The sequence below is a fragment of the Pseudoalteromonas atlantica genome (assembly GCF_043641955.1).
Lineage (GTDB): Bacteria > Pseudomonadota > Gammaproteobacteria > Enterobacterales > Alteromonadaceae > Pseudoalteromonas > Pseudoalteromonas atlantica_A.
Window position 1 is genome coordinate 232,588 of the sequence record NZ_JBHZRV010000003.1, and the last position, 57,210, is coordinate 289,797.

Sequence of the window (57,210 nt, forward strand, 5' to 3'; positions counted from 1 at the left end):
CGTCTACCTTTTCTAGCATAACCTCTAGTGATTCTGCTATGTCGAGCATTTTGTCATATGCATCAGCTTCTTTTTTAGTAGTAAACGTCATACGCTCAACTCCGCTTCTTTCTACAACATATTTAACAACAACAGCCATGATCTCTCCTGCTAACGTACTTTTGTGTAATATTACACACTGAATTAGGTTACTGTTTTTATGTACAGTAATTGTTTGTGTGCATTTTTGCAAGTTAACATTTTAATTTTTTTATTATCGGTACATTTGACAAATTCATGACAGTTTACTTTATTTAATAGGTCCTACCTTTATCTTACTTAAAGAGCTGAGATTAGTTAAAAGGGAGGTCAATTTTGTTCACTATTAATTTAGTCCAAGTATGGACAGCATGGAGGAAAAACATGAAGTTTTTAAGTTTAATAGTTATTTTACTTGGCTTAGCGATAGCCAGCCCAAGTTATGCAGTTGATAATACATCAGCAACAGCAAGTGAATTAAGCAAAGCTGCAATGATCAATATAAATAAAGCAACTATTGATCAATTGATTACCTTACCTGGCATTGGTAAATCTAAGGCGCAGGCAATAGTTGATTATAGAGATAAGCAAGGAGCGTTTAAATCGGTAACTGAATTGACTCAGGTTAAAGGGATTGGAAATAAATTATTGGCAAAATTAGAAGGAAAGGTTGTGTTATAGCAGCGAGTTTCATTACAACACGTTGAATGAAACTCTTGCTGAAGGCGAGTTAGTTCTCGCCTTTTAAACTGTTATGTTGTTTTAGAGCTTCAGATAAGTAAGTTTTTGCAAAAGCAATCTCAACAGGAGTCGTTAGTAAGGGATAGCTAAGCCCTGCTAAAAGTAACCCTACAAGCATTAGCCAGCCTTCAATATACACAAGAGATGCAAAGACAGGTGTTAAAAGCAGTAGTTTTACAATGCGTAAATTGATTTTTTGTATCGGTGAAAGCATTGATAACGCGATTGCTATTACCTCTTGCCGCTCACGTACTTTAAGATGATTAAGCTGAGTAATTTGACTAGAAAAAAATGCAATCATTATAAGCTCTTTTTGATCAACAATCGGCTAAATATAACAGCGAAAAACACCATAGTAAATGCAGCGAAAATCACTTCCATCCATGCCGGCATACTTAACCCTAAAAATTGCCAATCAATATTGCCACAGTCCCCTGTTGCTGCAAAAAAGTGTGGTATCCACTCATGCAATGGGAGCGGGAAATTAGGTTCAAACTCACAGCTAAACGCAAACGGATCGGTTGTTGTTTGCATATCAATATGTTCACGGGCTAATAAAAATCCCCATATACTCGCAACAGCCCAAGTAGAAAAAGCAGTAACACGTATAATCATATTATTAGGGTTAATAGCTCCAATGACCCCAGCGATTAATAATCCGAGCATAGCTGTTCGTTGATATATACACATAATGCATGGCTCTAAGCCCATCTGATATTGAAAAAATAAAGCGGTCACTTCAAATGTGAATGCTATTAATGTCAATAAAACCCAAGGAGTGCGTTTTTGCGCTAAGTTTGCTAACCAATTCATTGTGTTTCCAATTTAAATCTTTGTCTCAGATTATGACCCAGTATTCAATCAAGGTGCAAGTGTAAACCTGAAGGGAGTAATTAAATAACCGAATTTTGGTAAAGGGATGTGCTAAATAACCAGAACTCTGGATAATAAACCTATCTCCATCGGCTATTTATTTGTACATCTCTTAACTAGAGTTCGGGTTAAATAAACAGTTATTTTAAGCGGCTGCAATGGACTCAAAAGTAAAGAGCATTATTTTAAATTTGAAAGGTCAGGGCTTGTTGTATTGGTGGGTAAGTAGATTGCGGGCATGAAGTCATACCCGCAAAAAGCAAGGTTATAGAACTGGTAAAGTTATTTTTCCAGTTATAACTTCTTCACTACCTTTAACTTTATATTCATAGCCAAGGGTTACTTGATTGTTGCTCGATACAGTATTGTCATTTAGGCGCCGAGTCTGATAATCAAAATCAGAAATGTACCAAGAGCCATCGTCAAGTGAAGTATGTAAATGAATATTATATGTTTCACCTAAAACATTTTCATTCAAAGCTGTGGCAACAGTTCTTAGCTGTTGGGTATTAGTATTACCTTCTGAAACGATAGTTCTCTGTTGATAGTCATTAGTTTTAGTTCCTTCTCTGGTATAGCTAATTAATGCTAATTTAAGACTTTCAAGAGACTCGATTGAACGAGGTAAATATACTGCCCCGTTATTAGATGCATATGCATTTTCAGGTGCGATCCCTGCAGTATTTGATGCAAAAATAAGCTCACCGTTAGTGAAACCGTTATTATTATCAAATTTGATGTCATCGATATTAAACTCACCTGCTTGGCCAACAGTAAAGTTTCTATCGGCTGAAATATCTTTTTCCGTGTTTGTACTTTTTTCGATAACTTTATCAATTTCATAACGGTAATTGCCCACAGTTAGTGTATTCGAAGGTAATACTGTTATAAAGTTATCACTTAATGATAAAGAAGCGGTTAATGGCATGGCAACATCTTCAAGACTAATACTAGTGACGCCAGGCTCAACAAAATCAGTGTCACTCTCATTACCACGGATCACGTTTAGCTGATTTACTTTTGTCAGTGAAATTTCACTTTCAATTAGCTCAACAGGTGTATCTAAAAATACGTAAAATCCTTGAGTTGTTAAATCTATATCTTGACTCACAACATCAATTTGAGGACTTTGATAGCCTTTTTGAGGTTGAGTTACAATTGATATAGCTCCATTTTCAATCTGATGAAAACCATTAACCGAACTATTGTAACTACCTTGAATATTTGCACCACCGTCTGAAGCCTTTACAGTAATCTTGCTACTTTGAAACAAGGTTCCTTGTGAATCATAGTAGCTAGGCAGCATCAAATTAAGTGTTGAAGTGCCTTTATATTCAAATACGTACTCATTCGTTGTGCTATCAAAATCTGCTGCAGATGTTTTTGAAAGTTGTGTGTATGCGACAATATCTAAATCATTGATTGTGTTACCAAGAGTATCAATTACAGAAAGGCGAACAGAAAACTCTGCGCTCTGGGCTGTTTTAGACACATAAACACTGCTGTTATTATCTAAATCTAGGGTATAAATTGTATTACTTTGATTAGGTTGACGAGTCAGCTCATAATCATCAATAGCATCGTTATCAATATCTAAGTCTACTAAAAGTAGTCTGTTTAAGCCTACCGCACGCGCAATTGAATAGGTGCCTGTTTGCTCATTAAATGTAGAGCTAACGTAATGCTCATTACGCTGTTGCCAATCTGATATGTCTTTAAGACCTTTTGATGTTGAATACGTAAAATCTAAACCTGTTACAGGTGTATTGGTGCCATTTTGTAGCACTTCAAATTCAATAAGCTCTTGGTTTGTTACTTCTAAAGCACCTAATTGGCTAATGCCCATACCTGTATTGCCGTAAAAAGCGCGCTCTTGAAACGAGTCATCGGGGCTTGATACTAATAAGGTAAAATCTGACTCAAGCGCTAAATCGCTTAATTCAAAAATGCCATCGGTAGCAGCCTTAGGCTCACTCCAAGTATTACCTATTTTGATAGATACTTGGGCGTTATTAACTTTATCATTGCTGATTAAATGCTCAACAGTTCCTGTTAATGTAGCTGTTTGGGTTGCTTCTACTTCTACAGTTGGTTTGTTTTGGTTTTCTATAGCAGAAATAAGATCGTCATTATTATTGTCTTCCACTTCAAGGCAGCCAGTGACTAAGAAACTAGCGGAAATTGCAAGTGCGATCGATGTATGTTTAAACATATAAACTCCGTTTATTATTTTATTTTTCCCAATTCGGGGGCGTTGAGTTTACATTCCTCTAGGCATTATTACATCCAAAACTTAAAAAAACAGCGCAGAGGAATTACTTTACTTGTTAGTTTTTAATCATCTGGTACAATCAGTCAGTTAATCTTGAAAGTGAAGTAATGTGATAACTCGAGTGGGAATTGAATGAGAATTTTTAAAGCAAAAAGCCCAGCTGGCTTTGCAGAAGAGTACATTGTTGAATCAATTTGGAACGGTGATTTTCCGCCAGGTTCTATCCTTCCTGCTGAACGCGAATTATCAGAATTAATCGGTGTAACGCGTACGACCTTACGTGAAGTTCTTCAACGCCTAGCCCGTGACGGTTGGCTGACAATACAGCACGGTAAACCTACTCGTGTAAATAACTTTTGGGAAACTTCTGGTTTAAATATTCTCGAAACACTGGCTCGTCTTGATGAAGACAAGATGCCCGAGCTTACAGATCAACTGCTTTCTGCACGCACTAATATCAGTGCAATCTATACGCGTGCTGCAATCAAACTAGCACCAGAGCGTGTAATTGAAATTCTTTCTCAAAGCGATGAACTTGAAGACAGTGCACAAGCGTTTGCTGATTACGATTACAAAGTCCATCACGAACTAGCTGTTGCGGGTAATAATCGCATATACGTACTTATTCTTAATGGGTTTAGGGGTTTTTACTCTAAAATAGGCTGTCATTATTTTTCAGATCCTGGTACCCGCCAATTAGCTCGCCAATTTTATAAAGATCTCACTAAGTTAGCACAAGAAGGTGAGCATGATGGTGCAATCTTTATGATGCGTAAATACGGTCATCAAACGGGTGAGATTTGGCAAAAAATCCGTGGCGATATGCCTGAAGATATTATGGACTAGAGACTTTGTCCTCATAAGAAAACCTGCTTTGCAGGTTTTTTTATGTCAATGAATACATAAATACAGCCTTCTAAAAATCCGATTGCACAAATCGAAAAATCCGATTATCTATTTAAACTGATTATCTCTAAACTATTTTGACAATTATGCATGCTAGCCCTTGGTATTTATTTTTTAGATCCCATATTAAAGCAAGCGTTGCGTAAGCAATTAGAAATAAACTCAAATATTTGGAGAATAAAATGGGTGTATTAGTAGGCCGCCAGGCACCAGACTTTACCGCTGCAGCAGTACTAGGTAACGGCGAGATCGTAGATAGCTACAATCTTCACGAAACAATCAAAGGTAAAAAAGCAGTTATCTTCTTTTACCCACTAGATTTCACTTTCGTATGTCCTTCTGAACTAATTGCTTTTGACAAGCGTTATGAAGAGTTCCAAAAGCGTGGCGTAGAAGTAATTGGTGTTTCAATTGATTCACAATTCTCGCACAACGCATGGCGTAAAACTGCTGTTGCAGACGGCGGCATCGGTGAAGTTAAATATGCACTAGTTGCAGACGTTAAGCACGAGATCTGTAAAGCATATGACGTTGAGCATCCAGAAGCTGGCGTTGCATTTCGTGGTTCATTCCTAATTGACGAAGAAGGTAACGTACGTCACCAAGTAGTTAACGATTTACCGCTTGGCCGTAACATCGATGAAATGTTACGTATGGTTGATGCATTAGCATTCCATAGCGAGCACGGTGAAGTATGTCCTGCTGGTTGGACTGAAGGTAAAAAAGGTATGGATGCGAGCCCTGCAGGCGTTGCAAAATTCCTTTCTGAAAACGAAGGCGACCTATAATTTAGGCCTTTGTTATAAGAATTAAAAAAACCCGCCAATTGGCGGGTTTTTTGTTGTGTTAAGGTTAGAAAGAGAATGACACTTTCGTGTAAATATAGCGTCCACGCGGGTTATGAACTCCAGACGCGTAGCCATATAAATCGCTGTCACCATCACCAATTGCAAAAGGGGGCTCTTCATCAAATAAATTATTGATACCAAAAGAGACCTTTGTTGATTCTGTTATACGATAGGCTGTTTGTAAATCGACTAAGACTTGAGAGTCAACCATTCTTGATGTGTTGCGATCAAAATCTAACGTACCATCAAAATCAATATCAGGCGTGTCTTCAAACTCGCCAACATAGCTGATGTTAACATTGGTATTGAATTCACCCATTTCCCAGTTTGTAGAAAAGATCCAGCGATGCTCAGGGTAACCATATTCTCCTGTGTAATCTCGACCATCTTTTTCAAATTTATCTTGATACGCCCACTCTAAGTTGAATTTAAGTAAACCTAAATCATCTAAAGAGTGGTTATAGTTTGCTGAGAAGTCGATACCAGATACTTCTTGTGATGATACATTCTCAAAAGTACTGTGGATCTTTTGAATAACACCTAGTCGTTGCCCAGCTTGTGGTGATAGGCGAACACAGATAGAACTGTTTTGATTATCACACTCTGCGTCGTAGATAGGGCCAAAGGCTTGTTCATCAATTTTGTTGTCTTGCGTGATGCTCCATACATCAATACTTAAACCAATTTCGGCTGTCGGTGCCCAAATAAAACCGACATTCCATGATTCAGACTCCTCAGCTTGTAAATCGGGGTTACCAGCAAACTGAATATTATAATCCAGGACGCCACAATCTTCTCCAGAATCCGCGCATCGGTAAGTATCAACAAAGAACTGACTTTCTTCTGATGGCCCCAACCCAATTTGTGCTAGTGATGGAGCTCTGAACCCTTGGGCCCATGAACCACGTACTGTGATTTCGTCAGTAGGTGCCCAGCGTAACGCCACTTTAGGATTAGTGGTGGTGCCAAAGTCACTATAATCATCAAAACGACCTGCAAGTTGAAGCTCTAAGCTATCTGCAAGCGGGATAGAAAATTCAACATAGGCCGCATACTGTTCACGATCAGCCGCTGCTGAGACTGACTCTGTGCCAAAAATAAGTCCGCGTTGGAATTGGTCATCCGGGATATCGCTGACATCTTCCTCTCGGTATTCAATACCGGCAGCCATCATTACAACGCTGTCGCCAAAATCAAATGCTTCGCCAGTAATGTTCGCATCGAATGAAGTCATGTGTGACTCACCTCGACGAACTAAGCTTGTCGTAATACGGTCAACGACAGCTGGGTCATTATAGGTGCCACCAAATGGATTATAATTACCAGCGTCAATTTCTTGTTGTAAGAAGTCGGTTCTTACCCAACCTTGTGAGCGGTTGCCTGTTTGAAGTGATTTACTACGACCTTTTTGTACGGCAGCCTCCCAGCCCCAGTCATTTATGTCCCCTTTAAGGCCAGCTACAAAGCGAAGAGTATCAGACTCAATATCCCATTGTCTTGGCCCTGCATCTACTGTTCTATAACGTCCTATTTTAATATCTTGTCCAAATGGATTGTTAGGGTGATTGCCAGGAACAGTCAGCCCTGCATCTTCATCTAAGGGAGTCGGGGCGCCAGCAGCAATTGAGCTATTATGTTGAACAGCCATCTCCATGAAAGCTGTGATGCCATTGTCAAAGTTGTATTCAAATTGAGAAATTGCACCAACACGTTCCGATGCAGGGGCAATATAGCCAAATGGACCGTAGTCAAAAAGGCAGCTTCCAGATGATGTTGCGTTTTCAGCGGGGCAGTCAGGGTCGATGGTTTTTACATCGTTTACATAAAAATATCCGGGAAAACCACGTGATGAACGAAAATCTTGACCGCCGTAATCACTTTGATTCGCAGTGCCTAAGCGGCCCATTTCATTTGATGACAATGATGTATTTTTAAAATAGTCAACAATGACTGAGGCGCTACTTTTGTCATTAGATGTGCCCCACACTAAGCTGGCCGAGGTTTCTTCATAATTAGGGCCATCAGTGCCACCATAGCCTAAATTAACTTCCAAGCCATCAATGTCTTTTTTGAGAATAACATTTACAACACCTGCAACAGCGTCTGAACCATAAATAGCAGAGGCGCCATCTTTTAATATGTCGATTCGTTCAATAGCTGAAACAGGAATACTGTTAATATCTACGAATGAGTTAGTAATACTTTCAGCAAATGCACTGATCGCGACTCGGCGGCCATTGATCAGAACAAGAGTTGCATCCGCGCCCAATCCCCTTAGACTAACAGCTGCTGCGCCATTAGCTGTTGAGTCTTGGTTGTTTCCGCGGGTTGAGAATGTTCCGTTGCCTGCAACAGGCATTCTTTCAAGCAGTTGTTGCAGGTTATCGTAACCCATATTATCTATATCAGCGCGACTAATTGATTGCACTGGAGAGGGACCTTCAATATCGGTACGCTTTATTCGAGAACCCGTTACTTCTATACGCTCTACTTTTTTTGCTTCCTCAGCAGCTGAGATATTAGCTGTATAGCCACTTGCGGCAAGTGCAAGCGTCATGCTTGCCAAAATTGAGGGTGTAAATGGAAGTGATTGCTTCATCCTTAAGTCCTTGTTGTCATAATAAATATTTTAGGCAATGAGCCTGTAATAGGAGTATCATGTAACAAGGGTGTTATAAAATAAGACTAAAGTTTAATAAGATGTTAGCTTTACATAACAAGGGAAGTAATATAAGCAAATAAAAACGCCTAACAGAGTTAGGCGCTTATTGGTTAGACTTTGTGCTTCATTAGCCGTTCTTTTTCACGGGACCAGTCTTTATTTTTGCCGTCCTCGCGTTTGTCATGCATTTTCTTACCTTTGCCTAACTGAAATTCAAGTTTTACCCAGCATTTTTTCCAATACATAGCTGTTGCAATCAATGAATATCCATCGCGCTCGGTTGCACCTACTAAGCGGTCTAGTTCACGCCTGCTCAAAAGAAGCTTCCGATAACGTAGAGGATCACAAATAACATGAGTAGAAGCACTGTTAAGAGGCTGTATTTGACTGCCCAACAAAAAGGCTTCGCCATTTTTAAGATGAATATAAGTTTCAGAAATATTTACTTTACCAGCTCGGATGCTTTTAACTTCCCAGCCTTGTAGTTCAATACCTGCTTCAAACTTGTCGTGTAAAAAATACTCATGACGCGCTTTTTTATTTAACGCGATGGTATTGTTTGTCGATTTAGATGATTTTTTCTTAGCCATAGTGGCCCATAATATACGTAAAGCTCTGCTTTTTACATCGATTTTTTAAATTTACATGTAAAAGTTGATATAAATAAAGCGCCAGTAATGTTTGGGGAAAAACGCAAAGCTTGCTAAAATTCGCCCACACAGTTGGGAGTGAGTATGCCACAAATAGAAAAAAGTGCGCTAGTTATGTATAGCAGTAAAGAGATGTTTAATTTAGTGAATGATGTAGATGCATACCCTAAATTTTTACCGCATTGTTCTGATGCAAAAATAATAACTCAGCAATCAAATACGATGACGGCAAGTTTAGAAATCTCTAAAGCAGGCATAAAGAAATGGTTTACAACAGAGAATACATTTGTTGATGAGCATACGGTGATGCTGCGTTTGGTGGATGGTCCTTTTAAAGCTTTAAAAGGTCAATGGCACTTTAGGTCACTTGATGAAAGAGCGTGTAAGGTAGAGTTACGCCTTGAGTTTGAATTTGCAAGTAAGCTTATTGAACTGGCTTTTGGGAAAATTTTTAATGATGTTGCAAAGAATATGGTTAACGCATTTACCCAAAGAGCGAAAGATGTGTATGGTCCGCGATTATGATTAGTGTAGAAGTTGTGTTTGCATTGCCTACAACGGCAACATCTTTAACTGTAGAGGTCCCAGAAGGTTCGAGCGCAGAAGAAGCTGTAATTAAATCAGGTATTTTAGAAAAGTGCCCTGAGATAGATGCTACCTCTTTAACTTTGGGAGTGTGGAATCGAACGTGTAAATTAACGCAAGTGCTTGCGCAAGGTGATAGAGTTGAAATTTATCGTCCCTTGATTGCAGATCCAAAGGATGCAAGACGTAAACGAGCTGAAAAGGCAAAAGAAGAAGGTCGCGCGAATAAAGTTACTGGTGGGCGAGCACTGGACAAGCCATAAGCGAAAAAGGTTAGCAATTGCTAACCTTTCATAATAGTAATTGTGATTACTGCTCAAGTGGCGTATTAAATTCTTCCGGCTGCTCGTAATCACCGGTTAATGAAACCAGTTTTTCATTCTCAAAGTTAATGGTAAGCGATTTACGTTGCTCGTTTTTACGACCTAAGTTAAAAGAATATACGTAGTGCCACGTATTTTTATCGAATGCATCTTCTGCGACAGGTTTACCCAAAACATAAAGAACCTGCTCTCGTGTCATATTAATACGTAATTTATCAACATCAGATTGCTCTAAAAAGTTACCTTGTGGAATATTTATACGATAAACCCAGCTAGAACATCCAGCAACACTACTAAGCGTAACTGCAACTATAAACCAAAGAGAAAAAGTTTTTAACGACTGCATTGTTTGTTTGGATCCTTATTTTTTATAAACTGCATGATACCGATTAGTCACTTAAGGTAAAACCTTTTTGCACCATTGTTTGGCACTTAATTTAAACTATCGATGTTTGGAGTGATGATTTGACCATAAAGAACGATAAAAGTTTAGCCTCAGGTAAAAATACACCCAAAGAGCCAGTAGCAATTTGGTCTTTGTATATAGTTCAAACTAGGTTAGGGCATTGGTATACAGGAATTTCAACTGATGTTGCTAAACGTTTTGCCACGCATCAGGCTGGTAAAGGGGCTAAAAACTTGAAGGGAAAAGGGCCTTTAACGCTTGTTTTTCAGGTTGCGGTTGGTAATCGAAGTGAAGCAACAAAGCTCGAGTACAAAGTAAAGCAATTAACAAAACTCCAAAAGCGAGAGTTTATAAAGACACAGGAACTGCCTCTAAAAGTCAGCAAAGTCTAAGTGACGAATAAACTTTTCAATATAGAGTACTGTTTCTAAGTACATTGATTGGTCAATACTTGCAAAGTCATCAGATGATTTATGGTGGTGTTTGTCATCACCCATCCCGAAATAGATATAACCAATATCTGCTTGCGCAAAAGAATAATGGTCACTGGCTTTACGCCAGTCAATGCGATTATTTTTTATTAACCGATTCATGTGATATATGGAGCTTGTCACTTTTATATTGAGGCTATTTGTAGTTATTAAGCTTGTTAGATTTTTTACTGCATGTTTTTGTTGGCGGGAAGTAAACGCGTATAAAGTAGGGTGGCGCTTTTTGACGCCCAACATATCAAGATTAATATTTAATAATGGCAAAGAGGTGTCAAGTGTGGAGACATAAAACGTGCTTCCATGTAGGCCATTTTCTTCTGCATCTACCGCAACAAAAACAATATTAAAATCAGGTTGGTTCACTTTTAATTGCTGTGCTAGAAAAAGTAGTGCACTGACCCCTGTTGCATTATCGTTAGCACCAGGAAAATACTTTCCACTTCCACCTTTACTACCGAGGTGGTCGTAATGTGCGGTTATAATCAGTTGCGGTGCTAGCGCATTGTGTGTCGTTAAGTTTGCAATAACATTATTGCCCACGGAGCTTGAGAAAAAACCACTGCGATACTCAAACGGTTGTAATTGGCTCTGATAGCCAAGTGAATCAAAACGTTCACTGATATATTGTGCTGCCTTAAGAGCGCCTTGGGTATTTGTTTTTCTCCCATTTAGCGCCTCAGAGCTTAAGTGCAATAAATCATCAAATAACTGTTGCTGTGCTATTTGTGTATATGCTGGTGTGCAATAGCACATTGTAAAGAGTAAAAGTAATAATTTTTTAATCACTAACTTTAGCCGTCATATTACTCAATACCGCTAGCTTGGACTGATATCGTTCTTTATCGTGTTTAAAATCCGCATACTTATTTGCTAGACGAAGCTGCTTATAAGCATGCTTAAAATCACCTAATTGATAGTACGTTTTCGCTAAGCCAAAATAACTATCATGGAGTTTTTTATCGAGTCTTTTAGCTTTATGGTAATGTTTAATTGCATCGCGATAATCATTATTTTTGTAAGCCGTGTTACCTAAAGAAACATGATAGTAAGGATTACTTTGGCGCTTTTTATCTAGAGAGGTTAATATTTCACTGGCTTGTTCATTACGATCTGTTAGCTGATAAAGCAAAGCCAAATTTCCAAGTGCCGTATGGTTATCTTTGTTGGCCTCTAAGGCATAATTATAGGCTAATTCTGCGTCTTTAAATTGATTAGTGATCCTAAATAGCACAGCTAAATTACCCCACGCACTAGAATAGTGGTTATCAGTTTTAGTTGCGGCACCAAAATAACTGTAAGCAAGATCGTATTGCCTGTTAAGCATAGCAATTACACCTTTATTGTTATAAAACATGGCTGTAATACGGGCTTTTGAAATATTACTTGTTTGAAATTTTTCGCCTCGAGAGTTGGGGTCAAAATCTATAACTACAGAGTCTAAGCTATTGTAAACATGCTTTATATTACTGCCTTTATTTAGAGGCTGAGATATACGCAAGTTTATATGGCTTGTTAAAAGGTTATACCCTTTATTTAGTGCCCAGTATTCTGGAATATGTACTTGCTGAAATTGAGTGTCCATTCCTAAATGCTCAGCCATGCTGTATGCCAATATAGACAATGAAAGGCAATTAGCATTTAAATCATTATAGGCTTGGTTAGCAATTAATGTAGCGCCTGATTGATAAGATAATGATTCATCCCCGTTTTCAAGTAAAAACCTAAGTAACTTTCGGGTTGATTGCAAGTTTCGTTTTGTAGGTGGAAATGCGCTATCCAACTGCTGCTTTATATCTTCACTTAATACAAATATTTCTGTGGGTGTCTCAACGGGTAAGGTTTTAAAACTATACTCTAAAGCAAAATTGGGGGGAGGAGAGAGTTGCGTGTTATTTGATGTGGCGTTACATCCGCTTAATAAAACTAGAAAGAAAATAATGCCCAAATAAATGTTTGCGTTTGATGTTGTCATTTGACTGCCCCAACTAATCAACTTACATTAATTATAGCCTATATTTTAAACAGAGCATGTCTGATAAAAGAGAAAGTCAGATAGCGCTTTTAAAGTGGAGTGTATGTTACTTTTAAAAGCGCCTAAATTATTATTTAGCGGTGAAAGAGTTAATGCTTTTCAAACATAGCTACTAGCTTGTCCAAAGCTTGAGCACTGTTTGCAAGGTCACTAATAGCTTGCTCTGTACTTATTTGCTCCTGCATTGCTTTATCGCTTATCTCGCTGATTGATTCAATTGTACGTCCAACGTCAGTAACAACTGTACTTTGCTCTTCTGTAGCTGTTGCAATAAGCGTAGCCATGTCATTTATTTCGTTTGCTGTATTGGTAATCGCACTTAATAATTGAACGGAGTTTTGCATAGCTAATACACTCTCCTGAGCCTTATTTTTTGATTGTGTGATATTAGTAACAACTAATGATGAAGTACTGGTTAACTCTTCAATCATAGTTTGAATTTCAGTTGTTGATTGTGATGTGCGACTCGCCAGTGCTCTCACTTCATCTGCAACAACTGCGAACCCTCTACCATGCTCGCCCGCACGAGCAGACTCAATAGCAGCATTTAAAGCGAGTAAATTTGTCTGCTCCGAAATGCCTCGAATAGAATCAACGATCGTCGCGATGGCTACTGTTTTTTGAGACAACTGTTCGACCTGTGTTGTTATTAGATCAATGTCTCCAGCTAAGGCCGAGATTGCTTCCTGACTGAGGCTCACTTGTTGATGGCTCTTGTCAGTATTTGCTTTACTGTCTTGGGTTAGCTTTGCAGCTGTTGCTGCACTGCTCGCAATTTCTTGTACCGTAGCGCCCATCTGATTAATAGCCGCAGCGACAGTAATAGTTTGTTCTTTCTGGCTATCAATAGCTTGTGAGTTACGTTGTGATTGGTCAAAAACATGCTGAGAGCTTTGGCGTATTTCGTGGCTTTCACTGGCAACTTTTGCAATGGCTGTTTCAATTTTTGTCAGGAATAAGTTAAAGCCGTTGCTTAATTTAGCCAGTTCAGGCTGATCAGATTCAGGTAAGCGGTAGGCCAAATTCGCATCTCCAGAACCTAAACGAGTGAATAGTTCAGCCATTTTTGATAAGGGAGATGACAATGAGCGTGCCAATAGAAAACTAACTACGGATGCAATCAATCCAATTAAAACAGCAAAGCTGATAATCTGCCACTGTAGGTCTTTTATGCCTGCAAAGACTTCATCTTTAGCAACTTGTGCAACAACATATAAATGCGTGCCTTTGATAGGACTTGCGGCAAGAAAATACGCTTTATCGTCAATGGTGGTTTCTAATAAATTAAAGTCATTGTTTTGTAATAGCTGGCTTGCGATACCCCTGCCATATAGTGAGTCAAGCTGAGCTTTGGCAACTTTATTTGCGTCTCTATGGAGTTTGACTAAACCAGTATCGTCGGCGATGAACACGAAACCAGATTGCTCGATTCTAAACTTATTTAATAAAGCTTGCATTGCAGAAATACTTTTTGCAAGTCCAGCAAGGCCTACACCATTAGTTTGCTGGTGGTTTACAAACATTTTTACGTCGTTTTCACTTTCTTGAAAAATGCTAATTGAAAAAGGCTGTTTACTTTGTTTAAAACCGTAAAACCAAGCATCTTGCTCAGTATTCAACACTCTTAAAAAACCATCTTGGTTCCAGTATTGAGCACTTTCTCTATTTGCCCAAGACGCCGTAGCAAGGTTGTATTGACGCTTAACGCGGTTTAACTCGTTGATTAATATAGTGTCATTAGCATTGTTTTTAGCCGCCCAATCCAAAATAAACTCATTGCTAGATAACTGCTGTGCAGCACTTTTAAGCTGATTTATTTCTAAACTAATATAGTTATTTATAGCTTGGATTTTACTAGGGAGTTCAGACTCAATCATACGCTGTTCTATGATGTTTTTTGCACTAAATAAAGATGTAATACCTATTAATGCAGATACCAGTAATGCGATACAGATACCTAAAAGTGTTATTTTTTGCGTAATTGGAGTGCGTTGTAAGAGCATAATTTGTTTGTTAATTTACTACATTAGCATTCAGTTTAGCACAATAATAAGACACTGCGATATGATATGTGTAGGAATTGGGGAAATTACATCATTGCTTTTTGAGCTGTCTATGTGCGGTTTTAGGCATGAAAAAGCCCACTGCAAATGCTAGTGGGCTTGGTTTCTAACAAGCGAAACTTCTTTTATTGTCCAGGGTTAAACAATCTTTTTCATTGCTGACATATAGCCACGCAATTTAGCGCCTACAATTTCAACAGGGTGTTCACGTAGTGCTTTATTTATTTCTATTAATACTTTGTTATCCACATAGTTACTTTGCTCAGCTAAACCTTTACCTATTACATCTGTTGAGATGTCTTTCATAAAGTCTTTTAGTAGTGGTAAACAAGCGTGATTATATAAATAACACCCGTACTCTGCAGTATCAGAAATTGTTCTATTCATTTCATAAAGTTTTTTGCGGGCAATAGTGTTCGCTATAAGTGGTGTTTCATGAAGTGACTCGTAGTACGCCGACTCTTCGATGATACCTGCAGCAGTCATCGTTTCAAAAGCAAGTTCTACGCCTGCTTTAACCATAGCAACCATTAAAATGCCATTATCAAAAAACGCTTGCTCCGTAATTTCAACATCACCCGCAGGTGTTTTTTCAAAGTTAGTTTCAGCTGTTTCTGCACGCCACTTTAGTAGGTTAGCATCATCGTTTGCCCAATCTTCCATCATAACGCGAGAGAACGTACCGTCGATGATGTCATCTTGGTGCTTGTTATAAAGTGGGCGCATAATTACTTTAAGTTGCTCACTTAATTCAAACGCTTTTACTTTTGCTGGGTTTGATAAGCGGTCAAGCATATTGGTAACACCACCGTATTTAAGTGCCTCAGTGATCACTTCCCAACCGTATTGAATTAACTTAGATGCATAGCCTGGTTCAATATCGTTTTCGACCATTTTGTCGAAGCATAAAATTGAACCTGTTTGTAACATACCGCAAAGGATAGTTTGCTCGCCCATCAGGTCAGACTTTACTTCAGCAATGAATGATGATTTCAGTACCCCTGCGCGATGGCCACCGGTACCTGCTGCATACGCTTTTGCTTGTGCCAGACCATGGCCTTGAGGGTCGTTTTCAGGGTGTACGGCGATAAGTGTTGGAACACCAAAGCCACGTTTATATTCTTCACGTACCTCAGAACCAGGACACTTTGGAGCTACCATGATGACGGTGATATCGTTACGAACCTGCATGCCTTCTTCAACAATATTGAAACCATGAGAGTATGCAAGGGTAGAGCCTTGTTTCATCATTGGCATAATTGCACTTACAACTGCAGTATGCTGTTTGTCTGGTGTTAAATTAAGTACTACATCAGCGCTAGGAATTAACTCTTCATAAGTACCAACTGCAAAGCCATTTTCAGAAGCGTTTAAAAAAGACTGGCGGCGCTCACTGATTGCTGCATCTCGTAATGTATAAGATACATCTAATCCTGAATCTCGTAGATTAAGACCTTGATTCAAACCTTGTGCACCACAGCCAACAATAACAAGTTTTTTACCTTTTAATGCTTCAACTCCATCTGCAAACTCAGCTGGGTCCATAAATTCGCATTGTGCTAACTGAGCTAACTGCTCACGTAAAGGAAGAGTGTTAAAATAATTCGCCATTGTTAGTATCCTATTCATTTATATTCTGTTAGATGCAAGTTTTATTTTCTTGCTTAGTGATACCCTATGTGAATAATATGCTTGCGTAAAATGATATATTTGAATTAGAGTATTTCATAAAATGAAATGTGGAGGGTGAGCATGGATCATAAGCGATTAAGTTACTTTTTAGTGTTAGCAAAAACGTTGCACTTTGCCCGTGCGAGTGAGCTGTGTCATATTAGCGCACCAACTTTAAGCCGAAATATAAAGCAATTGGAAGATGAAGTTGGTGTTGCATTATTTAGTCGAGATAACCGAAGTGTAAAATTAACGCGTGAAGGTGAGTCGTTTATTGATTATGCAAATGCAACGCTTGCTAATTGGCACCGTTTTCGGGCAAATGTGCAAGACCCTGAGCAAACGATATACGGGAAGGTCGGTATTTATTGTTCAGTCACCGCTTCTTATAGTTTTTTACATCAAATGTTGGAGCAATTACGATTAGAGCATCAACATATTGAGTTAAAGTTAAATACTGGTGATCCTGCGCTGGCAATCAATAGGGTACTTGACTCACATGAAGATATGGCAATAGCCGCTAAACCTGACAAACTGCCTAATCAGATTGCATTTGCGAGTATTGGCTATTCATCTTTGGTGTTCATTGCGCCTCGTAACCCTACATTAATAAGAGAAGAACTAGCAACCAGAACAGAGTCAATTGATTGGTCTAAATTAGAATTTATTGTACCTGAACAAGGATTAACTCGGCAAAGGCTTGAGCTGTGGTGGCGTAAGCATAATATTAACGCAAAGATATACGCTCAGGTTGCTGGCCATGAAGCTATGGTATCGATGGTTAGCTTAGGGTTAGGCATTGCAATGGTACCTAAAATTGTTCTTGATAATAGTCCTCTAAAAGATCGCGTTCATATTATAAGCGACCAACGTGATGCTCCCGCGGGTTTTGAAATAGGCCTCGCTGTGCTTAAGAAAAACCTTTCAGATCCTGCTTTGAATGCGCTTTGGAATATTGCGCAATCTTTAAAGGAAATTAACAGCGTTGCAAATTAGTGCAATGTTGGTAGTGAATGTATCAAAAGTGTGAATGATTGTAATCAACTGGGGATAAGTTTTTAATAGCTTGCTATTATACTCGCACAAACAGCATAAAAACGTATAAAAATAACGATGAAGTTGATAGCGTACATCTTGGTTTTGATAAGCATAATGTTTGGCTCTATGAGTATCTCATTTGCTCAACCGTCAGAAGGTGAATTAAATCAGGATATAGCCATTGGACAATGGCATGTAAGTTTGAATACTGGTTTAGGTATTATGACAAACCCTTTAAAAGGAGGGTCAAATTTACCTTTAGTATTAATACCTGAGGTTGCTTATTACGCCGAGCATCTTTTTTTTGATAATGGTCGGCTAGGTTATAGCCTCAAGCCTGACTCCCCCCACGTTGTTAATTTTGTGTCTGAGTTTAATCCTGAAACTCGTTTTTTTGTCGATTGGCACCCAGCTAATATATTTGCTTTAACTTCATCCAATTCATTTATTGCCTCCCCATCGGTTGAGCTAAAAGAGCAACAGCCAAAATTAGAAATTAATGAACTTGATAAGCGAAAGTGGGCACTTGATGCAGGCCTTAGCTACCATTACATTTATGAAAAACATGTTTTTTCTGCACAAGCTCTATCTGATGTATCAGGTGTTTATAATGGGTGGCGCAGTGCGTTACAGTGGCAAATGTCTCATAGAATTGGTGAGGTATATATTAAACCAAGCCTTGGTATTTGGTACAAATCAGCACAATTAAATGATTATTTTTATGGTGTGACTAAAAAAGAAAACCCAATTGAAGCAATTGCAGTTGGTAGTAGCTTACAGCCTTATGCTAAAATCGACGCCCGCTGGCCTCTAAGTGAGGTTAATTCAGTACGTTTTCATCTGGCTTATTATGATTATTCAACCTCAGCGGACAGCCCGCTGTTCGAAAAATCGTATTCTATGACTGCTTTTTTAGGATTTAATCATATTTTTTAATATGAAGTATCTACAATTTATTCTTTGTGTTTTTGCTTTGGTCATTTGGCCGTTACAGGCTAAGGCAACAAAAGATATACTCAGTGTATCACCTAAGGTCTGTGTGGTTTCCGAACAACAAGATATTTGTGATCTTGATTTAAAGTTCACTGTGTCGTTGCCAAAAAAAATGGATGTGTGTTTGTATGAACAGAGTCAGCAGTTGCAATGCTGGCAGCAAGTTAAAGTTGCAAGTTTTAATTATAAAGCGCATGTTCATATTAAGACCCTATACTCCCTGCACAATCCTCATACGGATGAACAGATAGCAACGGCAAGTATTGATGTACAAAGTACACGTGCCAAGACAACACGACGTAGGCTTCGTTCTCCGTGGAGCTTTTTTTAATTCTGGAGCTGCCAATGGCAAAGATTTTACTTGTTGAAGATGATTTAGGATTACAGCAATTAACACGAGATTACCTAGAAAGTAATGGCCTCGAAGTTGCGGTGCTTGAGCGTGGCGATGAAGTGTTTGAATATCTAGAGACGAACCAAGTCGACTTAATGATATTAGATGTAATGCTACCAGGTAAAGACGGTTTTAGTGTTTGCCGTCAAGTCAGAGATAAATTTAGTTTACCCATTTTAATGCTCACAGCCAAAGGTGAAGACTTTGATCAAGTGATCGGGTTAGAACTAGGTGCTGATGATTATGTAATTAAACCTGCCGAGCCTAGAGTGTTATTAGCCCGTATTAATGCTTTATTAAGACGTGGTCAAGCCACAACTAAAGCCCCTGAAGAACTTCAGTTTGGTGATTTAAGTATTGATAAAACAAGCCGAATTGTACGATTAAAGAATAATGAAATTACGCTCACATCACATGAATTCGAATTACTTTGGTTGCTTGCCTCGAATGCGGGGGAGGTGCTTAGCCGAGAACATGTGCATCAGCATATGATAGGCCGCCAGTACGATGGTTTGGACCGCACAGTTGATGTTCGCGTATCACGTATTCGTAAAAAATTAGGCGACAGTAGTGATAAACCATATCGTATAAAAACGGTTTGGGGTCAAGGCTACTTATTTGTTTCTGATGCATGGGGAATGTAATCGATAATGGGGAAGCTGTTTGCAAGTTTATATTTGTACATTATATTTTCCCTTTTTTTGGTTAGTGGCGTAATAGAGCAACTTTGGCCTTATGAAGAGAGTCAGCAACACCTTTCCCTTGATGATGAGTTTGGCCGCTCCCTTTGGTTATTAGCACAAACACCCGAAGGTATTGAACAGATATCGCATAATTTTGGCGCCAATGTGGTGCCAATCAAAGATGTCGCTTTACCGGTTACACATCAAAATGAATTGTCGGAAAAACACTTTATTTATCTTTTTGATCAACAGCAACGACTAGTTTGGTATGTCAGAATTGATAGTGAGCGCCTACTTCAAATTGGTCCTATAGATGTTTCAGAGCCAGTATTTCCCTCAGTATGGCCATACTTTTTGTTATTAAGTGTGGTTGGTGTACCTGTTGGGTTATGGAGCTTTTTACTGTGGCGTGATTTTTCAAAATTGAGACTAGCTTGCGAGGCCGTTGATGGCTCTCAAGATTTCCAATTAACAGAATCGTCGAAGTCTTTCTTTTTGCCTATTACTGACACTTTAAGTGCCATGCAGCTTCGCATTCAGCATTTATTAACAGCTCAGCAAGAGTTAACATCATCTGTGTCTCACGAATTTAGAACACCGTTAGCACGTTTAAAGTTTGCGCTAGTTATGCTAGAAGATAAAGTGACTGACGAAAAAGCATTTAACTACATTGATACAATGCAAGCTGATATTACTGAGCTGGAATCACTCGTCAAAGAGATGCTTGATTACGCTCGTCTTGATAGCCAACAACCTAATATAAAGGTTGAGCAATGTGATTTAGTTGATTTGATAAGCATCGTAATTAAAAAGCTTGATTATGCGACTGATATAACGCTTACAATGTCTTTACCTGCAAAATATACCTATACATGCGATGCTCATTTTATTGCGCGCAGTATGCAAAATTTAATAGGTAACGCACTAAAGCATGCAAAAAATCATGTGCACGTGAGCCTTGTAGAAGAGTCAGAGACAATAACGATTCATGTAGAAGATGATGGGTCAGGTATTGAGCTTGCTCAAAGAGAAGCTGTGTTTAAACCGTTTACCCGATTAGATAAGAGTCGAGATAAGAAAACAGGGGGCTTTGGCTTAGGTTTAGCTATAGTTGCAAAAATAATTTCTTGGCACCAAGGAGATTATTTGGTGTCTGATTCCACATTAGGTGGTGCGAAGGTGACGATTTATTTACCTAAGCTTAAACGAGGTACATAAAAAAAGCGCCTGATGGCGCTTTTTACGGTTTAAACCAAAATCAACAAGTAGCAATTTAATAGACCGCCTTTAAACAAATAAGTTCATAATGTAGAGCGTTATTTTTTGCTATTTAAAAGCGGCATTAACATTTCTTCTAGCCCATTGAGCTTCACTTCATAAATCATCGCAAGCTGAGTACCTAACTGCCCTTGGGGAAAGCCTTTTTGCTTGAACCAAACAAGATACGGCTCTGGTAACAACAGTAAAGGGCGCCCTGCATATTTCCCAAAAGGCATTTTTGTATTAATAGCTATTTTAAGTAATTGAGAATTCATTGTTAAGCTTAATTAAATGTACTAGATAATTGCTTCAGTGTACTACAAGGAGAGAAAGAATAGGCTGTGACGGGCAAGAAACAGCCTATAAGGTACGAGGGAGTAGGCCTCGTCGTTTACTTAATGAATTTGGTATGATGACTTTTTTGAAAAGCCAAGTTGTTTAAGTTGAATAATAATAGCAGGATCATCAATGCGCAGTGGGGTTTCACTTTTGCGCAAAAAAATGATCGCTTGGAACTTGGTATACATCAAGCATCTTATGGAATAACACATCACGCATTGTCACCGCTGTCATTCCTTGATCTAAAATTTCGTCTAGACGATTTTGAAGCTCAACTAGTTTTGGGCTTTGTAAATCATCAGCCACAGCTTGATGCTGTATAGTAAACTTATCTTTCATCTAAAACCTTTCATAATTACAAACAAAAATACGCTACTGAAGTCGTATCAAAAACACATATAAGCGTAAATTTTGTGTTAAAAATAGATACTTACAAAGTATTCAACGAATGCAGTTTACTCTGTTTTAATGGGCAAATGCTAATTTCGATGTAAAGCTTTGTAAATGTCGTTGACGGTGTTTGAATTAGAGGGAATTTAGTAAATAGGTGTATATTTAGTAAGTTAATGAATTAATGATGAAAATGATTATCAGTACCTTTTATGGCACTGATAATCGAATAAGGTAAATATTTTACATTAAGAAAATAGTTTTTGTTTTACATGTTCAGCAAAACCACTACCCGCTTCTAAATAGAAGTTGTATGTTGAATTAACGCCCATATCCTCTAATTCTTTCTGTTGATCAGGATAGTTAGCGATAGCTGTTACTTGCCCTTGATAACCAGATGCTTTTAATTGCTCCAATGCAAAAATATTTTGCATATGTTTGGGCATTGCCAGCATGATCATCTCAACACTTGAATGATTTACTCTTTGCCAAAAGTCTGGGTCAGTTGCATCAGCTAGCAATGCTTTTCGGCCTCTTTTTATATGCTTGTCAACAACCTCTGGCTTTATGTCAACACCTGCAACAACGCCTGGGTGTGTCATATTTATGGTTTCGTATGCACCTGTTCCGATGCGGCCCATACCAAAAATAACGATTTTAGTATCATTTAGGTTTACAGGTAACTCTTCCGCTAGGCGTGTTTGGCTTTCGAATCGTAATAACCAAGCCTCAATTTTTACGTAAATTTCGTTAGAGCGTTTATTCAGTGGTGATGCGATAATAAATGTAATTGAAACCGCGATTGCCATTACGGCTAACCATTCTGCGGTGATCAAGCCGCTTGTAGCTGCCACCATGCAGACGATTAAACCAAACTCGCTATAATTCGAAAGGGTAAAAGCACTGAGCAGTGAGGTGCGAGCACGAAGTTTAAATGCGTTGGTAAGTACATAGTACAAAGCAACCTTTATTGGCAATACTAAAATAATTAATAGGGCTATTAATAGAGAGTTTACTGTTAACTCTGCACCCAAACCTATTGTTAAAAAGAATCCAACGAGTAGGATTTCTTTTAAATTAAGTAAGGACTTTGCAAGCTCGCCAGCCTTTTTATGAGGAGCGAATATCATACCAATTATTAGCGCACCTAAATCACCTTTTAACCCTGCAAATTCAAATGCATGGTAGCCAACAACAAGGGCAAAGAAAAAGCCAAACAAAGGTAAAAGCTCGCCATGTTTTGAGCGGTTCAAAATCCAAAACATTACGGGGCGCATTAAAGGTAATAACGCAAACAAAGCGATTGCCCAGCCATTAGGCGATTTACCCGTGCTAATTGCTAAGAATATGACGGCAAATATATCCTGCATTACAAGTATGCCTATTGCAATCTTACCGTGCAGGCTAGCCATTTCGCCTCGCTCTTCGAGCACCTTTACAGCAAAAACAGTGCTTGAAAAGCTAAAAGCAAAGCCGACTAATAAAGCGCTTTGCCAGCTAAGCTCTTCAAATAAAGGCAGCGCTAGATAACCTAGAAGCAGCATAAAGCCAGCAAAGAGTAAGCTACTTAAAATAATATGTATAGAAGCGGGTGCCCAAACTTGAGGTTTTATTAAGTTAGCGACACGTAACTTTAGTCCTATACTAAAGAGTAAAAGAGTCACACCTAAATTTGCGATTGAATTGAGTAATTCTGTGGTTTTAAACCCTGAAAGATTTAAAGCAAAACCTGCAATTAGAAAGCCGATCAATGGCGGAAGTTTAAGTTGGTAAACAACAAAACCGCAGACAAACGCTGCTGCAAAATAAATTAGTTCCATAATACTTAATATGACTTCGATTGTTATTACAGTGTAGCGAAATCTCAGTGCTTTTGAAATAAATAGTGTGACTAATGAAGATACACTTGAACTATCCATGATTTGTATGAAAAACATGCGATAGTGCATTGTTTAATGTAAAAACTGATTAAATAGCTATTTTTTCGCTGACATCAGCTTTTAAATATGGTTAAGATGCAGTAACAAAGGATTTTAGGTATGGCTGTATTAAGGCGGCTGTGCTTAAGGAGAAATAGATGTTTAAAAAAATTCTTGCATCAGTCGGTATTGGTGCAGCAAAAGTTGATACTATTTTAGAAACCGAACACCTTCAGCCAGGGCAGAAGTTTAATGCTCAAATTGTGATCACGGCAGGCGACGTAAGCCAAGAAATATCTGGGCTAGATTTAGCTTTAATGACGCGAGTGAAAGTTGAAGGTGAAGAGGGCAGTTATTTCACAAATCACGTAATAGATAAGTGGCGAATTACTGACATTGGCACAATAGAGCCTGGGCAAGAAAAACACATTCCTTTTGAAGCTCGTCTACATTCAGAAACGCCGATAACAGAAATTAATGCTGGTTATAACCAGTCTTACGTTTGGCTTGAAACGGGTTTAGACATTGATTTAGCACTGGATCCAAGTGATAAAGACCACCTCCATATTTATCCCAATGATGCTGTTAATACCTTTATGCAGGCAATGGATAAACTCGGTTTCAGTTTGGTTAAAGCTGATGTAGAAAAAGGCTACTTGCGTGCAACAACGTTTAGCTCAGTATCTGGGTGTTATCAAGAACTTGAATATAAACCAAATAGCCGTAGCTTGTTTGGCCTGCAAGAAATTGAGTTATCATTTGTGCCAGAAGCGCATAAAACTCATGTATTAATTGAACTTGATAGAGCGTTTCGTGGTGATGGTTATGTAGATTTAACCATTGAACATGACCATGTAAACTTATCTCAGTTATGTGATCAGCTCGAGCGGTTATTTGCATAAGCTTATTTTACTTCATTTAATAGCCCAGCATTGTCTGGGCTTTTTTATTAGGATTTTTATGAACTTGATAACTAAGTCATTTTCAGAACTGACAACGAAAGAGTTATTTTTGATTGCAAAGGGGCGCGTTGATGTTTTTGTTGTTGAACAAGACTGCGCATACCCAGAATTAGATCATGTGGACTGTGATAACACGACTAAACACCTTTATTGGCTTACAGATGACCGACTAGATGCTTATGCTCGTTGTTACGTAAAAGATGATACCTATAGTGCGATAGGGCGGGTGCTTATAAGTAAAGAACAACGTGGTAATGGTTTTGCACAAGAGTTGGTAGCTAATGCGATAGCAAGGTGCTTTGAGTTATGGCCCAGTAGAGACATTTACATTGGTGCTCAAACTTACTTATTGGATTTTTATCGCACTCTTGGTTTTACAACAATAGCACAGCCGTATTTAGAAGATGGTATAGAACATCAAGATATGATTTTAAAGCGCCCAATAAGTTAATGGGCGCTTATTAAAAGTGTAAATTAACCAAATATTGAATTGATAAACACTAATGAAATGGCAAGTGGACAAATAAACTTAATGTACCAAGGCCATATCTTCCAAAATACACTGTTAGCCACATCAGGACACCCTTGCTTTATCTCTTCAAGTAATGAGTTTCTATACCAAATCCAGCCTACAAATAAGCAGCACATCAGCCCTAATAAAGGTTGGCCAAACTTAGTGGTGATGGTGATGACTAGGCCAAATAACGTATCAAAGTAAACAACGATAGTTGAGCTGACCAAAGTTATGATAGCGCCAATCAACCAAGTAGCCTTGATTCTGTCGAGTGAAAACCGTTCTACTGCGTATGAAACAGGGGCTTCTAACATAGAAATTGACGATGTTAATGCAGCGATACTCATTAGAGCAAAAAATGCAAAGCCAACAAATAAACCAATAGTACCCATACCATCAAAGAGTGCGGGCAGAACTTGAAACACCAAAGTGTCTTCAGAGAGCAGCTCGCCTTGTGCACTAAAAATTTCAACACCTTGGGCTTGCGCTACATACATAGCAGGAATGATTAAAAGGCCCGCTACAAAGGCAATAAATACATCAATTAAAGTGACATAAGCACCAAGTGAAACAAGGTTTTCTTTTTTGCTAATGTAAGAGCCATAAATAATCATGACGCTGGTGCCCAGCGACAAGGAGAAAAAAGCTTGGCCAAGTGCGCTTACAAGTAATTCAGGGTTTAAAATTGAACTAAAGTCAGGCACTAAATATGCTTTAAGGCCTGTCATTGCACCTTCTTGCATCATTACGTAAATGATGAGAGCAAATAGAATTGACAACAGAGCTGGCATTAGACGTTTTGACCATTTCTCAATACCGTTTTCCACACCTCGGCTGATAATCGCCACAGTTAAAATAATAAACCCTGCTGTAAACAATAAGTTTCTTGATAAAGATTGTTCACTTAGCCAATTAGTAACAGGTTGATTCCCGGTTAATGTGGCAATCGGTTCTAAGGTTGCGCTTATCATCCAACCTGCAACTATTGCGTAGAAGCTTAAAATTAAACCAGCACAAATAATGCCACCAAAGCCCACTATAAACGCAAATCGCTTTTGTGATTTTGTATTAGATATTTTGCGTAGTGATGATACCGCATTTGCTTGACCATGACGGCCAATTGTCAACTCAGCCATTAAAGCTGGGTAGGCTAGGCAAAAAGCAAGAATCAAGTAGGCAACTAAAAATGCTGCGCCGCCATTGCTGGCTGTTTGAGTGGGAAAGCCCCAAATATTACCTAATCCGACCGCTGAGCCTGCGGCGGCCATAATGAATCCAAAACGGGAGCTGAACTCCCCTCTAACTGCGCTCATAATTATTATTACTTCTCTATTTTTTAACGGCGATGACAATCTACTTTATATGCATATAAATAAAAAGCACTTATTGTTCTATATCAATATAGTGGGATGTTGATTGCTTAATTTTAATACTCTTTTATGTAGGGAAGTAGTTTTTTATGTTTTTAACTCGCTGAATATAATAATAAAACCACTTCGTTGGCATATGTAAACTGTAACAGAATAGTTACATTTTATTTGTGTTATGGATTTTTAATGTAAAACAAGCCCCTTTTAGCTGTTTACTGCGGCTTACAGTCACTGAACCGTGGTGCCAGTCGGCTACTTTTGCAACAATAGCTAAGCCTAAACCATAACTTTGCGCTTCTCTATTTCGGTGACTTTGTTCCTGAAAAAAAGGAGTGAACACTTTATGCCAGTTATGCTCTTCTATTCCTGGACCATCATCTTCAACGGTAATAACCACTGAATGCGTCAATTTATGGGCGCGGATAATGATATGCTCGGTTGCAAAATCACATGCATTACTCAACAAGTTAGAAATTGCGCGGGCGAGCCAATGGAGGTCAGCATACACGGAAATGTCTTTGCAACTTAATTCAACATCAATGTTATGTTTGGCTATTTTAGGCTCCAACTGAGCAATAATTGTTTTTAGGTAATCGTTTAATTCTGTATGAGCATAATTAAGCTGTGTTGCTTTTTGTTCTAATGTCGCAAATGCTAAGTAACTTTTAAGCATAGACTCCATCTGATCTAAATCAGACTCCATTCGCGTTAAATAGCGCAGCCTTTGTTGTTCGTTGTCACAGTCTAGCGTGGCATCTAAGCCAAATCGTAAGCAAGCAATCGGTGTGCGAATATCATGAGATAAACTTGATGCCATTAACTTATTCTCATCGAGTAACTTTTCTATTTGACTAGCCATTCTGTTAAAAGTGAGCTCAACGTCTTTAATATAAGTAAAATAAGAGACTGGAATACGTGCTTGTAAATTGCCACTTGCAAACTGTTTTGCAGCCTCATTTACGACCCCTAAACGTTTAGCGAGTGGGGCAATTATAAAGCCCATAAATACACATAAGCCCGCATAAAATAATAAGGTAAGTAACATATCATTTTGCTGTATTTGTTCGATTGTTTTTTCTAACCGAAGTTTTAAATGAAACGGTGCTAGCTGATCGTTGCTATATAACAAATAAAACCCTTGTTGGTCTTCAAGTATTAATCCACCCGTTTTATTCATTTGCTGAAGTAATGAATTCGGTAATGCTAATGTCTCTGTCGCTCGATAGGTAAGGGGTAATTCGAATTGCGTTGCTAGTTGCTGCGTATATTGACTGCGTTTATCAGGGGCTATCTGTAATAATTGTTGACTGAAACCCATTAAGATTTTGCTTTGCAAAGCAAATTCATCTTGAGGTGAATGGGTTTGTTGACTAAAGGCATCTATTAACCAACCAAGCACAACGATTGACAAAAGAGCACTGCCTAGTAGTGAAATATAAAACTTCTTCATTGATATTTACTACTATAAAGGTATGACGTTACTACCATGCGCTTGCAACGAGTAAATAACCTTTACCCCAAATCGTTTTGATTTTTTCAGGGTGTTGCGGGTCGTCATTAAACTTTTTACGTAATGCTGATATAAGCACATCTACGCTGCGGTCAAGGCCATCATACTCTCGCCCTTTAGTAGCTTTAAATACGGCGTCGCGCGAAACTACTTGTCCAGCATTTGATGCTAAATAGCTCAGTAGAAGATATTCCGCACTGGAAATTGATTGTTCTACGCCATTAATGAATGCATTGCGTGATTGTGTGTCAATTTTTAATGCGCCAACTTCGATAAGAGATGAATCATTTTTTTGTTCTGTGCTGTCATGATTCATGCGCAGGGCCGCTTTAATTCGTGCCAGCAGTGCTCTGGGCCTTACAGGTTTCGTTATGTAATCACTGGCACCGACTTCAAGTCCAATAACTTCATCCATTTCTTCATCACGAGCTGTAAGCATAATAATTGGCTTGTTATAAAACTGCCTGAGTTCACGGCACACGCTAATGCCGTCTTGGCCTGGTAACATAATATCAAGCAAGATTAAATCAGGTGAGAATTGTTTAACTTGTTCAACAACAAGATTGCCTCGAGAGCAAATTTGCGTCGTGTAGCCTTGTTCAATTAAATACTCTGCAACCCATTGAGCAAGGGACGTGTCATCTTCAACAAGTAAAATTGTGCCGTAATTATCCATAGTTTTCTCTTTTTAAAACAATCGCCAGCGACGTTTTTTTTGACGGTTTTGATAAACCCATTGTAATTGAACGTGTGTTTTAGCAATGATTTTGCCGCTATCACTATTGATTAGCTCAAATGCAATTGTTTCAACTGAATCAAAAGCATAGTGAAACTGCCCTGATTTTTGTCTGAGCCAGCATTGCATTATATGTTTTGAGGTAGCGTCTCTTAGGCAATAATTACCAATTTCAGGGCGTTGCCAATTGATTTCGATGTCAGCGTAGCAATTTCGCCCTTCACGTAGTGCAACACAGGTATCAGGTATTGCAACAAAATCACTCTGTTCAATTTGCTCAGCACTTACCACTAAAGATTTGGTGCTTAACAAACATAAGACAAGCGTTAATGTTTTAGAATACATATCGCACGCCTACCATGGCTTTGTGTTGATAGCCTTGTGAAACGATTGGGCTATTAGATATTTCATTTGTGAACCACGTTGACAATACGCCTGTTAAAAACACCCAGTGTCTATTTAAGGGGTACTCTGCGTGAAATTCAAAAATTATGCTGCCGGAGGTCCTAGTTTCATAAATAGGCCTTGTTGGCTTTGATTCTTCTGGTGAAATGCCAAAATAATAGTTTGTAAAATCATCAGAATAAGCACTAAAACCGACACCAGAACGGAACTCCCAATTTTTCCAAGGAAGTATGTGGCTAAAAAAGGTGTTAATAACCCAGCTATTATGTGTGCCGGAAATGTCATGGAGATACTCAACAGAAATTTGAGAGTTTTGGAAACGTCGTGTTAAACGCAATCCGGTATTAAAGTCATATTTGCGGCTTAGAATTCCTTCCAGCTCGTCAATGGTACCTGTATTGTAAAAATCTAAACCAGTCTCATCAAATCCAGCTTGAACATTTGTACCAAGAATATCCAATTCCCAGTCATATCGTTCAATTAAACTATACCCAATGATGACACCGCCACTGAGCTGGCTGTGGTCAATATCGAGGTAGAAGCGATCGTAAGATATGGCTAAGTTAAGATCGAGCTCTAAACCATCATTATAAGAGTCCATTCCAACAAGGTATGAATCTTCAATATAATAACCGGCTCCAGCACTCCAGTCCCAAGCAAACCCGTTCGTTGGCTTTAAGGTGTTATCGGCGTAATATCGATTACTTGCAATGCTTGCATCACTCCAAAAACACATAACTAATAATATACAAATTAAAGTTGGTGTTTTATTTAAAATTTGCAGCATTGCTTTCCCTGTAACTAAGGTTGAGTAAGTAAGTGTATTATATTGTCAAAGATTGCCTTTTTTCTGTAAAAAAATGTAGCAAATAATTTTTGCTTACTGAACTTTGATTTTGTCGATTAAAATACTACTCAAATAAAATTGCATCATAGGAGTTAGTGCACTTATCTCTGTGCGATTGCATGGGCCTTGCAATTTAGTCAAGCTACTCATTTTGCTCATTACTTTGTAAGGTGGAATACTCACCTCTTGATTTGCGCGCGCACGGCGAGCTTGTTCGGTATTTTGTTGATGGATAAATGATGCGATTTCAAGCTCGTTGCTAATGATTTGTTCTTGTTGGTAAGAATACAGAAGAGGTTCACGATGAAAACTTGCACTGTCGATCGCTGATTTACCAAACCAGACTACATCACCTGATGATCTGTGTGTGAGACGCATACTCACATCTGCATTTATAGTTGCGCATTGTTGGGTTGGGTAAAGTAGTGCAATTTTTTCAAATGTTGAGAGCGGTGTTTTAGGTGTATCTATTTGATACTTAGTATCTTCAACAAAGTTTAGCTCTAGTTGATGCACTGACAATGTGTAATCGCTTTTGCCTTGTGTAACAACATTGAGATTTATGTCCTTGAGCGCATCAGCAATTTGTGAGAACAAGGTATCTGTAACACTCGTTTTATCTGCGACAATCTTAACTGTTTGATTACGTTTTACTTTGTGTGCAGGTAACTGAACTGACTTCACTTTTGGTGAGTTGTGAACAGTTGAATAACTTACTTGATGATGCTGGGTTTTCAACAAAGGTTTTTGTGGCATTTGCAAAGAATCCGCAACAGGCGGCGGTGCTGTAGTACATGCAGTCGTTGTCAGTAATAAGCAAGCAATAAAAATAAAACGAATAAGCACAATAAACCCTTAAGAACATATTAATGCGAATATTGTACGTTAGTCTTGGTAAAAGTTCATGTTATTATGCGCTAAGAAATTTCTTAATATAGTTAAAATAATAAAAATGAAGTCTTCAACACTATTATTATTTTGTTTTTTTTTATCACTTATTTCATACACTTGTTCTAGTCAGGATGCTCAATGGGATAAGTTGATTGATGATTACAACACACACTTATCAATCAAGTTAAAAAGCAAAGGCATACCAGGTGCTGCATTATCTATTGTTTATGGTCAAGACAGTGAGTTTGTGAAGGGTTACGGTGTTACTAAACTACACAAGGGTCAGCAAGTTGATACAAATACACGTTTTCGCTTAGCATCTGTCTCTAAAACATTTGCAGGGTCTTTAACTGCAAAGCTTGCTAATGAGAAGCGCTTTTCACTAGAAGATCCCGTCAGTAAATATATTCCAGAACTAAGTAACACAAGCTATAAAAACAACTTAAAAGTGTACCACTTACTAAGTCACTCTGGCGGCCTAGTGCCAAATGCGTATGATAATTTAATCGAATCAAGGATGCGCTATCCTGATATTGTTGAAAAACTATTAAGTGTTAAGCCTATATGTCAGCCAGGTCAATGTTATGGCTATCAAAATGTGATGTTTAGTTTGGTTGATGAAGTGATTAAATCCAGCACTCAAATGGATTATTCTCATTGGTTGAATGAGTTTATATTTGCGCCATTGCAAATGAAAAATGCTAGTCTAGGGTATGACAATATGGTGGTTGATAGTAATTATGCTCATCCCCATGTGAGAGGGCGTAAACGATGGCATACTGCAAGGCTGAAAAAAAATTATTATAAAGTACTTCCAGCTGCAGGTGTGAATGCCAGTGCTAGCGATATGGCTATATGGTTAAAAGCGCAGCTTGGTGTATATCCGAGTATTCTTTCTTCTGAAGTATTAGCTAGTCAGGCAAGGCCCTACACACGAACAAAAAAAGAATTACGACGTAGAGTTTGGAGAAAGCACCTAAAGGAGGCTTATTATGGTCTCGGTTGGCGCGTCTACAATTATGATAATGAGACACTTTATTACCATAGTGGCTGGGTACAAGGGTATCGCAGTGACCTTGTGGTCATGCCGCATCTTAACGTAGGGTTCAGCTTAGTTTTAAACGCAGAAACAGGGCTTATTAATGAGCTAACAACTGAGTTTATTAACCGTGTTCTTGAATACAAAAAACAAAACACACAACAGTTGGAAAAAGGATGAGATACTTAGTCGGTTTTTTAATGTTATTTTGCACGTGCTTTGTGCATGCAGCCCCAGAGAGTATTTATTTGTTTCGCCACAGCGAAAAACACAAAGGTAATAACCCGCATTTAACAGATGCTGGCAAACAAAGAGCGAATCAACTATCTAGCCTGATTGAAATTGGGGAGCCTGTGACTTTATATAGTACCAATTATAATCGCACACTTGAAACAGCTAATGCACTAGCTAAAGATTTTCAGGTTAAGGTAAAGTTATATAGTCCCCGTGATTTAGCACAATTTGGTAAGCAAGTATTAACGATGGATGGAACGGTCATTATTATCGGTCACAGTAATACAAGCGTAGAGTTAGCCGAACTATTTTCTGAGTTAACAGTCGAGGAAATGCCTGAGTCGGAGTTTTCACGTTATTTTTTACTGCAGCGAACGGGGCAAAATTATCATTTAAGTGATTTAAAAATGAGATTTGAGTAATGGACGCACATTTATTTACAATTTTATACTGAATAAATTATGAGCATAAAAAAACCAGCACTAGCTGGTTTTTTTTCAAAAAGGAAAAATTAATTACGAGGTAATTGAATCTTCTTCTCTTCGCTTTGACGGTATAGCACAATAGTATGGCCGATAGTTTGCAATTTCTCTGCACCGGTTTCACGTACAATTGCTTCAAAAATCAGTGCTTTAGTTTCACGATCATCAGTTGGTACTTTAACTTTGATTAGCTCGTGGATTTCTAGAGCGCTTTGAATTTCTACGACAACACCTTCAGTTAAACCGTTTGAACCAAGAAGTACAACGGGCTTAAGAGAATGTGCTTGACCTTTTAAAAACTGCTTTTGTTTGTTCGATAATTTCATGTTATTACAAATTTTGCTGAATATGGCTTGAATTAAGGGTATTCTAACGCCATCTAGAGAATATTACTAATTAGTTGCGTGTTAATTTATGACAAATAAAAAACATTCAGCCAGTTCACAGCGATGGTTGAAGGAACATTTTGATGATCCTTACGTTCACGAAGCCCAAAAGAAAGGTTGGCGCTCTCGTGCGATTTTCAAACTTGATGAAATTCAAAATAAAGATAAATTACTACGCCCAGCAATGACCGTAGTCGATTTAGGTGCCGCACCAGGTAGTTGGTCACAATATCTAGCAGAAAAAGTTGGTGCCAAAGGCCAAGTCGTTGCTTGTGATATATTACCTATGGATTCTCTTGCGGGTGTCGATTTTTTACAAGGAGACTTTCGAGAAGAAGCAGTCCTTGATGCGTTACTAAACCGTATCGGTGGCAAAAATGTAGATGTAGTACTTTCAGATATGGCACCGAACATGAGCGGTAATAGTTCAGTTGACCAGGCCGGAAGCATGTACCTAGTCGAACTTGCACTGGATATGTGTCATCAAGTACTCAAGAAAAACGGTGCGTTTATTGTCAAAGTTTTCCAAGGTGAAGGGTTTGATCAATATTTGCAAGATGTACGTAATAGTTTTAAAACAGTGAAGATACGCAAACCCGACGCCTCACGTGCTCGATCTCGCGAAGTATATATAGTAGCGACAGGTTACAAACTGTAGTACAGTTGTCTGGCGTTAAGTTGAATTTAAATTAATTGGATACAAGAGGTTAACACCTTGAGCGATATGGCGAAAAATCTAATACTCTGGCTGGTTATAGCGGTTGTGCTAATGTCAGTCTTTCAGAGCTTTAATGGTGGCGATCAAGTTGACCGTCAAACTAGTTACACTCAATTTGTTAAAGATGCTAGAAATGGCTCTTTACAAGAAGTGGCAATCGAAAGTACCAGTGGCACAATCACCGGAACTAAAACTAATGGTGAGCGTTTTCAAACCATTATGCCTATTTACGACAAAGACATTTTAAATGACTTATTAAAAAGTGATGTGAATGTCAAAGGTGTTAAGCCTGAAGAACAGTCGTTCTTAGCAAGCATCTTAATTTCTTGGTTCCCGATGTTGCTCCTTATAGGTGTATGGATATTCTTCATGCGTCAAATGCAAGGCGGTGGCGGTAAAGGCGCGATGTCGTTTGGCAAAAGTAAAGCACGCTTAATGAGTGAAGACCAAGTTAAAACTACATTCGCTGATGTTGCCGGTTGTGACGAAGCGAAAGATGATGTGACCGAATTGGTGGATTTCTTACGTGATCCCTCTAAATTCCAAAAGCTAGGCGGTAGTATTCCTAAAGGGGTACTTATGGTTGGTCCTCCTGGTACGGGTAAAACATTATTGGCAAAAGCGGTTGCCGGTGAAGCAAAAGTTCCGTTCTTTACAATTTCAGGTTCTGACTTTGTGGAAATGTTTGTGGGTGTTGGTGCATCTCGTGTACGCGACATGTTCGAACAAGCTAAAAAAGCGGCGCCTTGTATCATTTTCATAGATGAGATTGATGCTGTTGGTCGTAAGCGCGGTGCAGGAATGGGCGGCGGTCACGATGAGCGTGAGCAAACTCTAAACCAAATGCTAGTTGAAATGGATGGCTTTGAAGGTAATGAAGGTATTATCGTTATCGCCGCAACTAACCGTCCAGACGTACTTGATCCAGCTTTACTTCGTCCTGGTCGTTTTGACCGTCAAGTTGTGGTTGGTTTACCTGATATTCGTGGTCGTGAGCAAATACTAAAAGTTCATATGCGTAAGGTGCCTTTAGGCGACAACGTAGAAGCGGCTGTTATTGCCCGCGGCACGCCAGGTTTCTCTGGTGCTGATTTAGCAAACTTAGTTAATGAAGCTGCTTTATATGCTGCCCGTGGTAACAAGCGTGTAGTTAGCATGGCTGAGTTTGATGCTGCTAAAGATAAAATCATGATGGGTGCAGAGCGCAAGACCATGGTGATGAGCGAGCAAGAAAAAGAGATGACAGCTTATCATGAAGCGGGTCACGCGATTGTTGGTCGTTTAGTGCCAGAGCACGACCCTGTTTATAAAGTATCTATTATTCCTCGTGGCCGTGCCCTTGGTGTAACTATGTACTTACCAGAGCAAGACCGTGTTAGTCATTCTAAAGAATTGCTCGAATCAATGATTTCAAGTCTGTATGGTGGCCGTATTGCTGAAGCACTTATTTACGGTGAAGATAAAGTAACCACAGGTGCGAGTAACGATATTGAACGGGCAACAGATATTGCCCGTAAAATGGTTACGCAGTGGGGTTTAAGTGAGAAACTTGGGCCATTACTTTATGCAGAAGATCAGAATGAAATGTACATGGGTGGCGGCGGTGGCCGTGCTATGAGCATGTCTGATGAAACTGCAAAAGTAATTGATACTGAAGTACGTTTGTTCTCTGATAGAAACTACCAACGTGCTGAGGATATTCTTAAAGAGAATATCGACATCTTACATTCAATGAAAGATGCATTAATGAAGTATGAAACAATTGATGCAAAACAAATTGATGACTTAATGGCACGTCAACCAGTGCGCGAGCCTCGCGATGCACATGATAGACGTGACACCGACGCTAAAAAACCAGAACCAGCTCAAGAAAAGGCTGAATCTGAGAATAAAGATCAAGAATCATCGCAAAAAGATGAAACAAACCTTGATGATAAAGCTGAATAATAGTTAAAATAGCGTAGTTAAAAAACCCCGGGCCACCGGGGTTTTTTGTATCAAAAAGAATAATCAATGCAATGGATGTATTGAAGGTGAAAAATGACCACAGTTAATTTACCTCGGGGTCGTAAGTTGCACCTCGACACCCCAATAATTATGGGGGTTTTAAATGTTACACCTGACTCCTTTTCAGATGGTGGCTCATACTATCAAACAGACAGCGCTGTCATTCAAGCTCAAACACTCCTTAGCGATGGTGCTACCATAATAGATATTGGTGGTGAGTCGACCCGTCCGGGTGCTCCTGATGTCACGCTTGAAGAAGAGTTAAAACGTGTAATCCCCGCAATTAATGCAATAAGAGCCCACTCAGATTCAGCTGTTAGTGAATGTATTATTTCAATTGATACCAGTAAAAGCGAGGTTATGCGCCAAGCATTACTCGCTGGTGCTGATATTATAAATGATGTGCGGGCTCTACAAGAGCCTGATGCGCTTAGCGTAGCTTCCCAGTTTAAAGATGTGGCGATTTGCTTAATGCATATGCAAGGTCAGCCTCGCACCATGCAAAGTAATCCGCAGTACAATGATTTATTTGCAGATATCAATCATTTTTTTAAGCAACGCATTGAAGCATGCAAAACAGCGGGTATTAAGGCACAGCAACTTATCCTAGATCCAGGTTTTGGCTTTGGCAAAAGCCTGGCTCATAATTACGAACTATTAAAGCGATTTGATGAATTTAATCATTTTGGTTTACCTGTATTAGCTGGTCTATCTCGTAAATCAATGATTGGTAATTTGTTAAATAGAAATACTGATGAACGGCTAGCTGGAAGTTTGGCAGGCGCACTTATCGCTGCGCAAAATGGCGCAAAAATTATCCGTGTACATGATGTAAAAGAAACTGCAGATGTGCTTGCTGTATGGCAAGCTTGCGAACAAGGACAACCTAATGAGTAATAGAAAATATTTTGGTACTGACGGTGTAAGAGGAATGGTTGGAGAATACCCAATCACCCCTGAATTCGCACTAAAACTAGGCTGGGCTGCAGGACGTGTTCTGTCTGCAAAAGGCACAAAAAAAGTAATTATAGGTAAAGATACGCGTATATCTGGTTATATGTTAGAAACCTCATTAGAAGCAGGTTTAATCGCCGCGGGTATTGATGTTGTTTTATTAGGTCCAATGCCTACACCTGCTGTAGCTTACCTTGCACAAACATTTCGTGCCGAAGCGGGTATTGTGATTAGTGCTTCTCACAACCCGTACCACGATAATGGCATCAAGTTTTTCTGTGGTCGTGGCTTAAAGTTAGGCGACGATGTTGAACTTCAAATAGAAGCAATGCTTGATGAGCCTATGACATGTGTTGCATCAGACAAGTTAGGTAAAGCTAAGCGCTTAGAAAGTGCTGATGGACGTTACATTGAGTTTTGCAAAAGCCAGTTCCCACAAGGTTTATCACTAGAGGGCTTAAAAATTGTTCTAGATTGTGCCAATGGTGCAACTTATCACATTGCCCCTTCTGTTATGCGTGAGTTAGGCGCTGATATTATTTGCCATGCGTGTGAACCAAATGGTGTAAATATCAATTTAGAGTGTGGCGCGACACATGTTGATGCGCTAAAACGTAAAGTATTAGAGCATAATGCCGATGTGGGTATCGCCTACGATGGAGATGGTGACCGTGTAATGATGGTTGACCACAACGGACGTGTTTTTGATGGCGACGACATTGTGTATATTATTGCATGCCAAGCAGCGCAAGACGATATGCTAGGTGGCGGGGTTGTCGGCACTGTGATGTCAAATATGGGCCTTGAAAATGCATTGAAAGCCAAAGGTATTGATTTTGAAAGAAGTAAAGTAGGCGACCGCTATGTAATGGAATTACTACAGAAAAAAGGTTGGAAAATCGGTGGCGAAAGTTCTGGCCACGTACTCAATCTAGATTTAATTAGTACGGGCGATGGTATTATTTCAAGCCTGCAAGTACTTGCTGCTATGGTTGCGCAAAACCGTACGTTAAAAGATTTAGGTGCAGGTTTTACTAAATATCCTATGAAAATGATTAATGTACGCTACAAAGCAGGCACTGATCCAACGCAAGCACCTGAAGTAATTGCCGCAGTTACTGAGGTTGAGGCCAAATTAGCAGACAAAGGCCGTGTTTTACTACGTAAATCAGGTACTGAACCTGTGGTTCGCGTTATGGTTGAAGCTGAAGAAGAGAAAATGGTGCTTGATAGTGCTCGAAAAATAGCGGGTGTTGTCGAATCTATGAGCAAACAAACTGATTAAGAACAATAACCTCTTGTAACTTTGGGCGAGTCGAGTTACTATCTCGCCCGCTTTCTAATCTGGAGTGGAAAAATGGCATTACGCAAGCCGATGGTAGCTGGAAACTGGAAAATGAACGGTTCTTTAGAACTTGTTGAACAGTTATCTAATGCAATCAAAAACGTAGAATCTATCGATTTAGATGTTGTAATATTTCCACCTTATCCGTTAATCACATCGCTAGTCGCAAGTGGTATAGCAACGGGTTCGCAAACAGTTTCTGAAAATCAACCCGGCGCATTTACCGGTGAGGTTGACGCTCAGTTGGTTAAAGATTTAGGTGCTAGCCATACATTGGTGGGTCACTCAGAACGCCGTAGTATATTCGGTGAAAGCAATAGCACTGTTGCTAAAAAGTTTGCTCGTGCACAGCAAGTTGGCTTAACGCCTATTCTTTGTGTCGGTGAAAGTGAACAGCAGCGTGAGCAAGGACAAACTGAACAAGTAGTTGCTGCGCAAATTGATGCAGTAATTAATGAATTAGGCCTAGCAGCACTGAAAGATTCTGTGGTAGCATACGAGCCCGTTTGGGCCATTGGCACAGGTAAGACTGCATCGCCTGAACAAGCACAGCATTTGCATAAATTTATCCGTGATAAAATTGCTGATTTAGATAGCGATTTAGCACAAGGGCTGACCATTCTTTATGGTGGCAGCGTAAATGAAAAAAATAGCGAATTATTATTTGCACAACCAGATATAGACGGCGGCTTAATAGGCGGTGCTAGTCTAAAAGCAGATTCATTTACTGCGATATGTGAGAGTGCAAAAAGGACCGTATAAGATGTACGAAATTTTATTAGTAGTGTATTTAGTTATAGCAATAGCACTTGTTGGTATGGTTTTAATCCAACAGGGCAAAGGCGCAGATATGGGCTCGTCATTTGGTTCAGGCGCATCAGGAACTGTTTTTGGTTCTTCAGGTGCAGGTAACTTTATGACTAAAACAACCACGGCTTTGGCAACAGTGTTTTTTGTTCTAAGTATCGTGCTAGGCAACCTGACTGCGAATCAAATTAAGAAAAGTGATGAGTGGGAAAACCTAGAAGCAGCTCCAGCAGTTGAGACCGTTTCTCCTGCAGAAGATGACGTTCCAGTAACGTCTACTAATGAGAAGTCTGACGTACCTAACTAAATAATTTAATATAGTGTTAAACGATTTACAATCCTCAAGTAAATCATGAAGTTTAACAAATAAAGTGAAAACTTTAAAAATGCGGTTGTGGTGGAATTGGTAGACACGCTACCTTGAGGGGGTAGTGCTTTCGGGCGTGGGGGTTCAAGTCCCCCCAACCGCACCATATTATAAAACCAGTAGCAGTGATGTTACTGGTTTTTTTGATCTGCAGCTATTAATCATTTAAAAATATTCTATATGTCAGTACTCTAGCCAACATATATCCTTATATTCATCTAGTCTTTTCTTCTAAATCCATTAGTATTAAGACAAGTCTAATATGCTCTAAAATATTAATGCTATTAAATAGCGACAGCCCAGAATAAAATATTTTACAATAACTTAAAATATTGCTTTAGAATGGCCAACTTACAAGGCATTTTTTTGCTTAATGTTTAACTATAAGCTAATGTGTTTATTAATATTAAAAACTTTATTCAGACAGATTAAACCGACTTACTTCTTATTTTGTGGTTCGTTACTTATACCGAATTTAAAAATCTATATATATTAAAATTAAAGTTAATGAATTAGGCTTTAAAGTCGATATTACTTTCAGTTATAAATAATTAAGGTACTTCGAATGGCGTCAAGTATGTCTTTTCAAAATATCAGTATCACAAAAAAAATCCATGCTATCACCAGTATTGCGGTTATTGCATTTATTGTGATTGTATTGATTAATTACGTTGCGATGGATGACAATCGAGGGTCATTAGATGAGCTGGAAAAGACATCTTATCAAATCGTAAAATTAACCTCTTCAAATGTTGTACTACTAGAAAAGCTTGATGAATTGTACACACAAGCAGTGACGTTTGGTGAGCAAGAGTTGGTAGATAAAGCATCTGACACATTTGCTCAATTAACAGAAAATATTGATAGAATTACTGCACTTAGTAATAATTATATTAATAGCCAAGTTCGTGGCCAATTAGACAGCTATTCAAAAATTTCATCACAGATAGCCATAGGAATGATCGATGGGACTGCTGATTTTAGTAAAATACAGCAACAGGCCCAAACTAAAACCCAGATTTACACCTCAGTACTTAAGAGCTTTAAAGATGCCCAGCAGCGTGCAGATGACCGTTTTTTTGAATTAGTTAAAAATACCAAAGCGCGTTCTGATAAAGCGCTGACCTTAATGCTTGTAGTGTCGTTAGTATCTTTGTCACTCTTATTATTCATGGCTGTTTGGATTGCTCGAGGCATAGGTGCTGCTGCCAGTGACGCGGCAGATAACTTAAAGTTATTAGGTGAAGGCAAAGGCTCTTTAAGTACACAGTTAACTGTACGCTCAGAGGATGAGATAGGGCAAGTTGCAATCAATTTCAACACCTTTATAACCCTTTTAAGAGGCTCCGTGTTAGATGTAATGTCGGTGTGTGAACCTCTTATGGAAAATTCCACTCGTTTAGTGCAAGGCATGGAACAAGCTGAAAGAGCTACAAGTAAGCAGGCCTCTGATGCTGAAGTGGTTAAACAATCAATGGAAGAAATGAAACAAAGCGTGGGCGACATTTCTCAATCTGCGGCTAATGCATCTCGTGCTGCGCAAACAGCTGAGCAAGAAGTAGAGCAAAGTCGTAGCCAAATTAAAACTGCTGTTTCAGAGTCTCAAACATTAAGTAATGAAATAAACCATGCAGCTACTACCATCAATAAATTAGCTGATGATACTAAAAATGTGACTCAAATTTTAAATGTAATAACAGCCATTGCGGAGCAAACTAATTTGCTCGCACTTAATGCTGCCATTGAAGCCGCTCGTGCCGGTGAACAGGGTAGAGGTTTCGCAGTTGTTGCAGATGAAGTACGAGAGCTTGCATCACGAACTGCTAAATCAACCAACGAAATACGTGAGCTACTAAATACCTTAACTAGCGCTGCAAACGAGTCGGTCAATGCGATGACCTCAGCTAGAGACATGGCAACAAATAATGCTACAGCGGCAGAAAATACAGGTATATCTATTGAAAAAATTGCTGAACAAATGCTGGAAATTAATGGTATGAACTCGCAAATTGCAGCTGCAACAGAGGAGCAAACTTCAGTAGCGGCAATGGTAGTTGATAATGTGTCGAATATGCATATGTCATTTGAGGACACTATGCAGTCACTAGCAGCTGTAAGAGATGTTGCTAAGAACCTTCATTATCTGTCTGATAATTTACTCGATGCTACAGCGAAGTTTAAAGTAGAATAAATTTAGAGCTTGTTTAAAGATTTATTACTTTTGCTGTAAACAAATTTAATAGAGTAAAAATAAAAAACCACCTAAGCGCTAGGTGGTTTTTTTGATCGAGCAATGTAATTTAAAATTTACCCACAACTTTCACGCTATCAGTGATTTTTGCGCTATCAATATAGCCAATGCCATCGGTGTTGCTACTAACAAAATCAATAACAGCTTGGTCATTACTTAGCTTTTCTGGTGGTGTGCCTTTACCTGTAAATACCAGCTTTGACCAATACGCATTTAATTGGCTTCCGGACTTACCGACCACTTTATCGTTAAACTCGTCTGCAACGTTATTACCATCTTGATTCACGGGGTTTACTTTTACCCCGTCATCGAAAGATTTACTTTTACCTAAGTAAATCTTTTTAATGGCATTTGCATCAAGTTGATTCGTATTTGCAGGGTTTACGATCACTGCAACTTCAGCAAACGTGTTTAATGAGCAAACAGTTAATGCAGTGGCTAAAAATAATTTTCTCATCATAAACTCCAATTAAAATATCAAGTCGACAGCAACGGCAACAACATCAGTTTCTGTATCAGTGATATCGTCTTTAAAGCGGCTAAAATCTACTTTTAGCGTAGCTGAAGGATGGAAGTCATAACGTGTACCAATGGTATAAACATTACTTTTTGCTTTTGAACCCTCTAGCACTTGATTGATACCAGCATTAAGTGGCGGTACTTCAGGTAATGGATCATAGCGGCTGCTATCATGTTCATCATCGTTATTTTCGTAGGTTAAGTGAACAGTCCACTCATCCATACGGTAACCTACAGAGGTGTAGTACTGAGTTTGTTTTGCTAAGGCGCTATTGTCTACCTCAAATTCAGTGTATTCAGCATCAAATAAAATATCGTTATAATCAACAGAGAAACCAATTGCGAAGAATGATCCATCATCTTCATCAATGGCAATATCGTTTGCTTGGTCAACGAAACCTGCACCACGTAAGGTTTGCTCTAAATTATTAAGGGCAATGCCAGTATCAGTATCGTTTTCAATAGCAATAGATGTATCTGCAACAAAGTAAGCCGCTCGAGCACTGAACCAGTCATAGCTTAGGGTCCAGTTGATACCTGCAATGTCGTTAAGTTCAGTATCACCATTAACAGATACAACGGCAATGGTGCCATCGTAGCCACCATAAATAGCTTGTACGGTTGAATCCCAATCACCCAAAGTTGAGGTATGTAACAGGCTTAAGCCTTCGTATGTTGAAAAAGGGATATTATAAACAGACTGCGGAGGTCTTACCCAACGATAGGCATAACCTACATCTAAAAAATCTGAATAACGGTAAAAGGGCACACGCATCTTACCGGCACTGAGTTGTAGCTCATCGGTAAATTCGTATGTAAAATAAGCCCATTCGAACTCAGCGTCAAAGTCATTTTCACCACGGGCGACGATTTGGGCCGTTGCACTTAGCTTATCTTGGAGGTCAGCAGATAGCTGAAGTGCAAATACGCTCTCATTTTTAAAAGAGATGTCATTATCATACCCATATAGGGTCGCATCATCATCCATTGTTTTACCACCAACAATTGAGGCAAAACCATTGATGCGAACTTCCGCAAAAGAAGTTGCTGATGTAAGAGCACCACATAGTGCAATAGCAATAGGAAGTTTTTTCATTGTGTATCCTAAGTATTTATAGATTAGGTTGATTTCAAAGATATTTTAGTAGTAAAAGGGCAAGTTAGCGATGAAATACCAAAAAGAAAGTTAAATGCTTTTTATTGGTGAGTTATTTTACTTATTAAAGTATCTTGAAATTGGTTTTCTATTTAATTTAACTTAGCTGCGTTAATTATACCTTTTTTCACAAAAATGAAATATAATATCCCTCCAGAGGTAAGATGCTTAATTAAGCGTCTTTTTTTATGCCTGAAATTTACTAGGCATTTCCACACACGGTACCCTTTGGAGAATACATTGAAAATACGCCACCTATCTCAGTTAAGCATTGCTATGCTTACCGCTTTCGCTGCATCAAGTCATGCTCAAGATGAAAAAACCACTGCAAAGCAAGATGCTTTCGAAAAAATAGAAGTCACAGCTCGTAAGCGCACAGAAAGCATTTTTGAGTCTCCAACAGCCGTAACATCAATCGGTGAAAATTTGATTGATAAAGCTAATATGAGCAACTTAGAAGATATTGGTAAATATGTACCTAACTTAAATATTACGCGTTATGGGGTAGGTAATGCTGCTCATGCATCTGTATTTATTCGTGGTATTGGTTTACAAGATCACATCATTACTACTGATCCAGGTGTAGGTGTATACCTTGATGGTGTCTACTTAGGCCGTCAAATGGGCTCTAACTTGTCATTGCCAAATATTGAACGTGTGGAAGTGTTACGTGGACCACAGGGGACATTATATGGCCGTAATACACTTGGTGGTGCAGTTAACATTATAACTAAACAACCAGGTGATGAAGGCATTGTAACGACGACTGCTAAAGTCGGTTCTCGTGGGCGTATAGCAGGCGATGTATACTTTAATAACTCGCTGACTGATGAGCTTAGTATGTCAGCTAGCGCATCTTACAAACAACGTGATGGTGTAGGTAAGGCGATTAATTTAGCCAATCCAGAAAAAGAAATTGGTGAAGAGCAAGAAACCAGTGGTCGTGTTGCGATTAAATGGCAACCAAGTACAGACTTTTCAATGGTAGTATCATTAGATGCTGTTGATAATGAATCAGGACAATCTCCTTATACAATTGAACTTACGACGCCGTTAGACGGCTCAAACCCTGCTAACGGTGATTTCCCACTTCTTACAGCCGATATGTTGCCAAAAGACCCTGATGACTTAGCCACGACTGTAGCAGGTATTGAATCAACGTCTTATTCTGGTTGGGGATCATCTGTCTCTGCGCAATGGGATATTAATAACGAGTACACAGCTAAATTTATTTCAAGCTACCGCACGTCAGAATACGAAGGTGGTTTAGATGATGATGCTGTTGCACTTAATTTATCTGAATTCCCAGAAGAAGGTGGTGCAGACCAATATTCATTTGAAATCCAATTAAATGGCACATTTGCGGATATGGACTTTGTATCGGGTCTTTATTACTTTAATGAAGACGGTTTCACAAGCTCAGGCCCATTTGTATTTAGTCCATGGAATACACCAAATGGCTTATTAAACGATGGTGTAACCCCTTCATTTGGTGACTATGGATATTTTGATATAAACCAAGAAACCAATTCATACGCAGCGTATATTAATGCCAGCTATGATCTTTCTGACGCTTTGAGCATTGGTGGTGGTTTACGCTACTCAAAAGATGAAAAAGAAGCCAATGCATTGTTCCCAAGTTTCTCTGAGCGTAAATTTGTCTCAGCTGATTTTGACGCGGTAACATGGGATGTAAACGCATCTTACCGTTTAGATAATGGTTTGAATGTGTATGGTCAAGTTCAAAAAGGTTATCAAACAGGTGGTTTCCCACCGCGCCCATTTGGTGGTCCTGATCAATTTGTGTCGTTTGATGAAACAAAAGCTATTAACTATGAATTAGGCTTAAAAGGTCAAGTTCATGAAGATGTATCTATGATGCTTGCAGTATTTGTTACTGACTACACTGATTTGGCATTACCATTTTCCGACCCTACTGCCGGCGGTGGTTTTGTAACAATTGTTGAGAATGCAGGTCAATCTAAAGCACAAGGTATAGAGTTAGAGACTACCGTTGCAGTAACGGATGACTTTACAATTCGCAGTGCTGTAGGTTATTTAGACTCTGAAATCACAAAAGTAGATGAAGGTGTACAAGGTATTGGCAAAGGTGATTCGCCAGCACTTACGCCGCGTTGGACTGTGATGGTTGCACCTTCTTACTTTATTGACTTAGATAATGGTGCCACGGTTGCGTTAAACGCTAACTACTCTTATCGCAGTGATATGCAAGGTCAGTCTGTTTATAACCAAAGCGAGCAAATTGACTCACGTGAACTGGTTGGGTTTAATATTTCATATTTGAATGCCTATGGCGATATGGAAGTAACCCTATACGGTGAAAACGTATTGAATGAAGTTTACGATGTAGGTCGTTTACAGCAATCAGGCTTTGTTGGTGTAATGCGTAGTAACGACCGTAGTGAGTTTGGTATTAAGTTTAAAAAAGATTTTGAGCTTTAAATAAATCATACTTATAAATAAAAAAGGGTAAGGTCTGTGACCTTACCCTTTTTTATTATCAAGCAGTGCTCACAAAAAGTTGCTAGCTGGCAGCTAGTTGTTTTTTTCTTGCTCGCGTTTTTCACGCGCTTCTTTTAGTTCATCGGCAAGTTCTTGTGCCTTTTGTTTGGTTTTTTCAGTTAATTCACCTGCAGCTTCTTTACTTTCGAGCCATGCGTCGAGGGCAATTTCTTTACCGTCATCAAACATATCTAAGCCAAGCTTTTTGCTTTCGTCGAGTAACTCATTCAAGGAATCCCCTTTAAACTCATTGGTCGACTCTTTTACTTCGTTCCAGGCATCATCAAGTGCTTTTTTCATTTCAGCTTTCGCTTCTGCTGCATCCTCTTTTACTTCCTTTGCATCTTCACAACCAAACAGTAAAACTGAACTTACTAAAACTAAACTGGCTAATTTTTTCATATTTGTTCTCTATTAATTTATTTTGTTTCTATTAACTACGTTGTTGAGTAAAGTCATTATAGTCAAAATAGTTAGTGTTAATGTAAACAAGTAATATACAGGGAGCAATATGAATGTACCTAGAACAGCACGGTTAAATTTTAAATTAATGGATGAGCATGACGCACCGCTCTTATTTGAATTAGACAGTGACCCTCATGTGATGAAGTATTTATCGCGCGGTAAAGTTACCTCCATGCAAACGATAAAGGACGTATTTATTCCGCGTATGCAAGCGTATCGTAATATTGAGAAGGGGTGGGGGTTATGGCAGGTCAATATTACGCAAACAGGTGAATTCATAGGCTGGGTGCTTATCAGGCCGATGGACTTTTTTACTGAATCGCCTAATTATCATGATATTGAAATAGGGTGGCGCTTTAAACGCTCAAGTTGGGGCCAAGGGTTTGCTAGTGAAGCGGCTATTGCAATTGCTGGCGTTATTGCCCTGCAGCCGGATGTACATTTTATCAGTGCTACGGCGTTAAAAGACAATATGGCTTCAATTAAAGTCATGGAAAAACTAGCAATGACATTTATCAAAGATTACACCCATGTTGATGAGCAAGGCGAGTTAGCGGCTGTGCTATACCAAAAAAGGGTTTAATTGTAGTTTGTCTAAAGTTAGTGCAGCATGGGTAAATGATAAAAATTGTAGTTTTAAAATAGAATAAAAAGGAGTGAACTATGTTTTTCAGTGCCAAGTATTTAGTGCTTTTGAGCTTCATTGTAATTCAGCTAAATTTAACACTTTTCGCAGTAGAAAAAACGAGTCAAGCTGCAGTCGCTATGCCAGATAGTTATAGTAGTGATGCTGCTAGAGCAATACTAGAGCAAGGTGGCAATGCCGTTGATGCTGCAATCGCCGCACAATTTGTGCTTGCAGTAACTTTACCCGAAGCCGGAAACATAGGTGGCGGTGGTTTTATGCTAATACATAAAGAGGGTAAAAGTGACTTTATAGATTATCGCGAAACAGCCCCAAGCGCCGCACATCGCGATATGTATTTAGATGAGCAAGGTAATGTTATTAAAAACCGTTCAGTATATGGGATTCATGCCAGTGGTGTGCCGGGAAGTGTTGCAGGTATGTGGCTTGCTCATAAAAAGCACGGCACCCTTGATTGGAAAACCTTAGTTGAACCTGCTGTAAAACTAGCTGAGCATGGCTTTATTGTACATCCAAAGCTTGCCAGCAGCATTGAGCGTTACATTGCTCGTATTGCTAAAAAAAATGTCTCTATTAATTTTTCTGATTACTTTGCCAGCGCTACAGCAAAGCAAAACTTTAAGCAACCAGAGCTTGCTGCTACCCTAAAGCGCATTCGCGATAATGGTAAAGCCGGGTTTTATGAAGGTGAAACAGCTAAAATTATTGCAGATTTTATGGCACTACATGGCGGTATAATCACTCAAGCCGATTTAAAAGGCTATCAAGCAAAATCACGTACTCCTATTAAAGCCAACTGGAATGGCTATGAAGTATTAACTTCTCCACCACCAAGCTCAGGCGGCATCGCTATTTTACAATGGCTGAGAATGTATGAGTTAACTAAGCCCGACGCCGGTTTTGAGCATAATTCAACTGCCTATATTCATTTACTAGCTGAAATAGGTAAACGCGTTTTTGCCGATAGAGCAGAGTACTTAGGTGACCCAGACTTTTTTGACGTGCCAAAAAACGAGCTGATTGCCAGTGATTACCTTAAAAAGCGCAGTAGCACGATTACCCTCGATAAAATATCAACCACAGAAAACATTAAACCAGGCTTATATGAAAGCGAACAAACAACTCATTTTTCAATTGTAGATAAGTGGGGGAACGCAGTCTCGAACACCACAACGATTAACTTAGGTTTCGGTAGTGGAGTGGTGGTTGCTGGTGCTGGCTTTTTACTAAACGATGAAATGGATGACTTTAGTGCAAAACCTGGGGTAATGAATGTATTTGGCGCGCTTGGTGGCAAGGCCAACGAAATACAGCCTCATAAACGTATGCTTAGCTCGATGACACCAACTATCTTACTCAAAAATAATAAAGTAAAAATGGTTACAGGCTCACCAGGCGGCACGACGATTATTAGCTCCGTGTATGAATCGATTTTAAACGCGGTTGAATTTAATATGGGTGCAGATGATGTTGTAAACAGCCCACGTTTTCATCACCAGCTATGGCCTAAAAACGTGATTCGCCACCACAAAGGTTTAGCTACTGATGTTATCAGCGCACTTGAAAAAATGGGTTACACATTAAATGAGCGCCGCTTTGGTGATATGCATGTGATCATTGAGCGTGATGGCAAACTCGATGCAGGCTCAGAAGCTTCAGGCCGCGGCAAAGCCATGGTATTTTAAATCAGTAGAGCGTATTTAATAGTCATTTTTGGTAGCAGTATTAGCTGCTACCATTTTAGTTACTTAACCTGAACTCTGGTTAAGAGATGTACTAATGTATTGATATCAAACCACAAATATATTTATTAGTCTCCAGCCGGAGACTTTTAGCGTTAACAAGGCGAATTTACGCGTCAATAGCTGGCCTATTGCAAGTAAATTCAACGCAGTTAGCGTTGAAAGTAGCCGCTGGAGATAGATTTATTATCCAGAGTTCAGGTTACTTAGAGCGTTAGCGTTTAAAGGTTGAAGGCGCTTTATCTTTTTTCGCTAAGTAAAAGCCGATTAACACACCTGCTATGGCACCAAAGAGGTGGCTTTCGAACGAAACATGAGGACGTTGAGGTAAGACGCCCCAAATAAAACCACTATACAAAAATACCACAACAACGCTAATCGCAATTGCTTTGAAAGAGCGATGTATAAAGCCGTAGCAAATTAAAAAGCCCCACAAGCCATACAATACGCCACTTAGCCCGACATGAGTATTACCACGGCCGAATAACCAAACCAGCAAACCACCGCCTAGGGCTGTGAAAATAAACACCAACCAAAAGCGTTTAATACTGTATTGGCAAACTAACCAGCCAAGTACTGCAAAGGGAATTAAGTTACTTATTAAGTGTGTCCAACCGCCATGTAAAAACGGTGCGAAAAAAATTCCAGTTAAACCGCTGAGGCTACGCGGATAAATACCTAAGCTATTTAGGTGTATGCCCGGCAAGCTATTAATAACTTGAAGTACAGTGCACAGCAAAATAATGCCAAAAAGGGTAAAACGCTTACTGTTCAGGGGGGGAATGCGAGATGAGTTGTTATTGCTTGGCATAGATAAACTTAATTAAAATAACATTTACCTGAGTATACCTAGCTTAAGGTTGTATTGAAAAGCCTTGCATTAGGGCAAGGCTTTAAAATGGATAGTTAACCTAATTTGGTTAATAGCTTTTGAGCGGTCAGCTCAGAGCTTGCTGGGTTTTGACCGGTGATCACAAGGCCGTCTTCTAGTGCAAGCACGCCCCAATCATCGGTTTTTTGGTAATCACCACCTTTTTTAATTAGCTCGTCTTCGACTAAAAACGGCACAATGTCAGTTAGTTGTACTGCGGCTTCTTCTGTATTACTAAAGCCAGTTACTTTTTTACCTGCAACTAATGCATTTCCGTCTGTATCTTTAATATTTAAAAACGCAGCGCTTGCGTGGCAAACCGCGGCAACGGGTTTTTGCTGCTGAATAAAGTTTTCAATTAAGTTAATTGAGTCAGCGTTATCAACCAAATCCCATAGTGGGCCATGGCCGCCTGGGTAAAATACTGCATCAAAATCGCTGGCGTTTACTTCGCTTAAAATTTGGGTATTAGCCATTAATGTTTTTGCTGCACTGTCGTTGTCATAACGTTTAGTGGCATCCGTTTCAAAGTCGGCTAGTGTACTTGTCGGATCAATCGGCGGCTGGCCACCTTCAGGTGATGCCAAGGTTACTTCCGCACCCGCATCGATGAAAGCATAATAAGGGGCAGCGAATTCTTCTACCCAAAAACCTGTTTTTTCACCTGTGTTGCCTAAATCAGCATGTGAAGTAAGAACCATAAGTATTTTTTTAGCCATGACGATATTCCTTCTGATGAAATGAATTTTAATCTGTTAATTACTATATGCGCCAAGCTACATTTAAACAACGATGATAAATTTAACTTTATTGATTTAAAAATTGATACAATAATTGTGTTTGGAGTTGGAGTGACTATGAAAGTTTCGTTTGAGCAGTTAAAAAGTATGGTGGTGTTTGCACAAATCGTTGAGCAAGGCAGTTTAACGGCTGCGGCAAAACAGTTGGGTTTAACTCGTGCTGTGGCCAGTTATCACTTAAAAAAACTAGAAACTCAGCTCGAGGTGAGTTTGCTGAATCGCTCTACACGCACCATGGCATTAACTGAGGCTGGAATTGCTTACTATGAGCGTTGCAGGGTTATTACTGAGCAAGCGAATGCCGCAAACTTACAAATAGAAAACATAAAAAATGAGCCTCAAGGGTTATTAAAAATAAGCTGCCCCGTGAATGTCGGTATGCAGTTAATTGTACCGGCTATTAATGACTTTAAACGTCAGTATCCAAAAATCGATATCGACTTACAGTTAAGCGATGAAGTGATTGATATCATAAAAGGTGGGTTTGATTTTGCTATACGTGGTGTGGCTCTTGATGATTCAAACTTACAGGCGACTAAGCTGACAGTGATGAGTACCTGTATTTGTGGTTCGCCAGATTACTTTGCTCACTTTGGTAAGCCTAAAACGCCCGAGCAACTCAAAGCGCATAAGTGGGTGGTGTATCAGTTGGGGAGTAAAACACTAACATTACAAAAAGAGGGTAAAAAGCACAGTATAATAATGCAAGGAGGGTTAAGCACCAATAACGCCGCAGCACGTACCGCGTTTGTTGAAGCTGGGCACGGTATTGGGCGTATTCCCCTTTATGATGCTTGGCCTAAAGTGCAGGCTGGTTTGCTTGAAATTGTATTAGATGATTACAAAAGTAAAGATATAGAGCTCTATGGCGTATTTCCACCCGGCGGTGCAGGGTCTAAGAAGTTACGCCTCTTTATTGATTACCTTAAAAGTTACTTTGTAAAAAAGCATACCGCTTTGGGTATGCTTAAAAGTAACTAACGCAGCAGTCGCTAGCTTAAAATAAACTTATAAAGTACGGCTAAATAACGCTGTCGCTTGCTGGTACATCGTAATTGCAAGAGCAGGGTCGTAGCGTTCGCCTTCGTCACGCATAAATGCATGCTGTGCATTTACTTCTTGCCATTGGTAGTTAATGCCTGTGGCAACAACTTGTTGATAAATTTTAGCGCGGCCTTCTTGTGGTACGTGAGGGTCTTGTTTACCCCAAATAAAGTGAATTTCACCTTGGATATCGGCCATGCGTTCTAACGAATTATTACCGGCTTGTGCTGGTAAAGTATCACTATGAATATCAGTGGCGTAGAGGCAAAATGCAGCTTTAATTGCAGGGTTTAATGCAGCTCTATACGCTAAATGTCCACCAATGCATACGCCCATAGCGCCTACTGAGCCAGTACAATAGTGTTGTGTTTGTGCAAAATCGATTAACGCTTGGGTGTCACTGTCATGGGATTCAAGTGGCTTTGCCCATTTATCAGCGTTGCCTTTGTCTTTACCTTCATCGTCGTAAGCAAGTACAGTACCTAAAGGGTTTAACTCATGAAACACTTCTGGTACTAATACCACAAAACCGTGACCGGCTAGAATAGCTGCACTACGCGCAATTGGGGCGGTTTGCTGGAAAATCTCAGAGTAAAAAATTATCGCTGGGAATTGCCCATCGGCTTGAGGGCGATAAACGCTGGTACGCATAGTACCCGTTGCTGTTTCGATATCATGGCTTTGGTGCTGAATAATCATAATGCGCCTTTAGAGAAAAAATTAGCTTATCATAGCAAAGCATCGCGCATTACTCACTTTTTGCCATATTCATACAACTGGCATAATAACTCACGGTTGCAGGCCAGTCTGAGAATACCCCCATGACACCCACATCTTTGGCGAGTACATCAATAACTGTATACATATCACTATCATCAGAAATAGCATCAGTAATCGACTGATAATAATAACCCCCTCCATTTTCAAGGGTACCGGAACGCTCAAAGCTCCATGCAATAATTTCTAATCCAGCAGCTTTTGCTTGAATTGCATATTCAGAAGGCACTATTTTTGAGTCTTTATCCAAAGTGAGTGCTACCCAAATTGGAGGAGCAATAATTCTTAAACCCATCTCATGCAATTTAGTCATGCTTGGTATCCATGTTTCTGAGTCCATAGCATCAAATTCAGCACCGTTTACTCTTCCGTCAAGGTAGACAATACGCCCTGCTAAGTCTGGGCTGCTGCTTATCCAACTCCGTATATCTGTTAAGCTAAAAGATTGAAGGTATATATGGTCTTGAGGTACATTCGCATTTTCGTATTCCTCAATAATCTTGTGTACGTATTGCTGTTGGGTAAAACCATCAAATGGCATTTTAACCATTGGGGCTTTAAGTTCTGGAATCATTTTTACATCTAAACTTTTAAATAACTCGATACTTTGCTTATGGGTCATTAAAGTCCCAAATTGAATGTTAGATTCTGAGTTAGATGGCAGTGCAGTTTCTAGATATTCTTCAGGCGAAAGTGCGTGAGTATTTGCTGTGTCCATTTTCCCTTTTAACGTTAGAAACTCAGCGACGGAAATATCACTTGTACAACACTTTGCAGAGGCTGATGTACCTTCACTAGCATTGGCTGGTGTAAATGGGGTAGTGCATTTATTTGCCAGCTCAGGAATAGTTAAAATGTTGGTGGTAGTATGCAAATCACACTGAGAGTGACGGCAAACGAGCTCTTTGTCTTTTGTGAAGGTTACATCGCATTCTACGATACCTGCTCCCATATTGGCTGCAGCCATATAGGATTCTCGCGTATGCTCGGGGAATTGTAAAGGGGCCCCCCTGTGCGAAATAGAAAAATCTGTACGGTAAAACTCTTTTTCACTACAACTTTCTAATAACTTTTTTAATGGGCTGACTTTCATGTCAGCAACTAAAGAATGTGGGCGTTGCCCTAATGAAATACCATCACTTCCCTCCACCGAGTCTGGCATAGCCAACGAGGGCTCTTTGATGTTAGGAGAAATACTTTCGACACCTGGAGCTAAGGTTTCATTAACAGTTTTGATCTCATCATCCTCAGCTTCAACAGTTATCGCTTTTTTTTCTTCGACAGTTTTTTCATCATCACATGCTGTTAAAGTTAACAGCACCAAAGCTATAGCAAATTTAGAAATGATTTGTTGAAGCATTTAGTAATTCCCTTTTATTTTATCTTCTTCGAATATTATAGTATACATTCATTTATTTTTTGAGGTTAACAGTTGGTTAAGTATTAAAGCACTTAAAATAATGGCGCCGCCAATACTGAGCTTTAAAAGGTCGGCTTCGCGATTCCAAATAACGACATTAACCAAAATACCGGCGGGAATGAGTAAGTTATTCATTACTGCTAGACCACCGACGTTAACCTGAGTTGCCCCTTTATTCCATGCAAAATAACCAAAACCAGAGGCAATTGTGCCTAAGTAAATAAGAATCCCCCACTGGGTGCTGGTGGTGGGAAGCTTACTTGTATCACCAAATAAAGCAAAACAAACACATGCAACAACAAGTGCACCTACAAAAAACCAACCAAACACAGTGCGTTGTGGTAGCTCATTGTCAGCCATTAAACGTTTGTAGGTGACTTGTCCGGTGGCAAAGCAAATATTTGCAGCTTGAACCAGCAATAGCCCTGTAACAAAGTGCTCATCAATACTTTGATAGCGAATAGCTACCGCTCCAGCAATTGCCAACAGCGCGACAAACAAATATTGGGGGTTAAAGCGCCGTTCGATTACATCGTTTAACAGCGCGATGTATAAAGGTGTCATTACAGTAAAGAGTAAAACTTCGGGCACGCTGAGGTATAAAAAAGAGTGGTAATAAAAGCTATACATGGCACCAAGTTGAATTGCACCAATCAGCATGAGCTTGGCAATGACAACTTTGGGGACGGTTTTAAATTTTAAAAACGGTAAGAATACTAATGTTGCTAAGGCTACACGCATCAATACGCTAAACCAGGCATCAACTTGGCCTGCCAGATACACGCCGATTAAACTAAACGAAAAAGCCCATAGAAGGGTAGTTGCAAAAAGATAGGCCATGATTTTACATCAGTAATTTTAAAGCCTTACTATAACAAAAAGCCCGCAACAGTGTGCGGGCTTTATTGCTAAGTTAAGTAGTTAACCTGAACTCTGGATAATAAATCTATCTCCAGCGGCTACTTTCAACGCTAACTGCGTTGAATTTACTTGCAATAGGCTAGCTATTGACGCGTAAATTCGCCTTGTTATCGCTAAAAGTCTCCGGCTGGAGACTAATAACATTTGTTATTTAATATCAATATTTTAGTACATCTCTTAACCAGAGTTCAGGTTAGTTATTATTCTACTAAACCACGGCGCTTAAGCAATGCATCTGTGGTTGGCTTTTGACCACGGAACTCAATGTAGCTTTGCATTAAGTCACGGCTGTTACCTTTTGATAGAATTTCTTTACGGAAGTTATCACCGTTTTCACGAGTAAGGCCGCCTTGCTCAGTCATGTGAGCAAATGCATCGGCTGCAAACACTTCAGTCCAAAGGTAAGCGTAGTAACCCGCAGAGTAACCACCAGCAAAAGTATGGCTAAAGTAGCAAGACTTATAGCGTGGTGGTACTGGGTAATAGGCAATACCGTGCTTTTCTAGGGCCTCGTGTTCAAACTTTTGCACATCAGTGATTTCAGTGTCAGAACCAAATGAGTGCCACTCCATATCAAGTAATGCGGCTGCTAAATACTCAGTTGTACCAAAACCTTGGTTAAAGTTTTGTGACTCTAGTACTTTATCCAGTAGCTCTTTTGGAATTGGCTCACCCGTTTTGTAGTGTTTAGCGTAGTTCGCAAGCACTGTAGGTTCAATATTCCAGTCTTCATGTGCTTGAGAAGGAAACTCAACAAAGTCACGTGCTGTTGCTGTACCTGCAAGGCTTGGGTATTTAACGTCTGAGAATAAACCGTGCGCTGCATGACCAAATTCATGGAACATGGTGGTTACTTCAGAGAAAGTCATTAAGGTTGGCTGACCTTCTGCTGGCTTAGGAATATTTTGCGCGTTATAGATAACTGGTTTTGTACCTTTTAAGCCGCTTTGACCAACGTATGCACTCATCCATGCACCGCCACGTTTACCTTCACGTGCATATGGGTCCATGTAGAACAAGCCAATTGCGCTGCCATCAGCGTCAAATACTTCAAATGCCATTACGTCTTCGTGATAAAGCGGTAAATCTTTACGCTCTTTAAACGTAATACCGTAAAGTTTTTCCATTGCGAAGAACATGCCGTCGTGGATCACAGATTGCATTTCAAAGTATGGCTTAACTAGCGCTGGATCTAAGTCATATTTAGCTTGGCGAACTTTTTCTGAATAAAATGCCCAGTCCCAAGGTTGTAAAGCAAAAGTTTCACCTGATGCATCAATTACTTTTTGAATTTCAGCCGCTTCAGCTTTCGCTTTGTTAACAGCTTTTGGCGCTAAGTCATCAAGTATGCCGTATACATTCTCAGTGGTTTTAGCCATTCTGGTAGTCATTACATATGATGCCCAGTCTTTATAACCAAGTAACTCTGCTTTTTGTGCACGTAAGTTGGTTTCTTTGATGATAATAGGGCCATTTGTATCTTGTGCACGTGTTGCAGATGCTTTGAAAATACGTTCTCGTAGTTTACGGTTTTCAAGGCTGCTTAAAATTGGCTGTTGAGTGGTGTTAACAAGCGTGATCATATAGCCTTCTTTGCCTGCTTTTTTAGCGGCAGCGGCTAAGCTCTCTATATGTCCTTCAGATAGACCTGCAAGTTCGCTTTTATCTGTTACCAGAATCACATCTTCTTTAAATGACTTTAAAACATTTTGTGAGAAAGCCGTTGATAATTTTGCAAGTTCCGCGTTAATTTCACGCATTTTTGATTTTTGAGTTTCATCAAGTTTTGCGCCAGCATTGACAAACTTAGTGTAATAAAAATCGACAAGTCTTTGATCTTCTGCACTTAACTTAGCTTTGTTGTTGTAAATGTTTTCAACGCGTTGAAACAACGCTTTATTAAGATAAATATCGTCTGAGTGAGCCGAAAGCACAGGAGCCATCTTCGCTGCAATACGTTGGTACTCACTATCAGAGATTAAGCCTGATAAGTTGTAAAATGCTGTCGATACTCTATCAAGTAGCTCACCTGAAAGTTCAAGTTCGACTAACGTATTTTTAAACGTTGCAGGCTCAGGGTTATTTGCTATCGCTGCGATCTGTGCTGTTTGCTGTGCAATACCTGCATCGAATACAGGTTCGTAGTCTTTAGTGCCAAACTTATCAAATTCTGGCGCCATATATTGTAGTGGGCTTGGCTTCATCAAAACGTTATCAACACTAACAGTTTGTACTTGCGTTGCTTGGTCAGTTGAGTCTTCAACTTGTTGTGAACTACAAGCTGATAATAGTAAAGCGCTAGCAATAGTGCTAGCGATGAGAGATTTGCGCATAAAAGCTCCAATATAAGAATAAGCCTTAAAGTGTAACAAAGGCATTAACCAACTAACTTAGCAAATTTTAGATTATATACAATTAAGTTTATCGAAATAATGAGTCAGTTGGGCGCAAAATGGAGGTTTTAGGCATAAAAATAGCAGTCTTGTTCAAAAAGTAGCTTAAATTTGATTGTTTTCATAACGTCGTTTTCTATCGTACATTCTAAATATGATGTGTTTGATAGGGCTACAGGGCTGAATTTGTAGAGTGTTTGCGCTTTATTGATTCTCAAGTACTCCCTACATCACGAAATAAAAATAAACATTGTACCCTCAGCTCAATGCGAATAATGATTGTCATGCATGTTTATAAAGAAATCTTTTTTAAATTCGTTAAAAGATGCACTAACACAAAAAATTAATGCTTTTTAAATAAATGCCATTATGACCTTAGCAATAATGTATTTTAAACGTATTATGGCTTTATTAGAGTTTTCACGCTGAATTACGCTCATTTGGACCACTATGAACCTAGATCAAATTACCTACTATTTTACTTATGTATTGTTCACTTACGGTGATGTCAGTATTACTGTATCTAAAATAATCCAAGTCCCCCTTATATT

The 57,210-nt window shown here is 39.2% G+C and carries 57 protein-coding genes and 1 tRNA gene (2 of these 58 cut by a window edge); 28 read left to right on the forward strand and 30 right to left on the reverse strand.

Annotation, left to right across the window (positions count from 1 at the left end):
• A protein-coding gene (locus tag ACHUE3_RS08490) for a YebG family protein (protein ID WP_394192050.1) crosses the window boundary here: on the reverse strand, positions 1-139 show its 5' portion. Its footprint begins 182 nt before the window's first position; only the first 139 of its 321 coding nucleotides appear in the window; its start codon is at positions 137-139; its stop codon lies beyond the left edge, outside the window.
• Positions 140-402: 263 nt separating this feature from the next.
• On the opposite strand from ACHUE3_RS08490, the gene ACHUE3_RS08495 reads away from it, so the two are divergent.
• Complete coding sequence (locus ACHUE3_RS08495) at positions 403-699, forward strand: ComEA family DNA-binding protein (RefSeq protein WP_394192052.1); 297 nt, start codon at positions 403-405, stop codon at positions 697-699.
• A 49-nt stretch (positions 700-748) separates the two neighbouring features.
• On the opposite strand, the gene ACHUE3_RS08500 is transcribed toward ACHUE3_RS08495, so the two are convergent.
• From ACHUE3_RS08500 to ACHUE3_RS08510, 3 genes are all read right to left on the reverse strand, one after another.
• The gene (locus ACHUE3_RS08500; RefSeq protein ID WP_394192054.1) at positions 749-1,060 is read right to left on the reverse strand and encodes a DUF6170 family protein; all 312 of its coding nucleotides are present in this window, start codon (positions 1,058-1,060) and stop codon (positions 749-751) included.
• Positions 1,060-1,572, reverse strand: coding sequence for a disulfide bond formation protein DsbB (dsbB, locus tag ACHUE3_RS08505; protein ID WP_394192056.1), 513 nt, complete (start codon positions 1,570-1,572; stop codon positions 1,060-1,062). Before dsbB ends, ACHUE3_RS08500 begins: the two co-directional genes overlap by 1 nt.
• Positions 1,573-1,897: 325 nt before the next feature.
• Positions 1,898-3,844, reverse strand: coding sequence for a hypothetical protein (locus tag ACHUE3_RS08510; RefSeq protein ID WP_394192058.1), 1,947 nt, complete (start codon positions 3,842-3,844; stop codon positions 1,898-1,900).
• Positions 3,845-4,036: 192 nt separating this feature from the next.
• Between ACHUE3_RS08510 and fadR the strand changes: the two genes are divergently transcribed.
• On the forward strand, positions 4,037-4,750 hold the full coding sequence (fadR, locus tag ACHUE3_RS08515; protein ID WP_099294414.1) for a fatty acid metabolism transcriptional regulator FadR: 714 nt from the start codon (positions 4,037-4,039) through the stop codon (positions 4,748-4,750).
• A gap of 242 nt (positions 4,751-4,992) precedes the next feature.
• Positions 4,993-5,598: a peroxiredoxin gene (locus ACHUE3_RS08520; protein WP_058559809.1), complete on the forward strand. Its 606-nt coding sequence runs from the start codon at positions 4,993-4,995 to the stop codon at positions 5,596-5,598.
• A 64-nt stretch (positions 5,599-5,662) separates the two neighbouring features.
• Here the strand turns inward: ACHUE3_RS08520 and ACHUE3_RS08525 are convergent, their stop codons facing one another.
• Positions 5,663-8,257, reverse strand: coding sequence for a TonB-dependent receptor (locus ACHUE3_RS08525; protein WP_394192061.1), 2,595 nt, complete (start codon positions 8,255-8,257; stop codon positions 5,663-5,665).
• A 173-nt stretch (positions 8,258-8,430) separates the two neighbouring features.
• On the reverse strand, positions 8,431-8,910 hold the full coding sequence (gene smpB / locus ACHUE3_RS08530) for an SsrA-binding protein SmpB (RefSeq protein WP_099294418.1): 480 nt from the start codon (positions 8,908-8,910) through the stop codon (positions 8,431-8,433).
• 144 nt (positions 8,911-9,054) lie between these two features.
• Between smpB and ACHUE3_RS08535 the strand changes: the two genes are divergently transcribed.
• Positions 9,055-9,495: a type II toxin-antitoxin system RatA family toxin gene (locus ACHUE3_RS08535; protein WP_394192063.1), complete on the forward strand. Its 441-nt coding sequence runs from the start codon at positions 9,055-9,057 to the stop codon at positions 9,493-9,495.
• The gene (locus ACHUE3_RS08540) at positions 9,492-9,818 is read left to right on the forward strand and encodes an RnfH family protein (protein WP_394192065.1); all 327 of its coding nucleotides are present in this window, start codon (positions 9,492-9,494) and stop codon (positions 9,816-9,818) included. The genes ACHUE3_RS08535 and ACHUE3_RS08540 overlap by 4 nt, the downstream gene beginning before the upstream one ends.
• Positions 9,819-9,864: 46 nt before the next feature.
• On the opposite strand, the gene ACHUE3_RS08545 is transcribed toward ACHUE3_RS08540, so the two are convergent.
• Complete coding sequence (locus ACHUE3_RS08545) at positions 9,865-10,224, reverse strand: outer membrane protein assembly factor BamE (protein WP_394192067.1); 360 nt, start codon at positions 10,222-10,224, stop codon at positions 9,865-9,867.
• Between the two features lie 119 nt (positions 10,225-10,343).
• On the opposite strand from ACHUE3_RS08545, the gene ACHUE3_RS08550 reads away from it, so the two are divergent.
• Complete coding sequence (locus tag ACHUE3_RS08550) at positions 10,344-10,676, forward strand: GIY-YIG nuclease family protein (RefSeq protein WP_394192069.1); 333 nt, start codon at positions 10,344-10,346, stop codon at positions 10,674-10,676.
• Here ACHUE3_RS08550 and ACHUE3_RS08555 read toward each other — a convergent pair.
• The 4 genes from ACHUE3_RS08555 to ilvC all read right to left on the reverse strand — a co-directional run bounded on the left by ACHUE3_RS08555 (position 10,656) and on the right by ilvC (position 16,481).
• Positions 10,656-11,561: a M28 family peptidase gene (locus ACHUE3_RS08555; RefSeq protein ID WP_394192071.1), complete on the reverse strand. Its 906-nt coding sequence runs from the start codon at positions 11,559-11,561 to the stop codon at positions 10,656-10,658. The two genes, ACHUE3_RS08550 and ACHUE3_RS08555, sit on opposite strands and share 21 nt — an antisense overlap.
• The gene (locus ACHUE3_RS08560; protein ID WP_394192073.1) at positions 11,554-12,747 is read right to left on the reverse strand and encodes a tetratricopeptide repeat protein; all 1,194 of its coding nucleotides are present in this window, start codon (positions 12,745-12,747) and stop codon (positions 11,554-11,556) included. Before ACHUE3_RS08560 ends, ACHUE3_RS08555 begins: the two co-directional genes overlap by 8 nt.
• 149 nt (positions 12,748-12,896) lie before the next feature.
• Complete coding sequence (locus ACHUE3_RS08565) at positions 12,897-14,810, reverse strand: methyl-accepting chemotaxis protein (RefSeq protein ID WP_394192075.1); 1,914 nt, start codon at positions 14,808-14,810, stop codon at positions 12,897-12,899.
• 198 nt (positions 14,811-15,008) lie between these two features.
• Complete coding sequence (gene ilvC / locus ACHUE3_RS08570) at positions 15,009-16,481, reverse strand: ketol-acid reductoisomerase (RefSeq protein WP_394192077.1); 1,473 nt, start codon at positions 16,479-16,481, stop codon at positions 15,009-15,011.
• A 141-nt stretch (positions 16,482-16,622) separates the two neighbouring features.
• Between ilvC and ilvY the strand changes: the two genes are divergently transcribed.
• The 5 genes from ilvY (at position 16,623) to ACHUE3_RS08595 (ending at position 20,867) form a co-directional block, all read left to right on the forward strand.
• The gene (gene ilvY / locus ACHUE3_RS08575; protein WP_394192078.1) at positions 16,623-17,537 is read left to right on the forward strand and encodes an HTH-type transcriptional activator IlvY; all 915 of its coding nucleotides are present in this window, start codon (positions 16,623-16,625) and stop codon (positions 17,535-17,537) included.
• 168 nt (positions 17,538-17,705) lie between these two features.
• Positions 17,706-18,515, forward strand: a complete 810-nt coding sequence (locus ACHUE3_RS08580) for a MipA/OmpV family protein (RefSeq protein WP_394192079.1) — start codon at positions 17,706-17,708, stop codon at positions 18,513-18,515.
• A 1-nt stretch (position 18,516) separates the two neighbouring features.
• On the forward strand, positions 18,517-18,903 hold the full coding sequence (locus tag ACHUE3_RS08585) for a DUF3019 domain-containing protein (RefSeq protein ID WP_394192080.1): 387 nt from the start codon (positions 18,517-18,519) through the stop codon (positions 18,901-18,903).
• 14 nt (positions 18,904-18,917) lie between these two features.
• On the forward strand, positions 18,918-19,610 hold the full coding sequence (locus ACHUE3_RS08590; RefSeq protein ID WP_394192081.1) for a response regulator: 693 nt from the start codon (positions 18,918-18,920) through the stop codon (positions 19,608-19,610).
• Positions 19,611-19,616: 6 nt separating this feature from the next.
• Positions 19,617-20,867: an ATP-binding protein gene (locus ACHUE3_RS08595; RefSeq protein ID WP_394192082.1), complete on the forward strand. Its 1,251-nt coding sequence runs from the start codon at positions 19,617-19,619 to the stop codon at positions 20,865-20,867.
• Positions 20,868-20,965: 98 nt separating this feature from the next.
• Here the strand turns inward: ACHUE3_RS08595 and ACHUE3_RS08600 are convergent, their stop codons facing one another.
• The 3 genes from ACHUE3_RS08600 to ACHUE3_RS08610 form a co-directional block, all read right to left on the reverse strand.
• The gene (locus ACHUE3_RS08600; RefSeq protein WP_394192083.1) at positions 20,966-21,184 is read right to left on the reverse strand and encodes a DUF3820 family protein; all 219 of its coding nucleotides are present in this window, start codon (positions 21,182-21,184) and stop codon (positions 20,966-20,968) included.
• Between the two features lie 208 nt (positions 21,185-21,392).
• A complete protein-coding gene (locus ACHUE3_RS08605) occupies positions 21,393-21,587 on the reverse strand; it encodes a hypothetical protein (RefSeq protein ID WP_394192084.1) in 195 nt (64 codons plus the stop codon).
• 299 nt (positions 21,588-21,886) lie between these two features.
• Positions 21,887-23,458: a cation:proton antiporter domain-containing protein gene (locus ACHUE3_RS08610; protein WP_394192242.1), complete on the reverse strand. Its 1,572-nt coding sequence runs from the start codon at positions 23,456-23,458 to the stop codon at positions 21,887-21,889.
• Between the two features lie 257 nt (positions 23,459-23,715).
• Between ACHUE3_RS08610 and ACHUE3_RS08615 the strand changes: the two genes are divergently transcribed.
• Positions 23,716-24,459 carry a sporulation protein gene (locus tag ACHUE3_RS08615; RefSeq protein WP_394192085.1) on the forward strand — a complete coding sequence of 248 codons (744 nt, stop codon included), beginning with the start codon at positions 23,716-23,718 and terminating at the stop codon, positions 24,457-24,459.
• A gap of 58 nt (positions 24,460-24,517) precedes the next feature.
• Entirely contained in the window at positions 24,518-24,970 is a 453-nt protein-coding gene (locus tag ACHUE3_RS08620) for a GNAT family N-acetyltransferase (protein ID WP_394192086.1), read from the forward strand.
• Between the two features lie 23 nt (positions 24,971-24,993).
• On the opposite strand, the gene ACHUE3_RS08625 is transcribed toward ACHUE3_RS08620, so the two are convergent.
• The 6 genes from ACHUE3_RS08625 to ACHUE3_RS08650 form a co-directional block, all read right to left on the reverse strand.
• A complete protein-coding gene (locus tag ACHUE3_RS08625; protein WP_394192087.1) occupies positions 24,994-26,346 on the reverse strand; it encodes a sodium-dependent transporter in 1,353 nt (450 codons plus the stop codon).
• Positions 26,347-26,560: 214 nt separating this feature from the next.
• A complete protein-coding gene (locus tag ACHUE3_RS08630; protein ID WP_394192088.1) occupies positions 26,561-27,853 on the reverse strand; it encodes a sensor histidine kinase in 1,293 nt (430 codons plus the stop codon).
• A gap of 31 nt (positions 27,854-27,884) precedes the next feature.
• Positions 27,885-28,589 carry a response regulator gene (locus tag ACHUE3_RS08635; protein ID WP_394192089.1) on the reverse strand — a complete coding sequence of 235 codons (705 nt, stop codon included), beginning with the start codon at positions 28,587-28,589 and terminating at the stop codon, positions 27,885-27,887.
• A 12-nt stretch (positions 28,590-28,601) separates the two neighbouring features.
• A complete protein-coding gene (locus ACHUE3_RS08640; RefSeq protein ID WP_394192090.1) occupies positions 28,602-28,994 on the reverse strand; it encodes a DUF3019 domain-containing protein in 393 nt (130 codons plus the stop codon).
• A complete protein-coding gene (locus tag ACHUE3_RS08645) occupies positions 28,984-29,790 on the reverse strand; it encodes a MipA/OmpV family protein (RefSeq protein ID WP_394192243.1) in 807 nt (268 codons plus the stop codon). Before ACHUE3_RS08645 ends, ACHUE3_RS08640 begins: the two co-directional genes overlap by 11 nt.
• 144 nt (positions 29,791-29,934) lie before the next feature.
• Positions 29,935-30,741, reverse strand: coding sequence for a hypothetical protein (locus tag ACHUE3_RS08650; protein ID WP_394192244.1), 807 nt, complete (start codon positions 30,739-30,741; stop codon positions 29,935-29,937).
• A 112-nt stretch (positions 30,742-30,853) separates the two neighbouring features.
• On the opposite strand from ACHUE3_RS08650, the gene ACHUE3_RS08655 reads away from it, so the two are divergent.
• Both ACHUE3_RS08655 and ACHUE3_RS08660 read left to right on the forward strand, forming a co-directional pair.
• Positions 30,854-32,011 carry a serine hydrolase domain-containing protein gene (locus tag ACHUE3_RS08655; RefSeq protein WP_394192091.1) on the forward strand — a complete coding sequence of 386 codons (1,158 nt, stop codon included), beginning with the start codon at positions 30,854-30,856 and terminating at the stop codon, positions 32,009-32,011.
• The gene (locus ACHUE3_RS08660; protein ID WP_394192092.1) at positions 32,008-32,487 is read left to right on the forward strand and encodes a histidine phosphatase family protein; all 480 of its coding nucleotides are present in this window, start codon (positions 32,008-32,010) and stop codon (positions 32,485-32,487) included. Before ACHUE3_RS08655 ends, ACHUE3_RS08660 begins: the two co-directional genes overlap by 4 nt.
• An 89-nt stretch (positions 32,488-32,576) precedes the next feature.
• Here the strand turns inward: ACHUE3_RS08660 and yhbY are convergent, their stop codons facing one another.
• Positions 32,577-32,873, reverse strand: coding sequence for a ribosome assembly RNA-binding protein YhbY (gene yhbY, locus ACHUE3_RS08665; RefSeq protein ID WP_058559834.1), 297 nt, complete (start codon positions 32,871-32,873; stop codon positions 32,577-32,579).
• 88 nt (positions 32,874-32,961) lie between these two features.
• Here yhbY and rlmE point away from each other — a divergent pair, with 88 nt between their 5' ends.
• The 8 genes from rlmE to ACHUE3_RS08705 all read left to right on the forward strand — a co-directional run bounded on the left by rlmE (position 32,962) and on the right by ACHUE3_RS08705 (position 41,322).
• Positions 32,962-33,591, forward strand: coding sequence for a 23S rRNA (uridine(2552)-2'-O)-methyltransferase RlmE (rlmE, locus tag ACHUE3_RS08670; RefSeq protein ID WP_087530813.1), 630 nt, complete (start codon positions 32,962-32,964; stop codon positions 33,589-33,591).
• 66 nt (positions 33,592-33,657) lie between these two features.
• Positions 33,658-35,598, forward strand: coding sequence for an ATP-dependent zinc metalloprotease FtsH (ftsH, locus tag ACHUE3_RS08675; RefSeq protein WP_394192093.1), 1,941 nt, complete (start codon positions 33,658-33,660; stop codon positions 35,596-35,598).
• A gap of 93 nt (positions 35,599-35,691) precedes the next feature.
• Positions 35,692-36,555 carry a dihydropteroate synthase gene (gene folP / locus ACHUE3_RS08680; protein WP_394192094.1) on the forward strand — a complete coding sequence of 288 codons (864 nt, stop codon included), beginning with the start codon at positions 35,692-35,694 and terminating at the stop codon, positions 36,553-36,555.
• Positions 36,548-37,897, forward strand: a complete 1,350-nt coding sequence (gene glmM, locus ACHUE3_RS08685) for a phosphoglucosamine mutase (protein WP_394192095.1) — start codon at positions 36,548-36,550, stop codon at positions 37,895-37,897. Before folP ends, glmM begins: the two co-directional genes overlap by 8 nt.
• 72 nt (positions 37,898-37,969) lie before the next feature.
• Positions 37,970-38,719 carry a triose-phosphate isomerase gene (gene tpiA, locus ACHUE3_RS08690; RefSeq protein ID WP_394192096.1) on the forward strand — a complete coding sequence of 250 codons (750 nt, stop codon included), beginning with the start codon at positions 37,970-37,972 and terminating at the stop codon, positions 38,717-38,719.
• Position 38,720: 1 nt separating this feature from the next.
• Positions 38,721-39,071: a preprotein translocase subunit SecG gene (gene secG, locus ACHUE3_RS08695; protein WP_394192097.1), complete on the forward strand. Its 351-nt coding sequence runs from the start codon at positions 38,721-38,723 to the stop codon at positions 39,069-39,071.
• An 81-nt stretch (positions 39,072-39,152) separates the two neighbouring features.
• Positions 39,153-39,237 (forward strand) — tRNA-Leu (locus ACHUE3_RS08700).
• Between the two features lie 459 nt (positions 39,238-39,696).
• Entirely contained in the window at positions 39,697-41,322 is a 1,626-nt protein-coding gene (locus ACHUE3_RS08705) for a methyl-accepting chemotaxis protein (RefSeq protein WP_394192098.1), read from the forward strand.
• A gap of 109 nt (positions 41,323-41,431) precedes the next feature.
• On the opposite strand, the gene ACHUE3_RS08710 is transcribed toward ACHUE3_RS08705, so the two are convergent.
• Together ACHUE3_RS08710 and ACHUE3_RS08715 are read right to left on the reverse strand one after the other, a co-directional pair.
• The gene (locus ACHUE3_RS08710) at positions 41,432-41,839 is read right to left on the reverse strand and encodes a phosphate ABC transporter substrate-binding protein (RefSeq protein ID WP_394192099.1); all 408 of its coding nucleotides are present in this window, start codon (positions 41,837-41,839) and stop codon (positions 41,432-41,434) included.
• 12 nt (positions 41,840-41,851) lie between these two features.
• Complete coding sequence (locus tag ACHUE3_RS08715) at positions 41,852-42,997, reverse strand: porin (RefSeq protein WP_394192100.1); 1,146 nt, start codon at positions 42,995-42,997, stop codon at positions 41,852-41,854.
• A gap of 300 nt (positions 42,998-43,297) precedes the next feature.
• On the opposite strand from ACHUE3_RS08715, the gene ACHUE3_RS08720 reads away from it, so the two are divergent.
• Positions 43,298-45,520 carry a TonB-dependent receptor gene (locus tag ACHUE3_RS08720; RefSeq protein WP_394192101.1) on the forward strand — a complete coding sequence of 741 codons (2,223 nt, stop codon included), beginning with the start codon at positions 43,298-43,300 and terminating at the stop codon, positions 45,518-45,520.
• Positions 45,521-45,613: 93 nt separating this feature from the next.
• On the opposite strand, the gene ACHUE3_RS08725 is transcribed toward ACHUE3_RS08720, so the two are convergent.
• A complete protein-coding gene (locus ACHUE3_RS08725) occupies positions 45,614-45,982 on the reverse strand; it encodes a hypothetical protein (RefSeq protein ID WP_394192102.1) in 369 nt (122 codons plus the stop codon).
• Positions 45,983-46,091: 109 nt separating this feature from the next.
• Between ACHUE3_RS08725 and ACHUE3_RS08730 the strand changes: the two genes are divergently transcribed.
• Positions 46,092-46,628 (forward strand): GNAT family N-acetyltransferase, encoded by a 537-nt coding sequence (locus ACHUE3_RS08730; protein WP_394192103.1) that lies wholly within the window; start codon positions 46,092-46,094, stop codon positions 46,626-46,628.
• 80 nt (positions 46,629-46,708) lie between these two features.
• Complete coding sequence (gene ggt, locus ACHUE3_RS08735) at positions 46,709-48,376, forward strand: gamma-glutamyltransferase (protein WP_394192104.1); 1,668 nt, start codon at positions 46,709-46,711, stop codon at positions 48,374-48,376.
• A 271-nt stretch (positions 48,377-48,647) separates the two neighbouring features.
• On the opposite strand, the gene ACHUE3_RS08740 is transcribed toward ggt, so the two are convergent.
• Positions 48,648-49,244 (reverse strand): rhomboid family intramembrane serine protease, encoded by a 597-nt coding sequence (locus tag ACHUE3_RS08740; RefSeq protein WP_394192105.1) that lies wholly within the window; start codon positions 49,242-49,244, stop codon positions 48,648-48,650.
• Positions 49,245-49,339: 95 nt separating this feature from the next.
• The gene (locus ACHUE3_RS08745) at positions 49,340-50,023 is read right to left on the reverse strand and encodes a type 1 glutamine amidotransferase domain-containing protein (RefSeq protein ID WP_394192106.1); all 684 of its coding nucleotides are present in this window, start codon (positions 50,021-50,023) and stop codon (positions 49,340-49,342) included.
• Positions 50,024-50,161: 138 nt separating this feature from the next.
• Between ACHUE3_RS08745 and ACHUE3_RS08750 the strand changes: the two genes are divergently transcribed.
• Positions 50,162-51,085 (forward strand): LysR family transcriptional regulator, encoded by a 924-nt coding sequence (locus ACHUE3_RS08750; RefSeq protein WP_394192107.1) that lies wholly within the window; start codon positions 50,162-50,164, stop codon positions 51,083-51,085.
• A 27-nt stretch (positions 51,086-51,112) separates the two neighbouring features.
• Here the strand turns inward: ACHUE3_RS08750 and ACHUE3_RS08755 are convergent, their stop codons facing one another.
• The 4 genes from ACHUE3_RS08755 to ACHUE3_RS08770 all read right to left on the reverse strand — a co-directional run bounded on the left by ACHUE3_RS08755 (position 51,113) and on the right by ACHUE3_RS08770 (position 56,599).
• Positions 51,113-51,847 carry a dienelactone hydrolase family protein gene (locus ACHUE3_RS08755; RefSeq protein WP_394192108.1) on the reverse strand — a complete coding sequence of 245 codons (735 nt, stop codon included), beginning with the start codon at positions 51,845-51,847 and terminating at the stop codon, positions 51,113-51,115.
• A gap of 49 nt (positions 51,848-51,896) precedes the next feature.
• Positions 51,897-53,285, reverse strand: a complete 1,389-nt coding sequence (locus ACHUE3_RS08760; protein ID WP_394192109.1) for a glycerophosphodiester phosphodiesterase family protein — start codon at positions 53,283-53,285, stop codon at positions 51,897-51,899.
• Between the two features lie 48 nt (positions 53,286-53,333).
• Entirely contained in the window at positions 53,334-54,185 is an 852-nt protein-coding gene (locus ACHUE3_RS08765) for a carboxylate/amino acid/amine transporter (RefSeq protein ID WP_394192110.1), read from the reverse strand.
• A 281-nt stretch (positions 54,186-54,466) separates the two neighbouring features.
• Positions 54,467-56,599 (reverse strand): M3 family metallopeptidase, encoded by a 2,133-nt coding sequence (locus tag ACHUE3_RS08770; protein ID WP_394192111.1) that lies wholly within the window; start codon positions 56,597-56,599, stop codon positions 54,467-54,469.
• Positions 56,600-57,109: 510 nt separating this feature from the next.
• Between ACHUE3_RS08770 and ACHUE3_RS08775 the strand changes: the two genes are divergently transcribed.
• Positions 57,110-57,210, forward strand: partial view of a mechanosensitive ion channel family protein gene (locus tag ACHUE3_RS08775; protein ID WP_394192112.1) — the 5' portion only. It continues 781 nt past the right edge of the window; 101 of the gene's 882 nt are visible here — the first part of the coding sequence; it begins with the start codon at positions 57,110-57,112; its stop codon lies off the right edge, out of view.

Excerpts from the sequence above, each read along its gene's own strand:
- ACHUE3_RS08705 (WP_394192098.1), top strand. The coding sequence starts at position 39,697 with ATGGCGTCAAGTATGTCTTTTCAAAATATCAGTATCACAAAAAAAATC.
- ACHUE3_RS08660 (WP_394192092.1), top strand. The coding sequence starts at position 32,008 with ATGAGATACTTAGTCGGTTTTTTAATGTTATTTTGCACGTGCTTTGTG.
- yhbY (WP_058559834.1), bottom strand. The coding sequence starts at position 32,873 with ATGAAATTATCGAACAAACAAAAGCAGTTTTTAAAAGGTCAAGCACAT.
- ACHUE3_RS08625 (WP_394192087.1), bottom strand. The coding sequence starts at position 26,346 with ATGAGCGCAGTTAGAGGGGAGTTCAGCTCCCGTTTTGGATTCATTATG.
- ACHUE3_RS08715 (WP_394192100.1), bottom strand. The coding sequence starts at position 42,997 with ATGAAAAAACTTCCTATTGCTATTGCACTATGTGGTGCTCTTACATCA.
- ACHUE3_RS08760 (WP_394192109.1), bottom strand. The coding sequence starts at position 53,285 with ATGCTTCAACAAATCATTTCTAAATTTGCTATAGCTTTGGTGCTGTTA.
- ACHUE3_RS08740 (WP_394192105.1), bottom strand. The coding sequence starts at position 49,244 with ATGCCAAGCAATAACAACTCATCTCGCATTCCCCCCCTGAACAGTAAG.
- ACHUE3_RS08495 (WP_394192052.1), top strand. The coding sequence starts at position 403 with ATGAAGTTTTTAAGTTTAATAGTTATTTTACTTGGCTTAGCGATAGCC.
- ggt (WP_394192104.1), top strand. The coding sequence starts at position 46,709 with ATGTTTTTCAGTGCCAAGTATTTAGTGCTTTTGAGCTTCATTGTAATT.
- rlmE (WP_087530813.1), top strand. The coding sequence starts at position 32,962 with ATGACAAATAAAAAACATTCAGCCAGTTCACAGCGATGGTTGAAGGAA.
- ACHUE3_RS08590 (WP_394192081.1), top strand. The coding sequence starts at position 18,918 with ATGGCAAAGATTTTACTTGTTGAAGATGATTTAGGATTACAGCAATTA.
- ACHUE3_RS08620 (WP_394192086.1), top strand. The coding sequence starts at position 24,518 with ATGAACTTGATAACTAAGTCATTTTCAGAACTGACAACGAAAGAGTTA.
- ACHUE3_RS08640 (WP_394192090.1), bottom strand. The coding sequence starts at position 28,994 with ATGTATTCTAAAACATTAACGCTTGTCTTATGTTTGTTAAGCACCAAA.
- ACHUE3_RS08605 (WP_394192084.1), bottom strand. The coding sequence starts at position 21,587 with ATGAAAGATAAGTTTACTATACAGCATCAAGCTGTGGCTGATGATTTA.
- ACHUE3_RS08610 (WP_394192242.1), bottom strand. The coding sequence starts at position 23,458 with ATGGAACTAATTTATTTTGCAGCAGCGTTTGTCTGCGGTTTTGTTGTT.
- ACHUE3_RS08730 (WP_394192103.1), top strand. The coding sequence starts at position 46,092 with ATGAATGTACCTAGAACAGCACGGTTAAATTTTAAATTAATGGATGAG.
- glmM (WP_394192095.1), top strand. The coding sequence starts at position 36,548 with ATGAGTAATAGAAAATATTTTGGTACTGACGGTGTAAGAGGAATGGTT.
- ACHUE3_RS08635 (WP_394192089.1), bottom strand. The coding sequence starts at position 28,589 with ATGGATAATTACGGCACAATTTTACTTGTTGAAGATGACACGTCCCTT.
- ACHUE3_RS08565 (WP_394192075.1), bottom strand. The coding sequence starts at position 14,810 with ATGCTCTTACAACGCACTCCAATTACGCAAAAAATAACACTTTTAGGT.
- ACHUE3_RS08560 (WP_394192073.1), bottom strand. The coding sequence starts at position 12,747 with ATGACAACATCAAACGCAAACATTTATTTGGGCATTATTTTCTTTCTA.
- ACHUE3_RS08750 (WP_394192107.1), top strand. The coding sequence starts at position 50,162 with ATGAAAGTTTCGTTTGAGCAGTTAAAAAGTATGGTGGTGTTTGCACAA.
- ACHUE3_RS08765 (WP_394192110.1), bottom strand. The coding sequence starts at position 54,185 with ATGGCCTATCTTTTTGCAACTACCCTTCTATGGGCTTTTTCGTTTAGT.
- ACHUE3_RS08535 (WP_394192063.1), top strand. The coding sequence starts at position 9,055 with ATGCCACAAATAGAAAAAAGTGCGCTAGTTATGTATAGCAGTAAAGAG.
- folP (WP_394192094.1), top strand. The coding sequence starts at position 35,692 with ATGACCACAGTTAATTTACCTCGGGGTCGTAAGTTGCACCTCGACACC.
- ACHUE3_RS08645 (WP_394192243.1), bottom strand. The coding sequence starts at position 29,790 with ATGTGTTTTTGGAGTGATGCAAGCATTGCAAGTAATCGATATTACGCC.
- ACHUE3_RS08710 (WP_394192099.1), bottom strand. The coding sequence starts at position 41,839 with ATGAGAAAATTATTTTTAGCCACTGCATTAACTGTTTGCTCATTAAAC.
- ACHUE3_RS08725 (WP_394192102.1), bottom strand. The coding sequence starts at position 45,982 with ATGAAAAAATTAGCCAGTTTAGTTTTAGTAAGTTCAGTTTTACTGTTT.
- ACHUE3_RS08580 (WP_394192079.1), top strand. The coding sequence starts at position 17,706 with ATGAGTATCTCATTTGCTCAACCGTCAGAAGGTGAATTAAATCAGGAT.
- fadR (WP_099294414.1), top strand. The coding sequence starts at position 4,037 with ATGAGAATTTTTAAAGCAAAAAGCCCAGCTGGCTTTGCAGAAGAGTAC.
- ACHUE3_RS08510 (WP_394192058.1), bottom strand. The coding sequence starts at position 3,844 with ATGTTTAAACATACATCGATCGCACTTGCAATTTCCGCTAGTTTCTTA.
- ACHUE3_RS08585 (WP_394192080.1), top strand. The coding sequence starts at position 18,517 with ATGAAGTATCTACAATTTATTCTTTGTGTTTTTGCTTTGGTCATTTGG.
- ACHUE3_RS08520 (WP_058559809.1), top strand. The coding sequence starts at position 4,993 with ATGGGTGTATTAGTAGGCCGCCAGGCACCAGACTTTACCGCTGCAGCA.
- ACHUE3_RS08630 (WP_394192088.1), bottom strand. The coding sequence starts at position 27,853 with ATGAAGAAGTTTTATATTTCACTACTAGGCAGTGCTCTTTTGTCAATC.
- ACHUE3_RS08525 (WP_394192061.1), bottom strand. The coding sequence starts at position 8,257 with ATGAAGCAATCACTTCCATTTACACCCTCAATTTTGGCAAGCATGACG.
- ilvY (WP_394192078.1), top strand. The coding sequence starts at position 16,623 with ATGGATCATAAGCGATTAAGTTACTTTTTAGTGTTAGCAAAAACGTTG.
- ACHUE3_RS08545 (WP_394192067.1), bottom strand. The coding sequence starts at position 10,224 with ATGCAGTCGTTAAAAACTTTTTCTCTTTGGTTTATAGTTGCAGTTACG.
- secG (WP_394192097.1), top strand. The coding sequence starts at position 38,721 with ATGTACGAAATTTTATTAGTAGTGTATTTAGTTATAGCAATAGCACTT.
- ACHUE3_RS08600 (WP_394192083.1), bottom strand. The coding sequence starts at position 21,184 with ATGAATTCTCAATTACTTAAAATAGCTATTAATACAAAAATGCCTTTT.
- smpB (WP_099294418.1), bottom strand. The coding sequence starts at position 8,910 with ATGGCTAAGAAAAAATCATCTAAATCGACAAACAATACCATCGCGTTA.
- ACHUE3_RS08655 (WP_394192091.1), top strand. The coding sequence starts at position 30,854 with ATGAAGTCTTCAACACTATTATTATTTTGTTTTTTTTTATCACTTATT.
- ilvC (WP_394192077.1), bottom strand. The coding sequence starts at position 16,481 with ATGGCGAATTATTTTAACACTCTTCCTTTACGTGAGCAGTTAGCTCAG.
- tpiA (WP_394192096.1), top strand. The coding sequence starts at position 37,970 with ATGGCATTACGCAAGCCGATGGTAGCTGGAAACTGGAAAATGAACGGT.
- ACHUE3_RS08755 (WP_394192108.1), bottom strand. The coding sequence starts at position 51,847 with ATGATTATTCAGCACCAAAGCCATGATATCGAAACAGCAACGGGTACT.
- dsbB (WP_394192056.1), bottom strand. The coding sequence starts at position 1,572 with ATGAATTGGTTAGCAAACTTAGCGCAAAAACGCACTCCTTGGGTTTTA.
- ACHUE3_RS08745 (WP_394192106.1), bottom strand. The coding sequence starts at position 50,023 with ATGGCTAAAAAAATACTTATGGTTCTTACTTCACATGCTGATTTAGGC.
- ACHUE3_RS08595 (WP_394192082.1), top strand. The coding sequence starts at position 19,617 with ATGGGGAAGCTGTTTGCAAGTTTATATTTGTACATTATATTTTCCCTT.
- ftsH (WP_394192093.1), top strand. The coding sequence starts at position 33,658 with ATGGCGAAAAATCTAATACTCTGGCTGGTTATAGCGGTTGTGCTAATG.
- ACHUE3_RS08540 (WP_394192065.1), top strand. The coding sequence starts at position 9,492 with ATGATTAGTGTAGAAGTTGTGTTTGCATTGCCTACAACGGCAACATCT.
- ACHUE3_RS08615 (WP_394192085.1), top strand. The coding sequence starts at position 23,716 with ATGTTTAAAAAAATTCTTGCATCAGTCGGTATTGGTGCAGCAAAAGTT.
- ACHUE3_RS08770 (WP_394192111.1), bottom strand. The coding sequence starts at position 56,599 with ATGCGCAAATCTCTCATCGCTAGCACTATTGCTAGCGCTTTACTATTA.
- ACHUE3_RS08500 (WP_394192054.1), bottom strand. The coding sequence starts at position 1,060 with ATGATTGCATTTTTTTCTAGTCAAATTACTCAGCTTAATCATCTTAAA.